Origin of the sequence: Mesorhizobium hunchu (assembly GCF_040081975.1) — a bacterium.
Lineage (GTDB): Bacteria > Pseudomonadota > Alphaproteobacteria > Rhizobiales > Rhizobiaceae > Mesorhizobium > Mesorhizobium hunchu.
In genome coordinates, this window is record NZ_JBEBMG010000009.1 from 110,691 (window position 1) to 156,477 (window position 45,787).

At 65.0% G+C, this 45,787-nt stretch carries 52 protein-coding genes and 1 pseudogene (1 of these 53 running past the window's edge); 25 read left to right on the forward strand and 28 right to left on the reverse strand.

The window, feature by feature from the left end; translation table 11 throughout:
- On the forward strand, window positions 1–129 hold the 3' end of the coding sequence (locus ABMA46_RS16240; protein WP_349000884.1) for a DUF2244 domain-containing protein. Its footprint begins 381 nt before the window's first position; 129 of the gene's 510 nt are visible here — the last part of the coding sequence; the start codon falls outside the window, past its left edge; its stop codon occupies window positions 127–129.
- Here ABMA46_RS16240 and ABMA46_RS16245 read toward each other — a convergent pair.
- Window positions 126–617, reverse strand: a complete 492-nt coding sequence (locus tag ABMA46_RS16245; protein WP_349000885.1) for a hypothetical protein — start codon at window positions 615–617, stop codon at window positions 126–128. The genes ABMA46_RS16240 and ABMA46_RS16245 overlap by 4 nt on opposite strands.
- Before the next feature lie 134 nt (window positions 618–751).
- Between ABMA46_RS16245 and ABMA46_RS16250 the strand changes: the two genes are divergently transcribed.
- The 4 genes from ABMA46_RS16250 to ABMA46_RS16265 all read left to right on the forward strand — a co-directional run bounded on the left by ABMA46_RS16250 (window position 752) and on the right by ABMA46_RS16265 (window position 4,812).
- Window positions 752–1,648, forward strand: coding sequence for a methylated-DNA--[protein]-cysteine S-methyltransferase (locus tag ABMA46_RS16250; RefSeq protein WP_349000965.1), 897 nt, complete (start codon window positions 752–754; stop codon window positions 1,646–1,648).
- Window positions 1,649–1,739: 91 nt separating this feature from the next.
- The gene (locus tag ABMA46_RS16255; protein WP_349000887.1) at window positions 1,740–2,645 is read left to right on the forward strand and encodes a ribokinase; all 906 of its coding nucleotides are present in this window, start codon (window positions 1,740–1,742) and stop codon (window positions 2,643–2,645) included.
- A 1-nt stretch (window position 2,646) separates the two neighbouring features.
- Window positions 2,647–4,131 (forward strand): amidase, encoded by a 1,485-nt coding sequence (locus ABMA46_RS16260; RefSeq protein ID WP_349000888.1) that lies wholly within the window; start codon window positions 2,647–2,649, stop codon window positions 4,129–4,131.
- A gap of 66 nt (window positions 4,132–4,197) precedes the next feature.
- On the forward strand, window positions 4,198–4,812 hold the full coding sequence (locus ABMA46_RS16265) for a LysE family translocator (protein WP_349000890.1): 615 nt from the start codon (window positions 4,198–4,200) through the stop codon (window positions 4,810–4,812).
- Between the two features lie 88 nt (window positions 4,813–4,900).
- Here the strand turns inward: ABMA46_RS16265 and ABMA46_RS16270 are convergent, their stop codons facing one another.
- On the reverse strand, window positions 4,901–5,842 hold the full coding sequence (locus ABMA46_RS16270; RefSeq protein ID WP_349000892.1) for a nucleoside hydrolase: 942 nt from the start codon (window positions 5,840–5,842) through the stop codon (window positions 4,901–4,903).
- Window positions 5,843–6,016 carry a hypothetical protein gene (locus ABMA46_RS16275; protein WP_349000894.1) on the reverse strand — a complete coding sequence of 58 codons (174 nt, stop codon included), beginning with the start codon at window positions 6,014–6,016 and terminating at the stop codon, window positions 5,843–5,845.
- Here ABMA46_RS16275 and ABMA46_RS16280 point away from each other — a divergent pair.
- Both ABMA46_RS16280 and ABMA46_RS16285 read left to right on the forward strand, forming a co-directional pair.
- Window positions 6,006–6,431: an Hsp20 family protein gene (locus ABMA46_RS16280; RefSeq protein ID WP_349000895.1), complete on the forward strand. Its 426-nt coding sequence runs from the start codon at window positions 6,006–6,008 to the stop codon at window positions 6,429–6,431. The two genes, ABMA46_RS16275 and ABMA46_RS16280, sit on opposite strands and share 11 nt — an antisense overlap.
- A 62-nt stretch (window positions 6,432–6,493) precedes the next feature.
- Window positions 6,494–6,751 carry a BQ00720 family protein gene (locus ABMA46_RS16285; protein ID WP_349000897.1) on the forward strand — a complete coding sequence of 86 codons (258 nt, stop codon included), beginning with the start codon at window positions 6,494–6,496 and terminating at the stop codon, window positions 6,749–6,751.
- A gap of 78 nt (window positions 6,752–6,829) precedes the next feature.
- Here ABMA46_RS16285 and ptsN read toward each other — a convergent pair whose 3' ends face one another.
- From ptsN to lptC, 6 genes are all read right to left on the reverse strand, one after another.
- On the reverse strand, window positions 6,830–7,294 hold the full coding sequence (gene ptsN / locus ABMA46_RS16290) for a PTS IIA-like nitrogen regulatory protein PtsN (protein WP_349000899.1): 465 nt from the start codon (window positions 7,292–7,294) through the stop codon (window positions 6,830–6,832).
- Window positions 7,295–7,348: 54 nt separating this feature from the next.
- Complete coding sequence (hpf, locus tag ABMA46_RS16295) at window positions 7,349–7,930, reverse strand: ribosome hibernation-promoting factor, HPF/YfiA family (protein ID WP_349000901.1); 582 nt, start codon at window positions 7,928–7,930, stop codon at window positions 7,349–7,351.
- A 274-nt stretch (window positions 7,931–8,204) separates the two neighbouring features.
- A complete protein-coding gene (gene rpoN / locus ABMA46_RS16300) occupies window positions 8,205–9,722 on the reverse strand; it encodes an RNA polymerase factor sigma-54 (RefSeq protein WP_349000903.1) in 1,518 nt (505 codons plus the stop codon).
- A gap of 172 nt (window positions 9,723–9,894) precedes the next feature.
- Window positions 9,895–10,695, reverse strand: a complete 801-nt coding sequence (gene lptB, locus ABMA46_RS16305) for an LPS export ABC transporter ATP-binding protein (RefSeq protein WP_349000904.1) — start codon at window positions 10,693–10,695, stop codon at window positions 9,895–9,897.
- Between the two features lie 7 nt (window positions 10,696–10,702).
- Window positions 10,703–11,290 carry an LptA/OstA family protein gene (locus ABMA46_RS16310; protein WP_349000905.1) on the reverse strand — a complete coding sequence of 196 codons (588 nt, stop codon included), beginning with the start codon at window positions 11,288–11,290 and terminating at the stop codon, window positions 10,703–10,705.
- Window positions 11,277–11,993, reverse strand: a complete 717-nt coding sequence (gene lptC, locus ABMA46_RS16315; protein ID WP_349000907.1) for an LPS export ABC transporter periplasmic protein LptC — start codon at window positions 11,991–11,993, stop codon at window positions 11,277–11,279. The genes ABMA46_RS16310 and lptC overlap by 14 nt, the downstream gene beginning before the upstream one ends.
- 228 nt (window positions 11,994–12,221) lie before the next feature.
- On the opposite strand from lptC, the gene sppA reads away from it, so the two are divergent.
- From sppA to lhpI, 4 genes are all read left to right on the forward strand, one after another.
- Window positions 12,222–13,178, forward strand: a complete 957-nt coding sequence (gene sppA, locus ABMA46_RS16320) for a signal peptide peptidase SppA (protein ID WP_349000909.1) — start codon at window positions 12,222–12,224, stop codon at window positions 13,176–13,178.
- 72 nt (window positions 13,179–13,250) lie between these two features.
- On the forward strand, window positions 13,251–13,541 hold the full coding sequence (locus ABMA46_RS16325) for an integration host factor subunit beta (RefSeq protein ID WP_349000911.1): 291 nt from the start codon (window positions 13,251–13,253) through the stop codon (window positions 13,539–13,541).
- A gap of 23 nt (window positions 13,542–13,564) precedes the next feature.
- Window positions 13,565–13,891: a DUF1049 domain-containing protein gene (locus tag ABMA46_RS16330; RefSeq protein WP_349000913.1), complete on the forward strand. Its 327-nt coding sequence runs from the start codon at window positions 13,565–13,567 to the stop codon at window positions 13,889–13,891.
- 34 nt (window positions 13,892–13,925) lie between these two features.
- Window positions 13,926–14,900, forward strand: coding sequence for a bifunctional Delta(1)-pyrroline-2-carboxylate/Delta(1)-piperideine-2-carboxylate reductase (lhpI, locus tag ABMA46_RS16335; protein WP_349000915.1), 975 nt, complete (start codon window positions 13,926–13,928; stop codon window positions 14,898–14,900).
- On the opposite strand, the gene ABMA46_RS16340 is transcribed toward lhpI, so the two are convergent.
- The 3 genes from ABMA46_RS16340 to ABMA46_RS16350 form a co-directional block, all read right to left on the reverse strand.
- Window positions 14,881–15,324 (reverse strand): EVE domain-containing protein, encoded by a 444-nt coding sequence (locus tag ABMA46_RS16340; protein WP_349000917.1) that lies wholly within the window; start codon window positions 15,322–15,324, stop codon window positions 14,881–14,883. The two genes, lhpI and ABMA46_RS16340, sit on opposite strands and share 20 nt — an antisense overlap.
- Window positions 15,321–15,707 (reverse strand): VOC family protein, encoded by a 387-nt coding sequence (locus tag ABMA46_RS16345; RefSeq protein WP_349000918.1) that lies wholly within the window; start codon window positions 15,705–15,707, stop codon window positions 15,321–15,323. Before ABMA46_RS16345 ends, ABMA46_RS16340 begins: the two co-directional genes overlap by 4 nt.
- 67 nt (window positions 15,708–15,774) lie before the next feature.
- On the reverse strand, window positions 15,775–16,464 hold the full coding sequence (locus ABMA46_RS16350; RefSeq protein WP_349000920.1) for a helix-turn-helix transcriptional regulator: 690 nt from the start codon (window positions 16,462–16,464) through the stop codon (window positions 15,775–15,777).
- Between the two features lie 147 nt (window positions 16,465–16,611).
- On the opposite strand from ABMA46_RS16350, the gene ABMA46_RS16355 reads away from it, so the two are divergent.
- The 6 genes from ABMA46_RS16355 to olsB all read left to right on the forward strand — a co-directional run bounded on the left by ABMA46_RS16355 (window position 16,612) and on the right by olsB (window position 23,491).
- A complete protein-coding gene (locus ABMA46_RS16355) occupies window positions 16,612–17,688 on the forward strand; it encodes an RsmD family RNA methyltransferase (protein ID WP_349000922.1) in 1,077 nt (358 codons plus the stop codon).
- Complete coding sequence (locus ABMA46_RS16360; protein ID WP_349000924.1) at window positions 17,685–18,536, forward strand: TrmH family RNA methyltransferase; 852 nt, start codon at window positions 17,685–17,687, stop codon at window positions 18,534–18,536. Before ABMA46_RS16355 ends, ABMA46_RS16360 begins: the two co-directional genes overlap by 4 nt.
- A 2-nt stretch (window positions 18,537–18,538) precedes the next feature.
- Entirely contained in the window at window positions 18,539–19,024 is a 486-nt protein-coding gene (gene lspA, locus ABMA46_RS16365) for a signal peptidase II (RefSeq protein WP_349000967.1), read from the forward strand.
- A 49-nt stretch (window positions 19,025–19,073) separates the two neighbouring features.
- On the forward strand, window positions 19,074–20,063 hold the full coding sequence (acuI, locus tag ABMA46_RS16370; RefSeq protein ID WP_349000926.1) for an acrylyl-CoA reductase (NADPH): 990 nt from the start codon (window positions 19,074–19,076) through the stop codon (window positions 20,061–20,063).
- A gap of 109 nt (window positions 20,064–20,172) precedes the next feature.
- Window positions 20,173–22,458, forward strand: a complete 2,286-nt coding sequence (locus tag ABMA46_RS16375) for a PAS domain-containing hybrid sensor histidine kinase/response regulator (RefSeq protein ID WP_425475761.1) — start codon at window positions 20,173–20,175, stop codon at window positions 22,456–22,458.
- Window positions 22,459–22,684: 226 nt separating this feature from the next.
- Window positions 22,685–23,491, forward strand: a complete 807-nt coding sequence (gene olsB, locus ABMA46_RS16380) for a l-ornithine N(alpha)-acyltransferase (RefSeq protein WP_349000929.1) — start codon at window positions 22,685–22,687, stop codon at window positions 23,489–23,491.
- 39 nt (window positions 23,492–23,530) lie between these two features.
- Here olsB and ABMA46_RS16385 read toward each other — a convergent pair whose 3' ends face one another.
- The 11 genes from ABMA46_RS16385 to ABMA46_RS16435 form a co-directional block, all read right to left on the reverse strand.
- Window positions 23,531–23,992, reverse strand: coding sequence for an NUDIX hydrolase (locus ABMA46_RS16385; RefSeq protein ID WP_349000930.1), 462 nt, complete (start codon window positions 23,990–23,992; stop codon window positions 23,531–23,533).
- A 186-nt stretch (window positions 23,993–24,178) separates the two neighbouring features.
- The gene (locus tag ABMA46_RS16390; RefSeq protein WP_349000932.1) at window positions 24,179–24,463 is read right to left on the reverse strand and encodes a hypothetical protein; all 285 of its coding nucleotides are present in this window, start codon (window positions 24,461–24,463) and stop codon (window positions 24,179–24,181) included.
- Between the two features lie 163 nt (window positions 24,464–24,626).
- The gene (locus ABMA46_RS16395) at window positions 24,627–24,809 is read right to left on the reverse strand and encodes a Flp family type IVb pilin (RefSeq protein WP_349000934.1); all 183 of its coding nucleotides are present in this window, start codon (window positions 24,807–24,809) and stop codon (window positions 24,627–24,629) included.
- Window positions 24,810–25,044: 235 nt separating this feature from the next.
- The gene (locus tag ABMA46_RS16400; protein WP_349000935.1) at window positions 25,045–25,527 is read right to left on the reverse strand and encodes a gluconokinase; all 483 of its coding nucleotides are present in this window, start codon (window positions 25,525–25,527) and stop codon (window positions 25,045–25,047) included.
- A 52-nt stretch (window positions 25,528–25,579) separates the two neighbouring features.
- Window positions 25,580–26,566 (reverse strand): ABC transporter permease, encoded by a 987-nt coding sequence (locus tag ABMA46_RS16405; protein ID WP_349000937.1) that lies wholly within the window; start codon window positions 26,564–26,566, stop codon window positions 25,580–25,582.
- Window positions 26,563–27,543: an ABC transporter permease gene (locus tag ABMA46_RS16410; protein ID WP_349000938.1), complete on the reverse strand. Its 981-nt coding sequence runs from the start codon at window positions 27,541–27,543 to the stop codon at window positions 26,563–26,565. The genes ABMA46_RS16405 and ABMA46_RS16410 overlap by 4 nt, the downstream gene beginning before the upstream one ends.
- On the reverse strand, window positions 27,540–29,081 hold the full coding sequence (locus tag ABMA46_RS16415; protein ID WP_349000940.1) for a sugar ABC transporter ATP-binding protein: 1,542 nt from the start codon (window positions 29,079–29,081) through the stop codon (window positions 27,540–27,542). Before ABMA46_RS16415 ends, ABMA46_RS16410 begins: the two co-directional genes overlap by 4 nt.
- 92 nt (window positions 29,082–29,173) lie before the next feature.
- The gene (locus tag ABMA46_RS16420; protein WP_349000941.1) at window positions 29,174–30,298 is read right to left on the reverse strand and encodes a sugar ABC transporter substrate-binding protein; all 1,125 of its coding nucleotides are present in this window, start codon (window positions 30,296–30,298) and stop codon (window positions 29,174–29,176) included.
- A 175-nt stretch (window positions 30,299–30,473) separates the two neighbouring features.
- Window positions 30,474–31,502, reverse strand: coding sequence for an HTH-type transcriptional regulator GntR (gene gntR / locus ABMA46_RS16425; protein WP_349000942.1), 1,029 nt, complete (start codon window positions 31,500–31,502; stop codon window positions 30,474–30,476).
- A gap of 77 nt (window positions 31,503–31,579) precedes the next feature.
- Complete coding sequence (locus tag ABMA46_RS16430) at window positions 31,580–32,386, reverse strand: family 1 encapsulin nanocompartment shell protein (RefSeq protein ID WP_349000943.1); 807 nt, start codon at window positions 32,384–32,386, stop codon at window positions 31,580–31,582.
- A complete protein-coding gene (locus tag ABMA46_RS16435; protein ID WP_349000944.1) occupies window positions 32,383–33,417 on the reverse strand; it encodes a Dyp-type peroxidase in 1,035 nt (344 codons plus the stop codon). The genes ABMA46_RS16430 and ABMA46_RS16435 overlap by 4 nt, the downstream gene beginning before the upstream one ends.
- A gap of 145 nt (window positions 33,418–33,562) precedes the next feature.
- Here ABMA46_RS16435 and ABMA46_RS16440 point away from each other — a divergent pair, with 145 nt between their 5' ends.
- Window positions 33,563–34,738, forward strand: coding sequence for a zinc-binding alcohol dehydrogenase family protein (locus tag ABMA46_RS16440; protein ID WP_349000945.1), 1,176 nt, complete (start codon window positions 33,563–33,565; stop codon window positions 34,736–34,738).
- A 28-nt stretch (window positions 34,739–34,766) separates the two neighbouring features.
- Here the strand turns inward: ABMA46_RS16440 and ABMA46_RS16445 are convergent, their stop codons facing one another.
- Complete coding sequence (locus ABMA46_RS16445; protein WP_349000946.1) at window positions 34,767–35,711, reverse strand: dihydrodipicolinate synthase family protein; 945 nt, start codon at window positions 35,709–35,711, stop codon at window positions 34,767–34,769.
- Between the two features lie 393 nt (window positions 35,712–36,104).
- Between ABMA46_RS16445 and ABMA46_RS16450 the strand changes: the two genes are divergently transcribed.
- The 5 genes from ABMA46_RS16450 to ABMA46_RS16470 all read left to right on the forward strand — a co-directional run bounded on the left by ABMA46_RS16450 (window position 36,105) and on the right by ABMA46_RS16470 (window position 41,040).
- Window positions 36,105–37,064, forward strand: coding sequence for a Bug family tripartite tricarboxylate transporter substrate binding protein (locus ABMA46_RS16450; protein WP_349000947.1), 960 nt, complete (start codon window positions 36,105–36,107; stop codon window positions 37,062–37,064).
- 74 nt (window positions 37,065–37,138) lie between these two features.
- Complete coding sequence (locus tag ABMA46_RS16455) at window positions 37,139–37,618, forward strand: tripartite tricarboxylate transporter TctB family protein (RefSeq protein ID WP_349000949.1); 480 nt, start codon at window positions 37,139–37,141, stop codon at window positions 37,616–37,618.
- Window positions 37,619–37,630: 12 nt separating this feature from the next.
- Window positions 37,631–39,145, forward strand: a complete 1,515-nt coding sequence (locus ABMA46_RS16460) for a tripartite tricarboxylate transporter permease (protein ID WP_349000950.1) — start codon at window positions 37,631–37,633, stop codon at window positions 39,143–39,145.
- A complete protein-coding gene (locus ABMA46_RS16465) occupies window positions 39,138–39,875 on the forward strand; it encodes a GntR family transcriptional regulator (protein ID WP_349000952.1) in 738 nt (245 codons plus the stop codon). The genes ABMA46_RS16460 and ABMA46_RS16465 overlap by 8 nt, the downstream gene beginning before the upstream one ends.
- A gap of 10 nt (window positions 39,876–39,885) precedes the next feature.
- Window positions 39,886–41,040, forward strand: coding sequence for a mandelate racemase/muconate lactonizing enzyme family protein (locus ABMA46_RS16470; RefSeq protein ID WP_349000954.1), 1,155 nt, complete (start codon window positions 39,886–39,888; stop codon window positions 41,038–41,040).
- Between the two features lie 150 nt (window positions 41,041–41,190).
- Here the strand turns inward: ABMA46_RS16470 and ABMA46_RS16475 are convergent, their stop codons facing one another.
- Window positions 41,191–42,081, reverse strand: coding sequence for a LysR family transcriptional regulator (locus tag ABMA46_RS16475; RefSeq protein ID WP_349000956.1), 891 nt, complete (start codon window positions 42,079–42,081; stop codon window positions 41,191–41,193).
- A gap of 90 nt (window positions 42,082–42,171) precedes the next feature.
- Between ABMA46_RS16475 and ABMA46_RS16480 the strand changes: the two genes are divergently transcribed.
- The gene (locus ABMA46_RS16480; protein WP_425475762.1) at window positions 42,172–42,963 is read left to right on the forward strand and encodes an SDR family oxidoreductase; all 792 of its coding nucleotides are present in this window, start codon (window positions 42,172–42,174) and stop codon (window positions 42,961–42,963) included.
- 21 nt (window positions 42,964–42,984) lie between these two features.
- A complete protein-coding gene (locus ABMA46_RS16485) occupies window positions 42,985–43,701 on the forward strand; it encodes a ribonuclease activity regulator RraA (protein ID WP_349000958.1) in 717 nt (238 codons plus the stop codon).
- 166 nt (window positions 43,702–43,867) lie between these two features.
- On the opposite strand, the gene ABMA46_RS16490 is transcribed toward ABMA46_RS16485, so the two are convergent.
- The 3 genes and pseudogenes from ABMA46_RS16490 to ABMA46_RS16500 form a co-directional block, all read right to left on the reverse strand.
- Complete coding sequence (locus ABMA46_RS16490) at window positions 43,868–44,902, reverse strand: aliphatic sulfonate ABC transporter substrate-binding protein (RefSeq protein ID WP_349000959.1); 1,035 nt, start codon at window positions 44,900–44,902, stop codon at window positions 43,868–43,870.
- A gap of 48 nt (window positions 44,903–44,950) precedes the next feature.
- Window positions 44,951–45,592, reverse strand: a pseudogene (locus tag ABMA46_RS16495) (ABC transporter permease); the annotation flags it as partial.
- A gap of 72 nt (window positions 45,593–45,664) precedes the next feature.
- Window positions 45,665–45,787, reverse strand: a 123-nt coding sequence (locus ABMA46_RS16500; RefSeq protein WP_349000971.1) for an ATP-binding protein, incomplete at its 5' end; no start/stop codon positions are given.

The window sequence follows — 45,787 nt, forward strand, 5'->3', positions numbered from 1 at the left end:
GGTATCACCGGCATGGAAGTCGAATCGCGGGGGCGCAACGTGGCGATCGGCTCGTTCCTCAATCCCGATGACCGCGAAAGCTTCGCCGACGCCTTTTCGCGGGCGCTGGCGCGGGCGAAAGCGCGCTAGGACATTCGGCGCTCCTTGATGCGCCAGCCGCCATTGTAGACCAGCCAGAAGGCGAGTCCGCCGCCTGCGCCGATCAGCGCCGGGACGATCGTGTCCAGCGCCAGTTGCCGGTAGCCGCAGGCAGTCGTCACGCCGTTCAGGACGCTCCGGCAGCCATTGGCCGACAGGCTGGCCGACGGATCGAGCAGGAGAAAATGCGCGAGCCACGGGAACGAGGCGCCGATCAGCGCGGCAGCGGCCATCGTCGCCCACGGCGAGACGATCCGCAGGCGCGTCAATGCCAGATAGGCCGGGATGCCGAAGACCAGCGCCAACACCAGCCCGACGCTGCTTGCGGAAACGAAGGCGATGAGCGCCATATGAAACGCCGCCTGCAAACCGCCCGCGTGGCCGCTCGCCGTTGCGAAGAGGACCGCAACGGCAATCGCGGCGGCGACGATCAGCGGCGCAAGCAAGAACGCGGCGACTGCGTGTCTGCGGTCGGTCATGGTCACCTTTCCGCTCGCCCCGCGTGCACTATGCGGGCGGACGGTCCGGCAAGGCAAGTTTCGGGTGGAGAGGCGATGGCAGGAGACCGATATTGCCACCCAAGGAGACCATTGCCATGACCGTCCATACGCTTATGAATGCACGCATGCCGCTGAAGCCCCAGCCTATCCTCGACAGGGACGTCACGCCCGAAGGCGACGACTACGAGGTGGTGCGCCGCGCCGTCGAGAAGATCAGCCTCGACTATCGCGATCAGCCCTCGCTGGAGGACCTGGCCGATGCTGTCGGCGAGACGCCGACTGGCCTGCAGAAACTCTTCACGCGCTGGGCCGGCCTGTCGCCGAAGGCTTTTTTGCAGGCGGTGACGCTGGACCATGCCCGCAAGCTGCTCGATTCTGGCCTTCCACTGCTCGAGACTTCGCTGGAACTCGGCATGTCCGGCCCTGGCCGGCTGCACGATCTGTTCGTCACTCATGAGGCGATGTCGCCGGGCGACTACAAGAGCCGCGGCGCGGGCCTGACCATCCGTTACGGCTATCACATCTCACCCTTCGGCATCGCGCTCGTCATGGTCACCGACCGGGGGCTGGCGGGGCTGGCATTCGCCGATGCCGGCGGGGAGCGCGCAGCCTTCGCCGACATGAGCAGCCGCTGGCCGAACGCCACCTATGTCGAGGACATGGCGGCGACCGCTCCCTACGCCGCCCGCGTCTTCGATCCGGCGAAATGGCGGGCCGACCAGCCGCTGCGCGTAGTGATGATCGGCAGCGATTTCCAGCTCCGCGTCTGGGAAGCCCTGCTGCATGTCCCGATGGGCCATGCCTGCACCTATTCCTCGATCGCGGAGCGCATCGGCCGACCGTCCGCCAGCCGCGCGGTGGGCGCCGCGGTCGGCGCCAACCCGCTCTCCTTCGTCGTCCCCTGTCACCGCGCGATCGGCAAATCGGGCGCTCTGACCGGCTATCACTGGGGACTGACCCGCAAGCGGGCGATCCTCGGCTGGGAGGCCGGGCAGACAGGAACGCATTGAACCATGCCGGCCGTCTGACCCGCACTGGCCCATTTCCATTCCCGTCGGCGCAAGCTACCTTCCCGGCGATTTCCGAGAGGGTCTGCGTTTCATGGTCATCGTCATAGGCTCGATCAATCTCGACCTGATCGCAACCGTCGATCGTCTGCCGGGTCCCGGCGAAACGGTGCCGGGCTCCGGCTTTTCCACTGCGCCCGGCGGCAAGGGCGCCAACCAGGCGCTGGCCGCCGCCCGTGCGGGCGCCAAGGTCAGGATGGTCGGCGCGGTCGGCAAGGACAACTTCGCCGGCGAGGCGCTCGAATGCCTCAAGGCGGCGATGATCGATCTCTCCGGTGTGGGCGAGACGCATGCCTCGACCGGCACGGCGCTGATTCTCGTAGGCGCCGACGGCGAGAACATGATCGCGGTGGTGCCGGGCGCGAACGCCTCCGTTCTGGAGGGCGATCTCGGCAAGGCTTTCCTGGCCAAAGGCGACGTTCTGCTGCTCCAGCACGAGATACCGCTGGCGACGGTGGCGGCTGCCCTCGACATGGCGCGCGCCGTCGGAACGGTCTCGGTGCTGAACACGGCGCCGTTCCGCGCCGAGTCGGCCGGCCTGCTGGCGAAGGCCGACGTGGTCGTCGCCAACGAGACGGAGTTCGATCTCTACAGCGAGGCGCTGTCCCTGCCGGGAGGCGACAGGGCCGCGCGCATGCGCGCATTCGTGGAAAGGAGCGGCCGCACCGTCATCGTCACACTGGGCGGCGAAGGCGCCATGGCTGCGAGCAGCGACGAGTTCCTGCAGGTTCCGTCGCTGGAGATCGTGCCGGTCGACACGGTCGGCGCAGGCGACACGTTCTGCGGCTATCTGGCTGCCGGCCTGGCTTCCGGGCGGCCGCTCGGGCAAGCGCTTGCCCGCGCCGCGGCGGCCGGAGCGCTGGCCTGCCTCAAACCGGGCGCCCAGCCCGCGATCCCGCTGGCGAAAGACGTCGATGCGGCTCTCGGGAAGGCAGCCTGACATGGGTGCCAATCGTCCCGAGACTCGCCACACCGTGCCGCTTGCCGGTGATATCTGCCGGCTCCCCGCCGTCGAACTGGTCGCCGGCATCAAGGCGCGCAGGCTTTCCGTCCGCGAGGTCGTGACGGCCTTTCTGGACCGGATCGAGGCCGTCAACGACAAGGTCAATGCCGTCGTGTCGCTGCGCGGGCGCGACGACATCCTGCGCGAAGCCGACGCCGCCGACGCGCTTCCTCCAGACGCCGCCGCGCGGGCCGGCGCGCTGTTCGGCCTGCCGGTGGCGATCAAGGACCTTGCCCAGACACGAGGACTGAAGACCACCCTCGGTTCGCCGATCTTCGCCGATTTCGTGCCGGACGAAGACGAATTCTTCGTCGCGCGCATGCGCGAGGCGGGCGCCATCGTCATCGGCAAGACCAACACGCCGGAATTCGGCCTCGGCTCCAACACCTACAACCCGGTCTTCGGCGTCACGCTCAATGCCTTCGATCCGCGCTGGATCGCCGGCGGATCGAGCGGCGGCGCGGCGGTGGCCCTGGCGCTCGACATGGTGCCGCTTGCCGACGGCAGCGATTTCGGCGGCTCGCTGCGCAATCCCGCCGCCTACAACAACGTCTACGGCTTCCGTCCGTCGCAGGGGCTCGTGCCGGCCGGGCCGATGCCGGAAGTCTTTCATGCCCAGATGGGCGTGGAAGGGCCGATGGCGCGCTGCGTCGCCGATCTCGCGCTGCTGCTCGACGTACAGGCCGGTTATGATCCGCGCGCGCCGCTCTCGGTTGAAAGCACCGGCGGCTTTCTCGATGGCCTCGCCGAGCAGGCGAAAGGCGGCCGGATCGGCTGGCTCGGCGATCTCGGCGGCGTCCTTCCGATGGAGGATGGCGTGCTTCGCCTGTGCGAAGAGGCGCTGAAGCGTTTTGCCGAGGCAGGTTTCGAAGCCGAGCCCTTGCTGCCGGATTTCGACTTCGAGGCGCTGTGGCAGGCCTTCGTCACGCTCAGGCAGGCGACCAGCGGCTGCGCCCTGAAAATGCTGGCGGACGATCCCGCCAAGCGGCCTTTGCTGAAACCGGAGGCCCTGTGGGAGGCCGAAGGCGCGGCCAGGCTGACGGCGCCGCAGATCCATGCGGCGTCCAGCGTCCGCACCGCCTGGCATCGGTCGTTCCTGTCGCTGTTCGAGCGTTTCGATTTCCTCGCGCTGCCCAGCGCGCAGGTCTTTCCTTTCGATGCCGGCGTGCATTGGCCGGATCGCGTGGGCGGACAGGCAATGGACAGCTATCACCGCTGGATACAGGTCTGCTCGCTGGCGACGTTGGCCTGCGCTCCCGCCGTCAACGTGCCGGCGGGCTTCAGTGTCGACGGCAAACCGATGGGCCTGCAATTGATCGGTCGGCCGCGCGGCGACATGGCGGTGCTGCGCGCCGCCGCCGCTTATGAGGCAGCGCTGCCGTGGCGTGCCGGTGCGGGGCGTGCCGGTGCGGGGCCAGTCTAACGCGCTTGCCGTAGTGTCCTGCGCGTGCATTGATGGCGTTGACCAACGGGTCGGCGAGGAGAAGATATGTCGCTTTCGGTCTATGCGGCCTATCTGGCCGCCTGCATCGTCATCATCCTGGTGCCCGGCCCCACGGTGACCCTGATCGTCGCCAATTCGATCCGTCACGGCACGCGCGCCGGGCTCGCCAACGTGGCTGGCACGCAGGCAGGCATCGCAATCATGATCGGCATCGTCGGCGTCGGGCTCACCTCGGCGATCGAGGCGATGGGCCACTGGTTCGAATGGGTGCGTCTGCTTGGCGCGGCCTATCTGATCTACATCGGCGTGCAGATGTGGCGCTCCAGGGGCGCGCTGAACGCCGACGGCACCGCGCGCAGACCGCGCGGCGGCTTCTTCCTGCAGGGCTTGATGGTGGCGCTGAGCAATCCCAAGACGCTGATCTTCTTCGGCGCCTTCATTCCGCAGTTCCTCGATCCCGCCAGCAACCACGCGCTGCAGATCGTCATCATGGGCAGCACCGCGCTTGTCTTAGCGGCCATGTCGGATTCGGCTTATGCGGTCGCCGCCGGCCGCGCCGGACGCATGCTCACCGCCGGCAGGATCAGGCTGTTGTCCCGGTTGAGCGGCAGCTTCTTGATCGGCGGCGGCGTCTGGCTGGCCTTTTCCAGGGCGAAGTGAGTTTCTTCGCTTGAGGAGAGTGGTCAGGGAAGGCGGCCGTGCCGCCGGAAATTCTCTGGGCTGACCGCCTTGGCTTGAGGGAGCGCGGCTACAGCCGTCCCAGCCGCTCCGTCAGCAGCGCGAAGAAACCGTCGGCGTCGATGTCGCGCATGACGAGCGCGTTTTTCGGCCGGTCGGTGACGCCCCACCAGTCGACCACCGTCATGCCCATCGTCAGTTCCGAGGCGATTTCGACGGCGACATTGCACTGGCGGCCGTTGAAAAGCTCCGGCCTGAGCAGGTAGGCGATGACGCAGGGGTCGTGCAGCGGCCCGCCGTCGGTGCCGTATTTCTCCTCGTCGAACCGTTCGAAGAAATCGAGCAGCGCCGCGGCGGCTTCGCCGACCTTGCTGCCGAGGGCGCGGAAGGCCTGGACGCGTTTCGCCGTCGTCAGCGCCTTGTGGGTGACGTCGAGCGGCATCACGACGATCGGAATGCCGGAATGGAACACCACGTCCGCGGCGTGCGGATCGACATAGATGTTGAACTCGGCCGTTGGCGTGACGTTGCCGCCCTCGAAGAAGCCGCCGCCCATCAGGACGATCTCGCGGATGCGAGGGGCGATGCGCGGCTCGCGGTTGAGGGCGAGCGCGATGTTGGTCAGCGGGCCGAGCGGGCAGAGCGTGATCGAGCCGCTTTCCTCGTTCATCACGGTCTCGACGATGAAGTCGACGGCATGCTGCTCTTGAAGCGGCATCGTCGGCTCGGGCAGCGAAGGGCCGTCCAGCCCGGTCTTGCCGTGAACGTGCTCGGCCGTCACCGGGCGACGCACCAGCGGCCGGACCGCGCCGGGATAGACCTTGATGTCGGGCCGTCCGGCCAGTTCGCAGATCTTGCGGGCGTTCTTCTCGGTGAGGCCGAGCGGCACGTTGCCGGCGACGGCCGTGATGCCGACGATTTCGAGCTCGGGACTGCCGAGCGCGAGCAATATGGCGACGGCGTCGTCCTGGCCCGGGTCCGTGTCGATGATGATCCTGCGGGGGATGGGCATTCACATTTCCTTGTTCTGGCAGTCTTTTTGGGGCGAGGCGCTCGGGCGGAAGGCAAACGATTGAGGCTTGAACTCGTCCGCGCGACGGACCATATCAACACCAACGGGAAAAATGCCAGTCGGGTTTTTCCGGTTGATGTCGCTCTCAAGAGGACGCAGCAACATGTCACGCATGACGCCGTTTTCCAGCCCGCTTCTGCTGGGTTTCGACACGATGGAGAAGACGCTGGAGCGTCTGGCCAAGTCCGGCGACGGCTACCCCCCTTACAATATCGAGCGTCTGCCCGGAACCGAGGGCAGCGCCGAGCGGTTGAGGATAACCCTCGCCATGGCGGGGTTCGCCGAATCGGACCTGGAGATCACCACCGAAGAGAACCAGTTGGTGGTCCGTGGCCGGCAGAACGACGATACGGAGCGCGAATACCTGCATCGCGGCATCGCGGCGCGGCAGTTCCAGCGCTGTTTCGTCCTGGCAGACGGGATGCGCGTGATCGGAGCGGAGCTGAAGAACGGGCTCCTCTCGGTGGATCTTGACCGCCCGGAGGCCGAACGGCTGGTACGGAAAATAAACATATCGGTGAAAGACTGAGTCTTGCCGATGGCTCTCATGCGGAACTGCTCTTTCGGGGGCTCCGCTGAAAGGAGGCTGAAATGACCAGAATTGAAAACGACCAGATCATGACCAGCGGCGAGCTCGCCCATCTCGGCGAAGGCTCGGTCGCATATGTCAGGAAGGTTTCGAGCGACGATTTACGCGGCCGCTTCCCCGGCTTGTCGGAAATCACGCCCGGCCTGGAACTGTGGGCGCTGTTCGGCGCCAATGGCGAGCCGATCCTGCTCTCCGACGCGCGCGACCGCGCGCTGGCCGGCGCGATGGAGAACGATCTCGTCACCGTCGCCCTGCACTGAGGGCGACGCCGGAGTCTGAAACGAAACGGGCCGCCTCGCGGGCGGCCCTGTCGACAATCATCACGAAAAAGAGCGTTGTCACGCCGCGTGCGAAGCCGGCGTCTGCGACAGCAGCGCATGGATGGCCGTCGCGTCGCGGGCGCCTCTGACCTTGGCGACCGTGTCCGCGTCGCGCAGCACGCGCGCGATACGCGACAGCGCCTTGAGGTGATCCGCTCCGGCTCCCTCCGGAGCCAGCAGAAGAAAGACGAGATCGACCGGCTGGTCGTCGAGCGCCTCGAAATCCACGGGGGTCTCGAGCCTGGCGAAAACGCCGGTGATATGCTTCGCCCCCGCAAGCTTGCCGTGTGGAATGGCAATGCCGTTGCCCACGCCCGTCGATCCCAGCCGTTCGCGCTGAAGAATGGTGTCGAACACTTCCCGCTCGGGAATGCCGGAAATGGCTGCGGCGCGCTCCGCGAGCAATTGAAGCAGCTGTTTCTTTGAGTTGGCCTTCAACGCCGGCATGATCGCCGGAACGTCGATCAGATCGCTCAAATCCATTTGAAAATCCCTTTTTTCGCCTGCCGTCGCCGAACGAGTGGCGGTGGCCGGCTCTCAGCCCTGGGCGACCTTGCTGGTCGAGGGGTCTATCCAGCCGATATTGCCGTCCGGACGTCGATAGACGATGTTCAGGTGCTCGTTCCCCGCATTGCGGAAAACCAGCACGGGGCTGTCCTTGGTATCCAGCTCGATGACCGCGGAAGCGACCGACATCGTCCTCAGTGCCACTGTCGATTCAGCCACGATGGCGGGAGCGTAGTTCTGGGGAACGTCTTCCTCGTCGTCTGCGAGCGGCTCCATGACCGCATAGGCGATGTCGAGGACCTCGCCGTTGCCGGCGGTGCCATGCGATTTCATGCGCCGGTTGTAGCGCCTCAGCCGGGTTTCCAGGCGGTCGGCGGCGGTTTCGAAGGCCTGCGTCGGATCCTGTGCGTCTCCGGTAGCCTGCAGGGATGTGCCGGAATCCAGACGGACCATGCAGTCGGCCGTGTAGCGCGATCCCGATTTGATGAGGGTGACATGTCCCGAAAAGCCGCGATCGAAATATTTTCCGACTGCGTCGCCGATCCGCTCATCGATGCGGACGCGAAAGGCGTCGCCCACATCCATGTGCTTTCCCGATATGCGCAGAGTCATTCGAAACTGACCTTTCCTGCCCAGGCTTCACACTGCCGGGAGTTTATACTCGTGGCCCGCCCGCACAAGCCGCGGGGCGGTTTTCGCGCCGATTTTTACGTTCAAGATTCCCGACTGTCCGTTCAATGTCCGCCACTTCCGTCTCCTTCCGCAAGCGGCCGACAATCGGACGGATCGTGCGTAGCGGGCATCGGCCCGTCTCATGCGGGCGGGCTTCTACCCACTTCCCCCCGGCTTGTCAACGAAACGCGGCGGTTGTGGAAAGAATGGGGAATCACGCGTCGGCGGCATGTGCGCGCGCGCGTTTCTCGCGTCGCCGCTGCACGGAAGAGGGAATATTCATGGCTTCGCGGTACTTGGCCACCGTGCGGCGGGCGATATCAACCCCGCTTGCCTTGAGCAGATCGACGATGGCGTCGTCCGAGAGGATGTCCTGCGGCTTTTCCTCGTCGACCAATTGCCGGATGCGGTCGCGCACGGCTTCCGCCGAATGGGCTTCGCCGCCTTCGGCAGAAGCGATGGCGGCGGTGAAGAAATAGCGCAGTTCAAAGACGCCGCGCGGGGTCAGCATGTATTTGTTGGCGGTGACCCGGCTCACCGTCGATTCATGCATGCCGATCGCATCGGCTACCGTGCGCAGGTTCAGCGGCTTCAGATGGCGCACGCCGTGGACAAGGAAGGCGTCCTGCTGGCGCACGATCTCGGACGCGACTTTGAGGATGGTCCTGGCGCGCTGGTCGAGGCTGCGGGTCAGCCAGTTGGCATTCTGCAGGCATTCGGACAGGAAGTCCCTCTCGGCCTGGTCTTTCGCATGGCCCGATACCTGGGCGTAGTAGATATGATCGACCAGCACGCGCGGCAGCGTGTCGGAATTGAGTTCCACCGCCCAGGTGCCGTCGCTGGCGGGCCGCACCTCCACATCCGCGACGATCGCGTCGCTGACGCCGCCGGAAAAAGCGGTTCCGGGGCGCGGGTCGAGCGCGCGTATCTCGCCCATCATGTCGAGGAGGTCCTCCTCGTCCACGCCGCAAAGCCGCTTGAGGGTCGCGAAATCGCGACGCGCCAGAAGGGCGAGATTGGCGAGCAGCGCCCGCATGGCCGGATCGAGCCGGTCGCGCGCCGCCAGTTGCAGGGAAAGGCATTCGGCAAGGTCTCTAGCGAATATGCCGACGGGATCGAAGGTCTGGCATTTCGCCAGGACGGCCTCGACCGTGGCCGCATCGGCGCCGAGCCGTTCGGCGACCTCCGCAGCCTCCATGCGCAGATACCCTGCCTCGTCCAGCCCGTCGGTCAGTTCGGCAGCGATCAGCCGCGCCGCGGGATCGGCGAAGGTCAGCGCGATCTGCTCGCCGACATGGTCGCGCAGCGTCTCTCGGGCAGCGGCCATGTCTTCCATATCGAAGCTATCGGATCCGCCCATGCCGCTGCCGGAAGCCGATTTCCACTGTGCCGACAGGTCGGGGCCGAGCCTGTCCGACCGGCCCGGGTCGTCCGGGAACAGGTTTTCCAGCGAGGAATCGAGCTTGTCCGAGATCGCTTCTGCGCTCCAGGCGTGCGACTGGTCGTTCCAGTCTTCATCAGTGGTGGTCGCATCGGACTTGCGGGCCAGGTCGCTGGCTGCGTCCTCCTGCGGATCGGCGCGCTCGAGCAGGGGATTGCGCTCGATCTCCTCGTCGATGAAGTGCTCCAGCTCGGCATGGGTGAACTGCAGCAGCCTGATCGACTGCATCAGTTGCGGCGTCATCACCAGCGACTGGGATTGCCTGAGCTGCAGTTTGGCGGAAAGCGCCATACTCTGTCCGGTAGCCTCGTTTGCCGAAGAATGCGCCAGCATGAAACTGGCCCGTCTTTTGCTTGTCAAGGCGACGCATAGCGCGGCGACGTTAGCGTCCGGTTATCGGCGGCGCCGATGCCGGCCTTGAAGTCGAGTCCGGGCTGAGGCGCGCCGCTGCAAGCGGATGCGGCTAGAGGGTGAAGCCTTCGCCGAGATAGAGCCGGCGTACGTCCGCATTGGCGACGACTTCCTCGGCCCGGCCGTGGGTCAGCACCTCGCCGGCATGGATGATATAGGCGCGGTCGATGAGGCCCAGCGTCTCGCGCACATTGTGATCGGTGATCAGCACACCGATGCCGCGCGCCGTCAGGTGGCGCACCAGTTGCTGGATGTCGGCGACCGCGATCGGGTCGATGCCGGCGAAAGGCTCGTCCAGCAGCATGTAGGCCGGCTTGCTGGCGAGCGCCCGGGCGATCTCCAGGCGGCGGCGCTCGCCGCCCGACAGCGACATGGACGGCGCCTTGCGCAGATGGCTGATATGAAACTCGTCAAGCAGGGAATCGAGGCTCTTCTCGCGCTCCTTGCGGCTTTTTTCCACCACTTCGAGCACTGCGCGGATGTTCTGTTCCACGCTCAGGCCCCGGAAAATGGATGCTTCCTGCGGCAGGTAGCCGATGCCGAGGCGCGCGCGCCGGTACATCGGCATGGAGGTGACGTCGTAGCCGTCGATCTCGATCGCGCCCTGATCGACGGGAACCAGCCCCGTCACCATGTAGAAGCAGGTCGTCTTGCCGGCGCCGTTCGGCCCGAGCAGGCCGACGGCCTCGCCCGAGCGCACGCCGAGCGAGACGCCGTTGACCACGGTGCGGCCCTTGTAGCTCTTGGTCAGGCCACGGGCGATCAGCGTGCCCTTGAGCTTGCCGGCGCGATCTCCGGTAAGAGCAGCCGGTGCCGCCGGCTTGTCGGCGGTTCGTTTCAGGAACTGCAGCATGCCGGGTTCAGGGTTTCTTTTTCTGCGAATCCGGGGTCAGCGACATCTGAACCCGTCCGCCACAGCCTTCGACCTGCCCCAACCCCGTCTTCATCTGCACCGTCAGCTTGCAGCCGACCAGCACGTTCGGCCCCTGCGTCAGCACGACCTTGTCGCCCGACAGCACCAGGACCTCGGTCTTCATGTCGAACGTGCCCTTGTCGCCGGTCGCGACCTGATCGTCGGACTTGATATAGACCTTGTCGTTGACCTCTATGTGATCGATGTCGGACGAGCCGGTCATGGCCGAGGTCGGTGATGCGTCCGCGCCATCGGCCTTTTCCTTCTTGACGTAGTAGACCTTCATCGTGCCTGCCTTGAGCAGCGTGGGGCCCTGCACGACGCTGACATTGCCGGTGAAGATCGCGACATTCTGGTCCTGATGGACCTCGAGCTTGTCGCTTTCGATCTGGATGGGCTTGTCGCTGGACAGCTTCAGGCCGGTCGCGCTGGCGCCGCCCGATTGCGCCGCGGCGGGCGCGGCGGCGAGAAGAAACGCGCCGCAAGCGGCGGCTGCAAGCTGTTTCCAGTTACTGGGCTGCCTACTGGGCTGCATGGGCCGCTCCGTTCGCGTTGTCGGCCGTCTTCAGACTGGCCGGATCGATGTTCACCCGCACGCGCTTCTCGAATATGAGCGTCTTGCCGTTGTTCTCGACGTTCATCGTGTCGGAGGCGATGCGCGACCCGTCGCGGGTGATCTCGACCGGGTCATCCGTCTTCATAATGCCTTTGCCCATGTCGAGGAAGGCCGATTTGAATTTGGCCACCATGCCGTCGGAGGTGGTGACGGTAACGTCCTGCGAAAGCTCGAGCGTGTTGCTGTCGCGATTGTAGAGCCCGCGCGCGGCCTCGACCTTGGCGCTCAGATCGGCGTTCAGGGGCAGCGTGGCGTCGATGCCTTCCAGTTCGATCAGGCCCTGTTTCGTTATGTCCTGCACCGCGCGCTTGGCGATCATGGAGTAGGGCAGGTTCTGCTTGGTGAGGCCCTGCAGCTTGGGGTTGGCCATCACCAGCTTGCCGTCGGTGAGAGCGGAACTGTCGGCATTGACGGCGATCGACACGGGCGCCATCAGGTAGGAATAGAGCGGAAAGGCGACGGCGATCAGCGCCGCGGCGAGGGGCAGCGCGAATTTCAGCAGACGCACGCGCCGCGAATGACGCTGCGCGTTACCGAAGGCGCGCGCGCGCGAAGGCGAAACGTCCGCCTTCGCGGCGGCCGTTTCGTCCGATGCAGTGGGATCTGTCGCTGGCGCGAGCATTGCGGATGGCGAACCCTTTGGCTGATCCTGGCCTATAAGTCGTAACGATCCTGTGCTCAAGCAAGCACAAACCGGTTAAAACCGCAAAAATGTGTCTCAACGTTGTTGCGGCGCACAACCTTATGTTTCCGATGGAAACAACATCGTGTGACGGCGCACGGGGCCGAAAGCGGTGGAAGTGGCCGCACCCTTGCTTTAAGAACGAGGCCAGCACACGGAACCGGGACGATGATTTCCAGAGCCGACGACCTGATCGACCGCCGCCGGCTGCGGCGCAAGCTGACCTTCTGGCGCGTCGCGGCCATCGCCGTCATCGCGCTCGCCCTGGTGGCGATTTCGGCCTGGCTCTACGGCGATGAATTCGGCGGCGCGGCCGTCGATCACATCGCCAAGGTCCGCATCGACGGCACGATCACCGAGGACGACGAGCTGATCGAGCGGCTCGAGAAGATCCGCAAGTCGCCGCGCGTCAAGGGCGTCATCCTCGCCGTCGATTCGCCCGGCGGCACGACGGCCGGCGGCGAGGCGACCTTCGACGAGGTGCGCAAGCTGGCCGGCGATAAGCCGGTTGTCGCCCAGGTGGGCACACTGGCCGCTTCGGCGGGTTACATGATCGCCAGCGCCGCCGATCATATCGTGGCGCGCAAGTCCTCCATCGTCGGCTCGATCGGCGTGCTGATCCAGTATCCCGACGTGACCGGCCTGATGGACAAGATCGGCGTCAAGCTGGAAGAGGTGAAGTCCGCGCCGCTGAAGGCCGAGCCGTCGCCGTTCAACCCGACGACGGACGAGGAACGCGCCATGGTGCGCAAGCTCATCATGGACAGCTACGACTGGTTCGTCGGCATCGTCGCCGATCGGCGTGCGATGACGAAGCCCCAGGTTCTGGCCCTGGCGGACGGCTCGATCTTCACCGGCCGGCAGGCCGTCACGAATGGCCTGATCGACGAGGTCGGCGGTGAGGACGAGGCGGTCGCATGGCTCGGCACGAAGGGCGTGGACACCAAGCTGAAGGTCGTGGAATGGAAGGACACCGGCGGACACGGCGGCTGGCTGTTCTCGAAAGCCCTGGTACGCACCGCCAGCCGACTGCTCGGATTGCCTGAGAACAGCGGCGACGTTCTCGACCGGCTTGGCGCGGACCGCTTGTTCCTTGACGGTCTCGTCTCGGTCTGGCACCCTTGAACCCCGCTGCCTCCCATGCGAAAAAGCAAATAAAATCATTCTTATAATTCGAGTTTTTCGGGGACACTCCGCATGATCAAGTCCGAGCTTGTGCAAATCATCGCCGCGCGCAACCCGCATCTGTTTTTGCGCGATGTCGAGAACATCGTCGGCGCCATCTTCGACGAAATCACCGACGCTCTCGCCGAGGGAAATCGCGTCGAATTGCGCGGATTCGGCGCTTTTTCGGTGAAGAACCGGCCGGCGCGCGTGGGCCGCAATCCCCGCACGGGCGAGTCCGTCGAGGTCGAGGAAAAGTGGGTGCCGTTCTTCAAGACCGGCAAGGAATTGCGGGAAAGGCTGAACGGGGGCAAAAGCGCCTGATCCCGAACTTCGAAGGCGACGTCATGTTCAACCGTTTCGTTCTCATCGTTGTCTTCGTGCCGCTGGCCGTCATCCTGATCGCGCTGGCGGTGGCGAACCGCGAGATGGTGGCGTTCACCGTCGATCCGTTCAATCCGGGCAATCCTTCGCTCACCGTCAGCCTGCCCTTCTTCATCTTCCTGTTCGTGGCGCTGGCGATCGGCATGGTCGTCGGAGCGGTCGTGACCTGGATTCGTCAGGGCCGCTACCGCAAGCTCGCGCGGCAGCGCCGCATCGAGGCCGAAGGATTGCGGCAGGCCGCGGCGACGCGCGTGCCGCAGGGACCGGCGCTGCCCGGACCGTCAAGCTGAGAGCCGCCCTGCAAGGCGGCAGGAAAGGTTTCCCATGCTTCATCTATCGGCCGACGACGTCGACCGCGCACTGACCTTTTCCGGACTGGTCGAAACGCTCCGCGCCGCCTTTCGCGACGGGGCTGTGCAGCCGGTTCGGCATCATCATGGGGTGGAGAAGCCCGACGGTGCCGCCTCGACCCTACTTCTGATGCCCGCCTGGACGGACTTCAACGCGGCCGGCACCTCGAAGGACGGGCACATCGGCGTCAAGATCGTCACCGTCTCGCCGGACAACAACGCCATTGGCAAGCCGGCGGTGATGGGCCTCTATCTGCTTCTCGACGGACGCACGGGCGAGCCGCAGGCGCTGATCGACGGCCAGCGGCTGACGCAATGGCGCACCGCCTGCGCCTCCGCGCTCGCCGCTTCTTATCTGGCGCGCGCGGATGCCGAACGGCTGCTGGTGATCGGCGCCGGCGCGCTCTCGCCCTTTCTTGCCCAGGCGCACGCCGCGGTGCGCCCCCTGAAGACGATCCGGATCTGGAACCGCACGCCCGCCAACGCCGAGAAGGTGGTCGCCGACCTGGTCGCGAAGGGGCTGCCCGCCGAGGCCGCACAAGATCTCGACGCCGAACTCGCCGAGGCGGATATCGTCTCGTCGGCCACCATCTCGACGACGCCGCTGGTGAAGGGCGCGCGGCTGAAGCCCGGCGCCCATGTCGATCTGGTGGGCGGCTTCACGCCGGACATGCGCGAGGCCGACGACGAGGCGATCAGTCGTGCGCGCGTCTATGTCGACACCCGCGCCGGCGCGACCAAGGAAGCCGGCGATATCGTCCAGCCGCTCGCTTCGGGCGTTCTGAAGCCGGAAGCGATCGTGGCCGATCTCGCCGAACTGACGCGCGGCGAGAAAAAGGGCCGTGAAAGCGCCGACGAGATCACCCTGTTCAAATCCGTCGGCGCGGCCCTCGAAGACCTGGCAGCCGGCATCGCGGTCTACCGTTCGCTCAGGCAGCATCGCCTCTAGGCGTCGTGTCCGTCCCCATCGCCTCCGCGATCAGGCGAAGATCGTGCGCGCTGAGCGGCAATAGCCCGAAACGAAGCTGATAGCCCCAGTTTGCGCGGCCGGCCGTTAGGTCTAGCCGGTCGAGAAGCGGTGCGATCGCCACTTCCCTGCTGTCCGACCAATCGACGTCGCGCCGGAACGGCGTGAAGCCGCCACCCATCTCGCCCTGGTACGGTTCGCCGGCACGGACGACGCCGATGGCGGTGAAGGACTGCAGCCCGTCCTTCTTTCCGATCACGGTGCTGGGCGAATAGTAGACGACGAAGTCGCCCGGCTTGATGCGCCTGAGCGGCGCGGCCTTGCCGTGATTGACCTGCATGAAGCCGCCCTGCCGGCCTCGCCGCACATGCTCGGCCGACGCGACGGCGAGCCACCGAGCGGTCATGCCGGCCGCGCCTGCGAGTCGTTCGGCCAGTAGACGCGCAGGCGATGCCCGTCCGGGTCCAGCGCGACGAAGGTGCGTCCGAAATCCACGTTGGCGGGCGCCTGCGCGATCGGCAGGCCGCGCGCCGCCCACGCCGCATGGATCGCGTCGACGGCCTCAGGCGCGTCCAGCGCGAACACGATCTCCGCGCCGCCGCCCTTGTCCGTCGCGGCGGGTTCTACCGCCTGTCGCAGCCACAGGCCGAGCCTGAAACCCTTGTCGAGCGCGAAGAGAACGAAGCCCGGCGAGGCCTCGACGGGCTCGCGGCCGAGCAGGGCGGTGTAGAACGCCGCGCTTTCGAGCGGCTTGTCGACATAGAGGATAACGAAATTCGGTGTGTGCATGGATGTGGTCTCCGGTTGCGATACGGGGACCATAGAACCGGCTGCTGTCAGATTCTGGCAGCATTCGCTAGGCAGGGGAGGGAATATCCATGTTCCGCCGCCAATCCTTCAGCAAAGCCTGACGGCGGCGCGGATAACGCGACTCCGTCAGCACCATCGCAGAGATGCGGTCGGCGCGAAAGTGGCGGAAATCCTTGCGCGTTTCGCACCAGGCCGCCAGCACCCGCGTCTTGTCGAAGAAGCCGAGCGCGAAGGGCCAGACGAGGCGCCGCGACACCGCCCCGTTGGCGTCCGTGTAGTCAAAGCCGAGCTTGCGTTCGTGCCGGATCGCCTCGCGCACGACGCCGAGGTCGATCGCTTCGGCCTGGACGAGGCGCGGTCCGGCCAGCAGCGACGTAGCGTCGAGCATCTCGCGCAAATCCTGCGGCAGCACCGCCGCGACCTTGGCCAAAAGGTCGATCGCCGCCTCGGCCAGCCGCCGGTCGGGCTGCTTGGCGACCCAGCGCGCGCCGAGCACCAGCGCCTCGATCTGCTCGTCGTCGAGCATCAGCGGCGGCAGGAAGAAGCCAGGCTTGAGCATATAGCCCACGCCGGCTTCCCCTTCGATCGGCGCACCTTGGCCCTGCAGGGTGGCGATGTCGCGGTAGAGCGTGCGGATCGAAACGCCGAGTTCCCCTGCCAGCGCGCGACCGCTCACCGGGCGGCGGTGCCGGCGCAGCGTCTGGACGAGATCGAGCAGGCGTTCGGAACGGGACATGGCGTTGCTGTCAAGAGCGTTGCCGGGGAGGATAGGCGCTGACATGGCTTCGGGAAAGCGCGTCCTGTCCAGAGTGGATGCCTTTGTTGCGCGCATCGGCGCGCTGTGGCAGAAGCGGCGCGATCCTTTCCGGAGCTTGCCGGCCTCTTGAAACCGCCCCGCGACAGACGCCGCGATCATCGCACAGAGCGCTCCGCGTCCAGGCGGCCGGCGGACGAAGCGCCGCATCCGCGTCAGGATCGGCAGCGCCCCGAGGACGGGAAACGGCAGAAGCCCGCGGAGCGGGAAGACCCGGGTGGGATCCGGCCGCCGCGCCGCGAAGGCGCCTTGCCGGCGGAACACCTGCCGCTGATCCTCGAAGTGCTGCCAAACGCCGAATATGCCCTGCTCGACAGCGGCGACGGGCGCAAGCTCGAGCAATACGGCCCCTACAGGATCGAGCGGCCGGAAGGCCAGGCGATCTGGCGGCCGGCGCTGCCCGAAAAGGAGTGGCGCAAGGCCGACGCGGTCTTCACCGGCGACACCGACGAGGAAGGCATGGGCCGCTGGCGCTTTCCGGGCTCGCCGCTCGGCGAGACCTGGCCGATGAGGCATGGCGCCGTCGATTATCTCGGCCGCTTCACCTCCTTTCGCCATGTCGGCGTATTCCCAGAGCAGGCGTCCCATTGGGACCATATGGCCGGCCTGATCGAGGCGGCCCGGCGGCCGGTCCGGGTGCTCAACCTGTTCGGCTATACAGGGCTTGCCTCGCTGGTCGCGGCGAAGGCGGGGGCGGAAGTCACCCATGTCGATGCCTCGAAGAGGGCGGTTCAGTGGGCGCGGGAGAACCAGGAAGTGGCGCGGCTGGCGGACAGGCCGATCCGCTGGATCGTCGAGGACGCCATGAAATTCGTCGAGCGCGAGGCGCGGCGCGGCAACCGCTACGATATCGTCCTGCTCGATCCGCCTGCCTATGGCCGCGGCCCGAAAGGCGAGGTCTGGCAATTGTTCGAGGGCCTGCCCGCGATGGTGGAGCTTTGCCGCTCCATCCTGTCGCCCCGCCCGCTCGCCGTCGTTTTGACGGCCTACTCGATCCGCGCTTCCTTCTTTGCCATTCATGCCCTGATGCGCGACAGCTTCGCCGGTATGGGCGGACGGGTCGAATCGGGCGAACTCATCATCCGCGAGCAGTCCGCCGGCCGCGCGCTTTCGACCTCCCTGTTTTCGCGATGGGTTGCTTCATGAACACGCCCGAAAGGCATCCCCGCGTCGGGCAGGTGAAGGAGGTCACCAGCCTCGCGAACCCGCTGGTCAAGGACATCAAGGCGCTGGCGCTGAAGAAATTCCGCGACCAGCAGAATGCCTTCATGGCCGAAGGCCTGAAACTGGTGATCGACGCGCTCGACCTTGGCTGGCTGATCCGCACGCTCGTCTTCGCGAAGGCGGGCCGCGGCAACGCCGCCGTGGAAAAGGCGGCGGCGCGGACGGTGGCTGCGGGCGGCACAGTTCTGGAAGTGTCTGAAAAGGTGCTGTCGGCGATCACGCGGCGCGACAATCCGCAGATGGTCGTCGGCGTCTTCGCCCAGAAAACCATGTCGCTCAAGGATATCCGCCCGACGGACGGCGACGTCTGGGTGGCGCTCGACAGGGTGCGCGACCCCGGCAATCTGGGCACGGTCATCCGCACGGTGGATGCGGTCGGCGCCAGAGGCGTGATCCTCGTCGGCGACACCACCGACCCGTTCGCGGTCGAGACCGTGCGCGCCACCATGGGCTCGATCTTCGCCGTGCCTGTGGCGAAGGCGAGCCTCGAAGCCTTCCTTGCCTGGCGAGGCTCCTTTTCCGGCCTTGTCGTCGGCACGCATCTTAAAGGTGCCGTGGATTACCGATCAGTGGATTTCGCTGGCAAGCCGGTCCTGCTTGTCATGGGCAACGAGCAGCAGGGACTGCCCGAAGATCTTGCTGCAAATTGCGACCGCCTGCTGCGCATTCCGCAGGCCGGCCGGGCCGATTCGCTAAACCTTGCGGTCGCCACCGGCGTGATGCTCTACGAGATCCGCCGCTCGGCGCTGAAACTGGAAGGCCGATCGTGAAGCTGAAGTCGCTCGCGCCCTATGTCCTGCTGATTGTCGTGGCCGTGGCGCTCGACCAGTGGATCAAGCATCTGGTGGAAACGGGCCTGACCATGCACCAGCCGGTCGAGGTTCTGCCGTTCCTGGCGCTCTACCGCACCTACAACACCGGCATCGCCTTTTCCATGTTCGCCTTTCTGGGCGCGGCGGGGCTGATCGCCGTTTCGATCGCCGTGGCCGCTTTCGTGCTTTATCTTGCCCTGCGCACGCAGCCGCGTCAGATCATGGCGCGGGCCGGCTTCGCGCTGATTGTCGGCGGCGCCGTCGGCAATCTGATCGACCGGGCCGCCTATGGGCATGTCATCGACTACATCCTGTTCCACACGCCGGTCTGGTCCTTCGCCGTGTTCAATCTGGCCGACGCCTTCATCACAATCGGCGCCGGCCTGGTGATCCTCGACGAACTGCTGGGTTTCGGCCGGACCGACCCCCGACCTTCGAACGATTGACCGCGTCGCGGCCGCGCCGCAAGGTTGACAGTCACCGCAAGGAGGAACGATGTCCGACAGTTTCAAGGCGATCCTGGTTTCCCGCGACGAGGACAAGCGGCAGTCGGTCGATGTCGTCGACCTGACCGACGCCGATCTGATGGAGGGTGACGTCACCGTCGCGATCGAGGCGACGACGGTCAACTACAAGGACGGTCTGGCCATCACCGGCAAGGCGCCGGTCGTGCGCCGCTGGCCGCTGGTTCCCGGCATCGACTTCGCCGGCACGGTAATCGCTTCCGACCATCCCGACTGGCGTAAGGGCGACCAAGTTATCCTCAATGGCTGGGGTGTCGGCGAGACCCATTACGGCGCCTATGCCGGGCGCGCGCGCGTCAAGGGCGACTGGCTGGTGCCGCTGCCCGACGGCATGAGCGCGCACGACGCGATGGCGGTCGGCACCGCCGGCTACACGGCGATGCTGTCGGTCATCGCGCTGGAGCGGCACGGCATCGCTCCGGATCGCGGCCCGGTGATCGTGACGGGTGCTGCCGGCGGCGTCGGTTCCGTCGCCGTGTCGATCCTGTCCGGGCTGGGGTATCACGTCGTTGCCTCGACGGGCCGTGGCAAGGAAAGCCCCTATTTGATCGATCTTGGCGCTGCCGAGGTCATCGCACGCGACGAGTTGACCGGACCGATGAAACCCCTGGCAAAGGAGCGCTGGGCGGGCGGGATCGATTCCGTCGGCTCGACCACGCTGGCCAACGTCCTGTCCATGAGCGCCTATGGCGGAGCCGTGGCGGCCTGTGGACTCGCCGGCGGCATGGATCTGCCGGCAAGCGTCGCGCCGTTCATCCTGCGCGGCGTCTCCCTGCTCGGCATCGATTCGGTGATGGCGCCGAAGGCGTTGCGTCTTGAGGCATGGCGGCGGATCGGCGAGAATCTGGACCTCGAAAAGCTCGGCAAACTGTCACGCACAATCGGTTTCGACGACATCGTCGGAGCGGCGCACGACATCGTGGATGGCAAGATACGCGGCCGGGTGGTCGTCGACATGTAGGTTTTCCTCTTTCCGGTAGGGGAGGCAAAGGGCCGCAAACCCGCCGGTTCGGTAAAATTCGAACGAACCGCCGAAATCTTCCATAATCTGTCTGTGGCATGACCGCTGCATGGGTGCGGAATCCGCCTTGGCAGAACCGGAAAGACCGAAGGGCGCTCCTGTGGAGGAACAGCCGGCGGCCCAGCGTTCCTATATCTCGCCTCCGCCATTGTCTCCCGACCTGGTTCCGCAAAAGCGCGAGGGGCTTCCTTTTCTCGTTTTCGTCGCGACGCTGGTGCTCGCCGGGCTGTCCTATCTGACGAAAGCGCCGCTTTTCATCCCTGTCTGCCTTCTGGCACTCGGTGCGGCCGGACTGGGCGCGTATTTTCGTGCCAGGAACGCCGAGCGGCGGGCGGCGTCGCTCCTGGACGATACTGCAGCCCGCAGCCGCGTCGAGATCGAGACTCTGGCCGACCGCATGTGGGAGATGCGGGAAAGCGAGGAACGCTTTCGCGGCCTCATCGACGCGCTTGGCGACATCGTCGTGCATCGCGACCGGGACGGCCGCATCGTCTATGCCAATCAGGTGTTTGCAGACCTTGTGGGACATGATCCCCGCGATCTCGCCGGCAAGACGTTGACCGAGCTCGGCATCGAAGTGGGGGTGGTGCCGGACGCCGCGTTCTTCGGCCATGATTGCCTGTCGTCCACGGATGTCGTCTTCCGCAACGGGGGCGTCCAGCGCTGGTTCTCCTGGATAGAGCTGTCGATCCGCGACGAGGAAACGGGCGCCGTCTCCCATCGGGCGATCGCGCGTGACATCACGGCGCGAAAGCAGGCGGAAACCTCGCTCATCACGGCGCGCGAGCGGGCGGAATTCGCCAGCCGCGCCAAGTCCCGCTTCCTGGCCACCGTCAGCCACGAGATCCGCACGCCCATGAACGGCATCATGGGCATGGCCAAGCTGCTTGCCGACACCAGCCTCTCACCCGAGCAGCGCACCTATGTCGGCGCGATCTCGACCTCGGCAAGCGCGCTGCTCGCGCTGATCGAGGACCTGCTCGACTATTCCAAGATCGAGGCGGGGCGGTTCGATCCCGAGCCGCAGCCCATGTCGCCGCGCGAGATCGCCGACAATGTGGTGGAACTTCTCGCTGCACGCGCATTCGCCAAGGGGATTGGCCTTGGCTGCCAGGTCGCCCCCGACGTGCCGCAGCTCATTACGGCCGATCCCGGCCGGATAAGGCAGATATTGCTCAACCTGATCGGCAACGCCATCAAGTTCACCGATCTCGGCGGCGTCCTTGTGGCCATCCAGCGGATAGGTGCACAACCGGTGGATCGCCTGCGCTTCTCGGTGAAGGATACCGGCTCCGGCCTCGCCGAGGCCGACATGAAACGCATTTTCGAGGAATTCGAGCAGGCCGACGGCACGTCAACGCGCAGGCATGGAGGCGCGGGCCTGGGACTGGCCATTTCCCGCCGGCTTGCCGAGGCGATGGACGGCACGCTGTCAGCGTCGAGCCGGCCGGGAGAGGGAGCGGAATTCGTCCTGGAGGTGCCGGCCACGACAGCCGTCGACGCGCCGTCGAACCGGGAAGATCTGCTTGCCGGCTATCGCGCGGTCATCGTTTCGGCGAACGCGGTCGAGGCCGAAGCCATCGCCGCGACCATATGCGCGCATGGGGGCCGTGCCGACATCGCGCAATCGGCAGGACAGGCGACGGCATTCGCGCAAGGATGCGACGCCCTTCTGGTCGATGCCGCGATGGAACAGGTCGACGGCCGGACGCTTCAATATCTGCGTGGCAACGGATTTCCGGCTTGCGAGGCGATCACGCTCATTGCGCCGGCGGACCGCGGCATGCTCGGCGAATTCCGCGCAAACGGCTATGCAACGTTTTTGGCGCGACCTGTGCGCGGCGAAACGTTGTTGCGCGTGCTGATGGCTAGCCGCGGCAGCATGAAGGCGCCGTCTCCGGTCCCGCTGCCGCTGGAGCCCGCGGAGCCGGTCTTGTCTCGGCACCCCGGCCTGTCGGTGCTTATCGCCGAGGACAACGACATCAATGCGATGCTGGCGCGCGCCACGCTGCAGAAAGCCGGACACCGGGTCGAGGTCGTCGGCAACGGCAAGGCAGCCGTCGAGGCGGTCGTCGAGGCCGGACATCGCCGCCGCTACGACGTCGTGCTGATGGACCTGCATATGCCACTCATGGACGGCATGGACGCCATTGCGGCGATCCGTCGGCACGAAGAGGAAACGGGCGTCGCGCCGCTGCCCATCATGGTGCTTTCGGCCGACAGCCAGGAGCGCACCCGCCATGCCGTGCTGGCGCATGGCGCCACCGGTTTCGTCACCAAGCCGCTGGATCCCGAAATGCTAGTGCAGGCGGTCCAGGAACAGGTCGCCATCTGATCGCGACGCTGTTCGGCAGCGACAAAACTGCCTGCGCCATTGCTCCCCCTTTGTTATCACAGTACTGTCACAGTCCTGTTGCACCCAAACTGTATCCCCGCGCCAAGAGGGATGGCTCGAAGGAGAATCGCTCGTGCATGCAGACATGCCGCCGGCCGAAGTTCGAACCGCCGAAGCCCGGACCAATGCTGAAAGGGGCGTTCCGGGCATCGGAGCGCACGACATCATGGACGGAGCCGCCCTGGGCCGGATCGGTTCTCTCGAAGTCCGTCTGGCGTGCAACGAGGATGAGATAGCCGCTGCGCAGGAAGTGCGTTACCGCGTCTTCTATGATGAACTCGGGGCGGGCAAGGGGCGCGCGGATGCGCTGGACCGGCGCGACGCCGACCGTTTCGATGCCGCCTGCGACCATCTTCTCGTCGTGGATACGGGCCGATCCGGCCCGGCGCACAAGCGGATCGTCGGGACGTACAGGCTCCTGCGTCAGGAAAAGGCTGCCGCCTCCGGAGGCTTCTATTCCGAGGACGAGTTCGATCTTCAGGGCCTCGTGGCGCGCCATCCGGGCCTTCGTTTCCTTGAGCTCGGCCGTTCCTGCGTTTTGGCCGATTATAGGTCGAAACGCACCATCGAGGTCCTTTGGCAAGGCATCTGGGCCTACATCAACCACCACGGGATCGGCGTCATGACGGGCTGCGCCTCGTTCCGGGGCACCGACCCTGCCGCTCATGCCGAGGCGTTGACCTATCTGGCGCATCATTGCCGCACCGATGCGGCCTGGGACATCCGGGCCGTGCCGGGCCGCTATTGCCCGATGGACCTGATGCCGATCGAGGCGGTCAGCGCCAAGGCGGCGATCGCCGCCATGCCGCCGCTGGTCAAGGGATATCTTCGCGTGGGCGCCCGGATCGGTGACGGCTGCGTAATCGATCATGAGTTTTCGACGGTCGACGTCTTCGTGGTCCTGCCGGTCAGCGAGATCGCCAGCCGCTACGTCGCCTATTACGGTTCCGACGCACAGCGCTTCGCGGCCTGACCGCTCGTCGAGGCGGTGGCGGCTATGGGTCGCCGGCCTCTACAGTTCGGCCGGCGCCTCCAGAGCGGCCACCAGTGTCGCCAGTTCCGGCTCGTCGATCAGCAGGGCCGCGTCGGCGGGCGAGAGCCAGGAGCGCTGCCGCGAGCCGCGTTCCCGCCAGTCCGCGCGCTCTTCACTTACCGCAAGGAGATAGACGGTCACGTCCACCCGCACGAACCGGGCCGCGAGGCGCTTCCAGTAGGAATAGGTCCCCGCCGGCTCCTTCAGGGTTTTGCCGACAACCCCTGCCTCTTCTTCCGCCTCGATGGTCGCCGCCTTGCGCCCGCTCTTCCCTTTCATCGGCCAGCCCTTGGGCACGATGAATCGTCTTGTCTCGCGCGAGGTCACCAGCATCACCTCAAGTCCACCGTCTTGCGTCAGGCGAAAGGGAATGGCCGCCACCTGGCGCACCCGTTCGCCTTTCTTTGCCTTGCGCAAGGCTTCCTTCTTCGTCGCAGCCATGATTTCCGGTTCGTTGATTCGGGGTCGCACGGATGTCTCTCGATCGTCTTAAGAACATAGACGGCTAATAATTGCAAAGAGCCAAGGGCCCGTCGTCCGGAAAGCGACACCCGTTTAAGGGGACCATGCCGAACAGGCGATCTCGAAGGTAAAATCCGGCGCGAACTGTAAGGCAGCGACGATCGCTCAGCGGCAATCGCGAATCGTCCTGTTTCCGTAGATCCGGATCTGGCAGTTCGGCTTCATGACGGGAACCTGCGGCGTCTGCCGGTTCAGCGGCACCGCGCTGCGGTCCTGGTCACGGTATTGCTGCTGCTGCTGCTGGTACTGTTGCCGCTGAATTCTGTTCTCCAGCGCTCGTAGTTGTCCAGCGTTGTTCAGCGTGGAGGAACCGGTCCGCGGCGGCAATATATCGGCGTCGGCCGACTGTGCCGACAGAAGCGCCAATGCAACCGTGGCGACGGCTGCCATTCTGGCTGGGTCGAAATAAAAGATCGATCTCGCACTCATGCCCACAATATAGGGTTGTCCGACACGTCAACCAGATCGACATGTGGTTTGCGAAAGCGAAAAAAGCAAGAGGGGCCACCCGAGGCAGCCCCTCTTCCCGTATTCGTGACGCGGTGGCGCCAGATTAGGTGGGGTTAGGCACGGCGTTCAGCTTGGTGGCGATCGCGTTGAACTTGGAGTTCAGTGCATTGCCGAGCGCGCCGGCGCCGACGATGATGGCAAGCGCGATCAGCGCGGCGATCAGGCCGTACTCGATGGCGGTGGCGCCGGACTCGTCCTTGTAGAAACGCGAGAGAAGCTTCGTCATGATGATGTTCCTTGTTTGCCCAGTGTGACTTTCGAAAGCCGGTTTCTTTTCGAACCGTGGGCCGATCATGTGCGAGACCGATTTCGGTTGCGTTAATTCGCTTGGTAAACGAAAAGTGGAAGAAGCCCTTGCTTAACAAATAGCCAATGAAATCGGCTTGATTTGTTCGATCGACACCGGCCCACAGAAGAAACCGGCTTGCCGACAGATCAGGGCAAGATGACGGTGAAGATCATCATGGCTGGCTCAGGCGCTTTCGGGCTGTTTCTTCCAGCGTATCGACCGCCAGCGTCGCATCCAGCGTTTCAGCCTGTTCGGCGGGCGCCGGCTCCTCCAATATGGCGAACTGGCTTTCCACCAGGCTCGCCGGCATGAAGTGATCGCGACGCGTCGCGACGCGCGCGCGCGCGGTGACGGGATCGATCTTCAGGTAGAGGAAGACAATGTCGGGGCTGAAGCCGCGCAGCCGGTCCCGATATGCGCGCTTGAGCGCGGAGCAGGTGGCGACGACGCTGCGGCCGCCGTCGATCTCGTTGGCGATTGCGCGGCCGATGGCATCGAGCCACCCGGCCCGCAGATCGTCGGTCAGCGGTTCGCCACGCGCCATGCGCGCGACGTTGTCGGCGGGATGCAGGTCGTCGCCTTCGATGAAAACCGCGTCGAGGCGTTCGGCCAGCGCGTGCCCGAGCGCGGTCTTGCCGCTGCCCGTCACGCCCATGACGACGGCCGCCAGCGGCGATGTCGTTGCCGATTTCGTCCCGGTCATCGGATCAGCGGCTCGCGGGCGCGCGCCCGTAGAGCAGGAGCATCGCCACAATGACCACGCCGTAGATGATCTGGCGGCCGGCTTCCGGCATCTGCATCACCGACAGGATGGATTGCAGAAGCGTGATGAGGATGACGCCGGCCACCGTGCCGAGATACGAGCCGCGCCCGCCGAGGATCGACGTGCCGCCGAGCACCACGGCGGCGATGGACGGCAGGAGATAGACGTCGCCCATCGATTGCGCGGCTTTCGACGCATAGCCCGCCAGAAGCACGCCGCCGAAGGCCGAGAGGCCGCCGCAGAGGGCGAAGGCGATCAGCACGACGCGGCGCGTGTCGACGCCCGACAGATAGGCGGCGCGCTCGCGGTTCCCGATGCCGTAGACGGCGCGGCCGAAGCCGGTTCGCGTCAGCAGGAACACCGTGGCAGCCGCCACCAGAGCCCAGATCAGCACCGCATTCGGGATGCCGGGAACGAGGAACCCGGTGGCGATGTAGCGCATCGCGGCGGTCGCAGAATCCTGCGGGGAAAAACCGCCCGTGTAGACCACCATCAGCCCCTGCGCGACCGCGTTGACGGCGAGTGTGATGATCATCGAGGGAATGCGCAGGTAGGCCACGCCGATACCGTTGACGAGACCGATGGCCACACCGCACAGGATGCCGAACGGGATCGCCAGCGCCGTTCCCGCCGGCCCGTAGGCCGCCGCCGCGCAGGCCATCATGGCGCCCGTGGTCACCGACCAGGGGACGGAGAGGTCGATCTGGCCGAGTAGGATCACCAGCATCATGCCGGTGGCGATGACCCCGAGAAAGGACGCGACCTTGAGCTGCTGCAGCAGGTACTCGACCGAAAGGAAGTTGCGCGAATAGAGGCTTCCGACCAGCAGCAGCACGACGATGCAGGCGAATGCCGTCAGCACCGCCGGATCGGTGCGGCGCAGGAAGGAAGGCAGGCGGCTGCTTGTCTTGGCGGGAGTCGCATCGCTCATAGGAACCACTCCAGCCGGTTCTTCACCCTGAACAGTCCGAACGCGCCGACGCTGACGGCGACCAGCAGGATCACGCCCTGGAACAGCGGCTGCCACAGCGCATCGAAATCGAACACGAACAAGAGGTCACCGATGGTCCGGAAGGCTAGCGCCCCGAAGACGGCACCCACCGCGCTGCCGCGTCCGCCCATCAGCGAAACGCCGCCCAGCACCACCGCCGCGATGGAAAACAGCGTATAGGCGTTGCCGCTGGCGAAGGCAGCTTCGCCCGTATAGGTGAAGAAGGTGAGGAAAAGGCCGCCGATCGACGCCAGCAGGCCGGAAAGCGCATAGGCGGCGAATTTGGCACGGCGGATCGGCACGCCCGACATATAGGCCGCCGCCTCGGAGGAGCCGGCCGCGTAGGCGCCCCGGCCTAGGACCGAACGGCGGAACGGCACCCATATCACCAGGACGACGACGAACAGGGCCACGAGGCTGGCGGGGACGACACCGAACACCTCGCCGGTCAGGGCGTCTGCGAGGTCCTCGTTCACAGAACCGCCGGGGAACGGCCGCAGAAGAAGAGCGATGCCGTAGTAGACGGCGCCCGTGGCGATGGTGGCGACGATCGGCTGGAGCCGGCCATAGATGACGATGGCGCCGTTGACCGCTCCGCACGCGATGCCGGCGAGGAGAACCGCCAGCACACCGAGCGTGGTTTCCATCGGCGTGCCGACCACCAGCCAGGAGGCGAGGCAGTTGCTGAGCAGGAAGATCATACCGACCGAGAGGTCGATGCCGGCGGTGATGACCACCAGTGTCTGCGCCATGGCGACGAAGGCGAGCAGCACACCCTTGTTGGCCGCCGTCTGCACCACATTGGCGCTGAAGCCGGCCGGATGGTTGCCCGTGTAGATGGCGAACATGACGATGAACAGGCCGAGCGCGGCCAGCGTTCCGCGCTGTTCGGCGAACCAGTAGCGCCAGTCCTTCATGCGCCGACCCTCACTTCCACTTCATCACCGATATTGAGGGCACTCGCCACCAGCGCATGCTCGGTGATCTCGTCGCCGGCAAGCTCTCGTTTCACCGCCCCGTCATAGAGCACCAGCACGCGGTCGCAGCAGCCGATCAGTTCGTCATAGTCGGTCGAGTAGAAAAGAATCGCCGCCCCCTCGTCCGCCAGCCGGCGCAGCAGCTGGTAGATCTCCTGCTTGGTGCCGACGTCGATGCCGCGCGTCGGGTCGTTGAGCAGGATGATGCGCGGGTGGCGCATCAGCCACTTGGCGATCACCACCTTCTGCTGGTTGCCGCCCGAAAGCGCACCGACCGGGATATCCAGCCCGCCCGTCTTGATGGCAAGCAGCCTGACCATCTCGTCGATCATCCGCTGTTCGGCCTCCCGGTCGATGACGCCGTTCCGGGTCAGCCTGTCGAGGGCGGCGAAGGACAGGTTGTCGCGTACCGTCATCGGCAGCATCAGCCCTTCGGTCTTGCGGTCCTCGGGGATCAGCGCCATGCCGATGCCAGACTTGCGCGCCTCGGCCGGGCTCGAGATCGAGACCGTCCTGCCGTCGACCAGGATGTCGCCCGAAAGGCCGCGCAGCACGCCGAAGAAGGCGAGCAGCAATTCGCGCTGGCCCTGCCCGTCCAGACCGCCGAGGCCGACGATTTCGCCGGCACGGAGGCCGAAGGAGATGTCGCGCAGCCGTCCCGCCCACGACAGCCCCCGCGCCTCCAGCAGCGGTGCCGCTTCCTTCGGCCGCGGCGCAGGCTTGGCCGGAAACACGTTGCTGTATTCGCGGCCGATCATCAGTTCCACGACTTCGTCGTCGGATTTCGTGCCGGCCTTGTAGCTCGCCACGTTGTGGCCGTTGCGAAAGACGGTGCAGTGGTCTGCCAGTTCGGCGATCTCGTTCATGCGATGCGAGATGTAGAGCAGGGCGAGCCCTTCCTGCCGCAGCCGCTTCAGCACGCCGAACACTTTTGAAACGTCGGCGGCCGTCAGGGCGGAAGTCGCCTCGTCCAGAATCAGGATGCGCGGCTTGCGCGCCAGCGCCTTGGCGATCTCGACCATCTGCCGCCGCGACAGCGGCAGGTCCTTGACCAGCGCGAGCGGATGGATGTCGGAGGCGCCGGCCCGCGCCAGCGCTTCCTCGGCGATGCGGCGCTGGGCGCGGCGATCGATCATGCCGAAGCGCTTCGGCGGATTGGATATGACGATGTTGTCGGCGACGCTCAGTTCCGGGATCAGCGACAGTTCCTGGAAGACGCAGACGATCCCGGCAGCGTTGGCGGCCGCGGGAGAGCCGAAGGCAATCGGCCGGCCGTCGAGCCTGATCTCGCCGGCGTCCGGCGCGACGACCCCGGACAGGGTCTTGATCAGCGTCGACTTGCCGGCACCGTTTTCCCCGAGGATGGCATGGATCGTTCCCGCCTCGACGCGAAGGTTCGCGTCTTCAAGCGCCCTGACACCGCCATAGCTCTTGGTGATGCCCTCCATCTGGAGGAGCGGCGCAACCGCATCGTTCATCAGGCTTCTCCGGCGGCACGACCTGGGTCAAGATCATTCGAATAGGACCGAGACGCCGCGACGATATTCGCCGCGGCGTCAAGGCGCGAAACCTACTGATTTTCCTTCGACTGGCCCATGATCTCCTGCGCCGTGAAGTTGATGCCGCAGGACGGGAAGGAGTTGCCGACGAAGAAGTTGTCGGATTCTTTAGGGAAGTAATCCTGGCCTTCCTTGAAATCGGGGTCGGAGGCGATCGCCAGCGGCAGCTTGATCTCCTGCGGCACCACTTCGCCCTCGAGCGCGGCGATAGCAGTCTTGATCGCCACCGCGACCTGTGCCGGTCCGCTGCCGGCGGAGGTGCATTTCAGGCCTTCGGAGGCGTATTTGGCGCAGAACTTGCGAAAGCCGTTCTCGGTCTCCCCGCCGAAGGGGACGAAGGGATGCTTGGCGTCCATCATTGCCTGCACCACGCCGGTGTCGCCGCCCTGCGCCGTGATCCCGTCGAAGGGGCCATTGGTGGCGATGGCGTCAGCCGCCGCCTTCTGGGCGACGCCGTCATCCCACTTGCCCATGACCTCGGTGACCTTGAAGTCCTTGCCGGACCCCTGCAGGGTTTCGGCGATGCCGGCGTGACGATCGGTATCCACCGAGGTTCCGGCGACGCCGCGGACCTCGAGGACCTTGCCGCCGTTCGGCAGATGACCGACCAGCCATTTGCCCCACAGTTCCCCGAGGCCTTTCTGGTCCACATTGACGTTGATGGCGTCCTTGGTGTCGAGCGTGTTGTCGAAGGCGACCAGCACGACGCCGGCCTTCTTCGCCCGCTTGATGACAGGCGTGAAGGCCGTCGGGTTCTGCGCGTCCACCACGATGGCGTCGAAGCCGGAATCGATGAAGTTGTTGATGGCCGAAATCTGCGCCGGCACGTCTTCGCCGGTCGACACGACTTTGAACTCCTTGAGCTTGGCGGCAACGTCGGGCTGGGCCGCGTAGGCCTTGGCCGTCTGCACCATCTGGATGCGCCATGTGTTGGCGATGTAGCCATTGGCGAGGGCGATGCGATACGGACCGTCCTTCTTCGGATACTTGAAGAATTGCGTGTCCGCCTTCCACGGCGCGAAACAGTCCGGCTGCGCGGCCGGTCCCTGGACGACCTCCGGATCGGCCAGCGCGGACGATCCGAGCATGACAAGTGCGGCGGCGGCGCAAACGCCGCCAAGAAGTGCGTGTTTCATAGATAATCCTCCCGATTGATTTCCGCCGCCCTCCTCAAGGGCGGCATACCTCTTGGCTGCCGTGACCGGCTTCATATCCGCCGCCCACCAAGCCGCCATCTTAATCCAAGACAGATTGATGGTAGCGCTACCATAACTCGCCTGTAAAGATGGATTCTGGTTGCCGACTACAAAATCAGCGGGCGGTGCTTTCGCGCGGCATGAGTTCGAAGCCGAGATCGACGACGTGTTCGTTCGGCTTCTCGCCGGACAGTTCGGCAAGCGCCATCGTCACGGAGCGATAGCCGATATCGTAGCGCGGCGTGCGCACGCTGGTGACGGAGGGAAAGGCGACGTGCATCATGTCGAGGTCGTTGAACCCGGTGATGCCGATCTGCTTCGGCACCTTGATCGAAGCACGGTGACATTCGAACAGCACGCCGAGGGCGATGTCGTCATTGTTGCAGAACACGGCATCCAGCCGCGGCACCTTCGCCAGCGCCTCGCGGAACAGTTCCTGGCCGAGCGACACGCTGGACGGGACGGGGGTGGTCGTCACGAGACGCGGATCGAACAGGCTGGCCGCTTCCACCGCGGCGCGGTAGCCGGCAAGCCGGCGCTGCGAGCGCGGATCCATGCGGGCGCCAAGGAAGCCGATGCGCCGATAGCCCGTGTCGATCATATGCTGGGTGGCGTCCCGGCCGCCGTCGAAATGCGAGAAGCCGACCAGCATGTCGACGGGGTCCGGCCCTGTCTCCATGATCTGCACCACCGGGCATCCCGCCTTGTCCAGCAGGCGCCGGGCCGCTTTCGTCTGGTCTATGCCGGAAACGATGAGCGCGGCCGGTCGCTGGCTGAGGAAGAGCTGCAACAGCCGCTCTTCCTCCATCCCCGAATAATGTGTGTTGCCGATCTGGATGCGGTAAGGCTTGTCGGAGAGGCCGTCATAGATGCCGCGCACCACCTCGGCGAAGACATTGTTGGTCAGCGACGGCACCAGCACGCCGAACACCTCCGCGCGCGCCGACGCCAGCGCCCTGGCGTTCGGATCGGGCACGTAGCCCAGCTCGTCCACGGCGCGCTGGATCTGCCGGCGCAAGTCCTGCGAAACCCGCGCCGGCTCCCTGAGCGCCCGCGACACGGTGATCGCGCCGACGCCGGCTTTGCGGGCCACGTCCGCAATGGTGGGGCGTCCGCCGCCGCGGCGGCTGCGCTGCCGGGTCAAGCCTGGCTCCGCTTGCGCGGGTTCGTCGTGGCCATGCTGCGCTCGATCATCGTTGCAGGTCCGTCGACCGACTCCGGTCAGGCCGCGGCCGGGTCGAGCGACACGGCCGCCTCCGCCGTCAGCATCCGGAACGTCATCGTCTCCTGCAGATAGAGCGTGACCGCCGTATCGCTGTGGTTCAGATAGCCGATCGAGAAGTCCTGCCCGATGTCGAGCTCGAAATCGCCGCCGCGGGTCGAGACCACCGCGCCGCCCTCGATCCCCGGCGCCCACACGATGCCGCCGTCCACCAGCCGCTCGACATGGTCGAGCACCGGATAGCCGTCGTCGCTGCCGCCGCTGGCCGCGGTATAGGCACTCTGGCCGAGAACCAGCGCGTACGGTCCCTCGACGCCGGCAAGGCGAAGCCGGCTGACCGCCTGCGCCACGGCCTGCGGATAGGACATCGCGGCTGCGGGAAGGACGACGGCCTCGTTGCTCGCTTCCTGCCTTATGCCCCTTATGCCCGCCGCGGCGTAGCCGTCGAAGATCGCGCGGTCTTCCGCGAAGGCGATCTGCCGGGCCGCTTCCTTCAGCGGGTCCCAGTCGGAATCCTGCGATCCGCGTTCAACGTCGTCGATCGCCTGCCGCGACAGTTCGAACGGCACGCGCAGTTCGACCAGCGGCTTCACCTCCCGCTGGACGGCGCCGACGCCCTTGGCCGGTGCATCGATCCGCTTGACGTGGCCGGTGCCCACGGCCGACAGGTCGAAGCCCTTCGGTCCGCAGATGTCCACCACCTTGCGGCCGCCGAGATGGCGCTTGAGGGTGCGCTTGGCTTCCTCTTCTATCTCTGCCCAGGCCGCCTCTGAGATCGGCGCCAGTTCCCTCAGAAGATTGTTCATGTCCTGCCTCCGCTCTTGAGCGAGCCTATGCCAAGCGATCCGTCCGATCGAGTTTTATCTGCCGTGTCTGCGGCTGCCGGTGCCGCCGGCACGATGCCTCCGGCCGCGAGGGTTTCGAGAAGATCCGTCGACGGCACGAAGAAAAGCGTGCCGGTGACGGCCCGGCTGAAATCGAGAATCCTGTCGTGATTGCCCGGCGGATCGCCGACGAACATGTTTTCCAGCATGCGCTCGATGCGCTGCGGCGCCCGCGCGTAGCCAATGAAGTAGGTGCCGAACTCTCCCCGTCCGATGTCGCCGAAAGGCATGTTGTCGCGCAGGATCTGCAATTCCTCGCCGTTCTCATCGGTGATCGACGTCAGCGCGTTATGGGCGTAGCTGGGTTTGTCCTCGTCGCTGAGCTCGATGTCGGAGAGCTTCCTGCGGCCGATGATCAGCTCCTGCTGCTCCACCGGCAGGGCGTTCCAGCGGTCGAGGTCATGCAGGTATTTCTGGACGATCACGTAACTGCCGCCGGCGAAGGCCGCGTCCTCGCCGTCGATGACCGTCGCCTGCACGGCGTCCCGCCCGGTCGGGTTCTCTGTACCGTCGACGAAGCCGAGGAGGTCGCGCTGGTCGAAATAGCCGAAGCCGTGCACTTCGTCGACGATCGAGGCCGAGCCGCTCAGGCGCGACCCGATCTGGGCCGCCAGTTCGAAGCACAGGTCCATGCCGGGCGCCCTGATGTGGAAAAGCAGGTCGCCGGGCGTGGCCGGCGCGTGATGCACACCGTGGATCTCCCGAAAGGGATGCAGATCCCTCGGTTTCGGTTCGCCGAAGAGCCGGTCCCATGCGCCGCTGCCGATCCCTGCGATGCAGGACAATTGTCCTTCCGGGTTTCGGAAACCGACGGCACGGACCAGCCCGGCGAGATCCCCGAGCAGGCCCCGCACCGTGCCTTCTCTCTGGTCCCCTTCGGCAATCGTCATCACCAGAAAGATGGCGGAACGTGTCAGCCGGCCATCGACGGCTTGAGGCGACGAGTAAGGCACGAATTCCCTCAACGTTCGTAAGCGTAAGCATTGTCATAGAGCGACAGACGGACAATGGCGAGAGCGAACCATCCGACTCGTGCGATCCACGGCGATGGCGCGCGCGATACGGAACCGCTGCGAAGTCCGGTCCTTTCCGAATGGAATGTTCCGGGACACCGTGCTACACGTCACCGTCATTGCGGTTCTGTGCTCGCGCGGTTTCGTGGGAGCGCTTCGCGCCCTTTCCAACTATCACGAATATGGCAACCACGCCGGTGTTGGCGCGCATCGGGTCTGGTGGGTTTCAGGAACAGGCATGATGACCAGGGCATTGAGGATCGAGAAGGAAAACGTTACGCGCTTCCACGACGTGCCGCTCGGCGCGCCGGGGGAGGGAGAGGTGCGGGTTTCCGTGCGCCATGTCGGCCTGTGCGGCAGCGACCTGAATACCTTCAGAGGTCTCAACCCGCTCGTGCAGCTGCCGCGCATCCCCGGTCACGAGATCGGCGGCGAGATCGTCGCGGCGGGGCCGGGCGTGAGCGCGGACTATGCCGTCGGCAAGCGCGTCATCGTCATGCCCTACACCAGTTGCGGCAAATGCGCGTCGTGCCGCAAGGGCCGGGTCAACGCCTGCCGCTACAACCGCACGCTGGGCGTCCAGCAGGACGGCGGGCTGGCCGAGGAGATCAACGTTCCGGCCGAAAAGCTCATACTCAACGAAACACTGGCACCGCGCCACCTGGCGTTGGTGGAGCCGCTTTCGGTCGGCTTTCATGCAGTCGGTCGAGGGCGCGTCACGGCGGACGATACGGTGGCCGTCATCGGTTGCGGCATGATCGGCATGGGCGTGCTGATCGGCGCGGTGGCGCGCGGCGCACGCGTGATCGCGATCGATCCGAGCGAGGAGAAGCGCAGCCTGGCCATGAGGTTCGGCGCTGCCCACGTCTTGCCGGCGGGCGGCGAGGAAGTCGTGGCCGAAATCAACCGGTTGACTGGTGATGACGGCGTCGATGTCGCCTTCGAGGCGGTCGGCCTGCCCGCCACCTTCACCCAGGCGGTCGATCTGGCCGGCTTTTCCGGCCGCGTCGTCTATGTCGGCTATTCCAAGACGCCGGTCACCTACCAGACCCAGTTCTTCAACCTGAAGGAACTCGACATAATGGGATCGCGCAACGCGACGCTGGACGATTTCCATGCCGTGATCGAGCACCTGGAAACGATCGGCGCCGCCGCCGACGCCCTCATCTCGAGAGTCTTTCCCTTCGACGAGGCCGAGGCGGCGCTGCCCTATTGGGACGGTGATCGCGACGTCCTCAAGATCATCGTCGAGCGCGCCTGAGCGCCGCCCACCGGCGCGCGCCCTGGAATCAAGCGACCGGCGGCACCGCGCACATGGGATCGCGGACGCCGAGACGCCCGAGCAGAAACTCGACTTCGCTCCTCGTCCTGTCCGAGAACATCGGCGCAGGCACCCGCAGGGTCGGGTGAGCAATAGCACCGCGCCGCCACAGCACGTATTTGCGCACGGCAAGGCCGATTCCCGACTGGTGTTCGTAACGCAGCAGCGGCAGATGCGCGTCGAAGATATCCTGCGCCGCCTCCCGCTGGCTCGGCGACAGGGCGACAAGGCGCACCAGCATCTCGGGAAAGGCGTAGCCGGTCATCGCGCCGTCGGCGCCGCGTCCCATCTCGCAGTCGAGAAAAAGTCCGCCGTTGCCGCACAGGATCGAGATCGGACGCATGTCGCCCCTGGCCTGCCAGTCCCGCAGCGTCGAGATCTTCTCGAGCCCCGGCCAATCCTCGTGCTTCAGCATGACGATGGACGGGTTCTCCTCGACGATGCGGCGGATGACGGCGGGCGACATGACGACGCCGGTGACGGTGGGATGATCCTGAAGCACCATCGGCACGTCGGCGCCGACCTGCGCGACGGCCTGGCGGAAATAGCCGGCGATCTGGTCGTCGGTGCGCATGGCCGCCGGTGGCGTCACCATCACCCCCGCCGTTCCCAACGCCATCGACTCCGCCGCAAGGCGCTTCATCGCGGCAAAGCCCGGCGCCGAGACGCCGACGACGACCGGCATGCCCTTTGCGGCAGCCAGCACCTCGCGAACCATGGTAACGCTTTCTTCCGGCTCAAGTTTCGGCGCTTCGCCGAGCAGGCCCAATATCGTCAGCCCGTCGACCTTTGCCGCACGGTAGAAGTCGACCATCTGCGCAATCGAGCCCCGGTCAAGCGTGCCGTCGGGAAGAAAGGGCGTCGGCGCGATGGCGAAGACCCCGCCTGTCTTATGATTGATCACGGCAGTCATGCTTCCCTTCTGTGCCAAACCCGGAATTCGTCCGTTTCGGGCGCTTTTAAGGCGAGACAGTATAAAGCAGAACATATGATATAGCAGGTTTAGAAGACAGAAAAATTATTTTCCTAGCATCGACACCGGCACCGTTGAGGCGGTGGGCGCCAATGCTGGAATCGCGCAACTGCCCTGTTTCCTGCTCGAACGTTGGATTTTTCTGAAGTGTCGCCTTGCCCCGCTCGGTTCCATCGCCTTGGGCAATCAGGCCGGATTTCACGCCAGGTTCATAAAATCAAAAAAATGCCTCTTCACTGCGTCGGCAATTTCTGTATACAAGAATTCAGGTAGACGGGAGGTTTGCCTTCGGCTTCGCTTTGCGAGGTCTTTCTCACTTATCGGGAGGAACATATGGTTTCGTTGAGTGGCCTCGGCCGCACTGTCATGGCGTTTGCCGCCCTTGGCATGGTTTCACCGGCCGCGACGGCGGCGGATTACCCCGAAAGGGACGTGACGCTGGTGGTCCAGAGTTCGGCCGGCGGCGGCAGCGATATCTTCGCCCGCACGGTGTCCAAGGAACTCGGCGATCTCAAACTCGTCGACCGGACCCTTTTGGTGGAGAATCGTCCCGGCGGGTCGGGCGCCATTGCCTATAGCTACACGGCCAAGCACAAAGGCGATCCCTACGTCTTGCAGACCACCGCTTCGAGTTTCTTCACCACGCCGCTTCTGGGCCAGAGTCCGGTCGGACCCGCCGATTTCACGCCTGTCGCGGCGATCGCCCAGGACCCTTACGTACTCGCGGTGAGTGCGAAATCGAAATACAAGACGCTCACCGATCTCATCGCCGCCAAGTCGATTTCCGCCGGCACGACCGGCGTCGTGAACGACCAGACGATTCTTGCGGCGCTTCTGAACAAGGCCAGCGGGCTCGAGATCCGGTCTGTCCCGTTCGACGGCTCGGGCGACGTGATGAGCGCCGTCCTGGGCGGTCATATCGATGCGATCTTCGGCAATCCGTCGGAAATCCTGCAGCAGATCGAAAGCAAGGATTTGCGTCCGCTCGCCGTGTCCACGGACACGCGCCTGGAGGCGCTGCCGGATGTGCCCACCTTCAAGGAGCTCGGCTACGATATCGTGCACACGCAGCTCCGCGCCATCGTGATGCCCAAGGATGTTCCGGACGAAGCGCTGAAGTACTGGCAGACGCGTCTGGAAAAGCTCGCCTCATCGGACGAATGGAAGAAGAACTATGTTGAGAAATACAATCTTCAGTCTGCCTACGTGGCGGGTGATGATCTCGAGTCTCTCTTCGACAAAACCACCGACGCCTTCCGTGAACAGATGAAGGCTGCCGGTCTGATCAAGTGACCGTCCGATCAGGTTCGGGACGATAGGCACATGGATTGGCCGATCGAAGTTTTCGATCGGCCGGGAGGACGAACGTGCAGCTTGCGAAGCTTGATATCGCGACCTCGGTCGCGGCCGCGCTCTTCGGCGCATATGTCATCGTCGAAGCCATCCTTTATGGTGTAACGAGCGACACCGGGCCAGGCGCGGGGACGTTCCCGCTGGTGGCGGGCATATTGATCCTGGTGTTCGCCATCGCCAACCTGGCGAGAACATTGCGCGGGGCGATGCCCGATGCGCTCAGGCTTGAAGGCAGCATTCAGCTTCCCGAAGTCGCGAGGGTTCTGGGAACGATCGTCCTGATCGGCGTCTATATCGCCTGCTTCGATAAACTCGGCGCTTTCCTGCCGCTGCCCTTTCTGATGGTCGGCGTCTCGCTGATGATTCATTGGCGCGCCGACCTGCGATGGCTGGCGACGCTGATCCTGAGCTCGGTGCTGTTCACGACGGTTTGCTATTTCGTTTTCGCGCGCTTCCTGGGCCTGCTGTTGCCCAGCGGCCCGCTCGGCTTTTGATCGGGTCGAACAATGGATACCCTTCACCTTCTGCTTGCCGGCCTTGCTTCGGCTTCCGCTCCCCAGAATCTGCTTGCCGTTCTGGTCGGCGTTCTGCTCGGTCTCTTCGTTGGTGCCCTGCCGGCGCTGGGCCCCGCCGCGGGCGTCGCCATCCTTCTTCCGACCATCGTCAATCTCGACCCCACGGTGGCGATCGCCGGTCTCGCCGGCGTCTACTACGGCGCCATGTATGGCGGTTCGGTGACCTCCATCCTGATCGGCGTGCCGGGCGACTCGGCGGCCATGATGACGGTCATGGACGGCTATCCGCTGGCCCAGAAGGGAGAGGCGGGGCGCGCGCTCGGCATGGCGGTGTACGCCTCTTTCACCGGCGGGTTGATCAGCCTCATCCTGATGACCTTCCTGTCCACCTGGGTCGCGCAGGCTGCGCTCGCCTTCGGCCCTGTCGAGATGACGGCCGTCATCGTGCTGGCGCTCTGCCTGGTCACCGTTCTGGGCGGCGACGACATGATCAAGGGATTCCTCAGCCTGGGCGTCGGACTCTGGGTCGCCATGATAGGGCTTGATCCGATCAACGCCGTGCCGCGCTTCACATTCCAGAACATCCATCTGCTTGAAGGCATCGACTTCACCATCATCGTCGTCGGCATGTATGGCCTGGGCCAGATGTTCGCGGCGCTCGCCGATACCGGCCAGAACGCCCGGGCAACGGCCAAATATTCGATGGCGAGCCTGTTTCCACGCTTTTCCGACTTCCTGCTCTGCAAATGGACGCTGTTCTGGAGTTCACTGATTGGCTTTGTCGTCGGCGTTCTTCCAGGCGCAGGGGCGACGGCGGCGACCGTGTTCGCCTATGCGTCCGCCAAACGCACCAGCAACCACCCTGAGGAGTTCGGTAAAGGCGCGATCGAAGGCGTGGCGGCGCCGGAATCGGCCAACAACGCCGCGTCCTATGCGGCCATGATTCCTCTCTTCACCTTAGGCATACCCGGGTCCGGCACGACGGCTGTCATGCTCGGTGGGCTTCTGATGCTGGGTCTCCAACCCGGACCGCAGCTTTTCAGCCAGCAGCCCGAGTTTATCTGGACGCTGATCGGCACCTTCTACATTGGCAACCTGACCCTTGTGTTCCTCACGCTGGCGCTGATCCCGCTTCTGGCGGCTCTCGTCTTCATCCGGGTGTCCCTGCTGTTTCCCATCGTCATCTCGGTGGTGTTCTTCGGCATCTACTCGATCAACAATGATGTCGCCGACGTGGGCATCGGCGTGTTGTTCGGTCTGGCCGGCTGGATATTCACACGCTTGCGCTACCCGATGCTGCCTTTCCTGCTCGGCGTCATCCTCGGCCCGCTTCTCGAACGTGCGATCCGGCGCAGTCTGATCATCAGTCAGGGCGATGTCGGCGTGTTCTGGCAAAGCACGATCGCTTCCGCGATCTTCGCCGTTTCCATCCTGCTTGTTGTCTATGGTGCGCTGACGCCGGCGATCCGCTGGTATCGGAACATGAGGAGGACCAGGAATGCCTGAGTTGACGGCCGCCCTTTCGCTGGCGCGCCCCGGCGAGACGCTTTCCGTTTCCGGCTGGGCTTTCGAGGAGCTTTCGCGGCGCATCGTACAGGGCGAATTGGCACCCGCCAGCAAGATCACCGAGGAAGCGCTGGTGCGTGAACTGGGTGTCAGCCGGACACCACTTCGCGAGGCGCTCAAGCAACTTGAGGAACTCGGCCTGATCGTCCGGTTGCGCAACCGCACCTTGCGGGTAGCGCCGCTGCACAGCGAGGAGCTTTTCGAACTCGTCCGTCTTCGCGAGCATATCGAAGGGCTGGCCGCCTACGAGGTGACGGCTAGGGTCATGGACGGCCGTGTTTCCACGGAAGGTCTGCGCGAGGTTGTCAACGCCATCGCCGATGCGGAAAGCAGGCTGTCAGGCACAGCCCGCATCGACAGGATTTTCGATCTCGGCACGCTTTTCCATTCGCGTCTCGTCGAACTCTCCGGCCTGGCGCGCGTGCAACGCATCCACAACGGCCTGCAACTCGCGCTCGCGCGCTACCGGCTGGTCAATGCCCGCGACCAGCGCAGGCTCAATCATCGCTCCGAGGAACATCGGCTGATCGTCGACGCACTGGAGGGCAGGGACCCCGCCGCCGCCGAAGCGGCCATGCGCCACCACATTCGCGAGGGGCTCCGGGCCTACGCGACCAACCCATCCGATGGAGCGGCGGTGACAGCCGCCGCTCCTTCTCCGCAAGACTGAAAGGAAGACGATGCTCAACCACACATTCCTGTTCGAGACGGACGTCGTCGAAAGCAGGCAGAAGATCGCGAAGATCCGGATTCACAACCTCAAGGGCATCCCGATTCCGCCGCCTCCTTACCGCGATCTGCCCAACAAGGAAGCGGCGCTTCTTCTGGAAATCGAGACCAATGACGGCGTGAAGGGGTATTCCACGAGCGGCTATACGCATCACTCGGCCGTCGATCTGATCGAGAAGTGGATAGCGCCCAGGATCATCGAATACGGCTGCGATCCGTTCCGGACAGATCGCATCCCGCTTCTCTTCGACCGGCATACATGGGAGCGCCCGCTCGGCCGGATGCTCGTTGCCGCGCTGGCCATGATCGACATCGCCTGCTGGGACATCAAGGGCAAGACGCTGGGCAAGCCGGTGCACCATCTGCTCGGCGGAGCGCGCGATCGCGTCCCGGTCTACGTGACCCACGGCGCCGCCTATGACGGCGCGCCGGTCTACTCGCGCGAGGAACTGGCGAAGGAGGCCGCGCATCTCGTTACGCTGGGCAGCACCCATCTCAAGAACACGGTCGGGCGCCAGGCCATTCCCGACCCTGTCGACGACTATCACCGCATGGCGGCCATGCGCGAGGCGGTCGGTCCCGACATCAAGCTGTCGATGGACGGCAATCTGCGCATGAACCTGGCGCAGGCCATGAAGCTTTGCCAGATGTGCGAAGAGCTCGACATCGCCTTCATCGAGGAGCCGATCCATTACAACGATCCCGCGAACCTCGCCCATCTCAGATCCCGCATCTCGATTCCCATTGCGGCGGCCGAGAACGAGAAATTCTCGACGCTTCAGCTTCTACAGGCAGGCGCGGTGGACTTCATCCAGCCGAACATCAACAATGACGGCGGCATCACGGCCGCGGTTCGCAACGCGGCGATCGCCCGCGCCTTCAATGTCCCGTTGAGTCATGGAAACGGCAACGGGCCGCACAACATCGCGCTGCATGCCGGCCTCATCAACGGCGGGCTGGTCGAATATCATTTCCATAAATGGATGGCCTACAACGCGATCTTCAAGGACGTGCCGCAACCGAAAGACGGATGGCTGGACGTCAGCCAGGAGCCGGGCCTGGGATTGGAACCCAAGGACGGCCTGATCGAAGAGTATTCTGTCTGACGGCGAGGTGGGCGCGGGAGGAGATCTGCCTCCGCGTTTCCTGTCGCCCTTTGCGGACATGTCGCGCTGGCCAACGCCAACGCAGGCCTTGTTGGGGTGCGTGTCCGGCCGACACAGGCGCGTCCGCGGGCCGGTTGCATGCTTTGCGTGTTAACGATCCTTCGCGGGCTCTCCAAGGCCGACGTCACGCACGGCTTCGAGGAGAAGGCCGACAAGGCGTCGCCGCGCGTCGGCGCGGGTCCACACCAGCACGATTTGGCGCGGCTGCGCCGGCGCCGGCAGGGGCATGCGCACCAGGTCGAGCCCTTCGGGCCATGGCGGCGCCCATTCGGGGATGAGCGAAACGCCGAGGCCGCTGTTGACCATGAGGACGATCGCTTCGAGGGAATCGAGTTCGAAACGGTCGTTCGTGGCGATCCCCTGCCTGCGCAGATAGTCTTCCGAAGGGCGGCTTCCCCATTGGGCGCTGTCATAGCGGACATAGGGCTCGGTGCGCAGGATGTCGTGTGGGTTCCTCTTGGCAAGGGCGCGGGGAGCCACCAGGATCAGCCGCTCCTCGCGCAGCACCCTGAAGTCGCATGATTTCGGCATAGCGAAAGAGGGCCGCGCGATGATCGCCGCGTCGAGGCGATCGCTGACGACCGCATCGAAAAGCTCGCCCGAAAAGCCCGGGCGCAGATAGAATTCGACATGGGCGCTCCGCTCCGTCATGGCGCGGATCAGAGGCGGCGCAAGCCCCGTCATCGCGCTCGAAATGGCGCCCAGGCGCAGTTCGCCGGCGATCTTTCCGCCGGACGCCAGGCTTCGCAGTTCGCGCGCGTCGCGGATCAGCTCGCGCGAGCGCGCCAGGATCGCTGCGCCCGCCGCCGTGGCCTGCACTACACGGCCCGAGCGCGCCAGCAGCGGGACGCCGATGTCCTTTTCAAGCGCCTTGATGCGCTGCGACAGCGCCGCCGGGGTGAGCCCCAGCCGGCGGCTCGCCTCGGCGATCGACCCGAGTTCGACGATGGCGACCAGCGTCTCGAGAAAGCGGGTATCCAAGGCGATAGTTTCCCTTATGTCTGAACCAAGGTTTGAAGATATTTTCTTTGGTGTCAATGCGGTCGAGTCTGGCCGGAAAGCAAGGGAGAAATGACGTTGCAGTTGGGTATCGAAGGCAGGACGGCTCTCGTTTTCGGAGCCGGAGGTGGACTAGGCGGCGCGATTGCATCGGCCCTGGCGGCGGAAGGCGCAAAGGTCGTCGCGGCCGATATCAATGCCGAGGCAGCGGCCAAAACCGCCGACGCCATCCGCGACAGCGGCGGGACAGCCTTGCCGCTCGAATGGGATCTCGCCGACCTCGACGCCATCGACGGCAAGGTCTCCCATATCGAGGCCGAGCTCGGCGGCATCGATATTCTGGTCAACAATACCGGCGGCCCACCGCCGACCCCTGCATCCGGCCAGCCGGTCAGTCTCTGGACCGGCAATTTCCAGTCCATGGTGATGTCGGTCATCGCGATCACGGATCGTGTGCTGCCGGGGATGCGCGAGCGCAAATGGGGTCGCATCGTCACCTCGACATCGTCCGGCGTGGTCGCGCCGATCCCCAATCTCGGCGTGTCCAACAGCCTGAGGCTCGCGCTTGTCGGCTGGTCGAAGACGCTGGCAAGGGAAGTCGGCCGCGACGGCGTCACCTGCAACATCGTGCTGCCGGGCCGCATCGCCACGCCACGCATAAGTTTCCTCGACGAGCAGAAAGCCAGGCGCGAGGGCCGCAGCGTCGAGGAGGTCAGCGCCGAAAGCACGGCTTCCATTCCCGTCGGCCGCTATGGGCGTCCCTCCGAATATGGCGACGTCGTGGCGTTCCTGGCCAGCGAGCGCGCCTCCTATCTCACCGGCTCCGTCATCCGTGTCGACGGCGGCTTCATCCCGAGCATCTGAACCAGCTTGAAGGCACTTCGAATGAGCGAATCCGCCAGTACCGTATCGTCCGCGGCCATCGAGGCCCTTTCGGCCGTCTCCACCGCGACCCTGACCACGGTTCTTTTGAAGAAGGGATTGCGCAACATCTGGATGCGCGGCGCGCGCCCGATCCGCACCGGACAGCCGCGCCTGGTGGGCCGCGCCTTCACCCTGCGCTTCGTCCCGGCACGCGAGGATCTGGCGACGCCGCAATCCTGGGCATCGCCGATTTCGACCCGCGCCGCTATCGAGGACATGCCCGAAGGTTGCATCGCCGTGGTCGATTCGACTGGCGTGACCGATGCCGGCATCTTCGGCGATATCCTGTGCGCCCGCATGGCGAAGCGCAACGTCGCAGCCCTGGTCACCGACGGAGCCGTGCGCGATGTCGCCGGGGTACTGTCGACGGGCCTGCCTGTCTGGTGCAACGGGGTCGCCGCTCCACCGTCGGTCGCCGGCATCACCTTCGTGGGGTGGCAGCAGCCGGTCGGCTGCGGCGGCGTCGCCGTTTTCCCCGATGATATCATCGTCGCCGACGACGATGGCGCGGTCGTCGTTCCCGCCGCTCTTTGCGAGACGATCGTCGAGGAGGCGATCGAGCAGGAACGCATGGAGGCATGGATCATGGAAGAGGTCGGGCGTGGCGTGCAGCTTCCGGGACTTTATCCCATGAACGAGGAAACCCGCCGCCGCTACGAGGCCCAGCGCCAGGCCTGAGCGGCTAGCGCCGCGGGCCACGGCCTCAGGGCCGTGGCGGTGACGGTTCTTAATGCCTCCTCGCCAGGACATCGTCCATGCGAGGCTCGGACGTCGAAATCAAAGACGGTGCGAGCGGCCTGGAGCGAACCGGCCTCTCAAATCCATCGACGGCATTGACGGGGCGTCAGTTGCTTGCCGCCAGCTTTTTCAACGCCTCGTCGTGGAAGGAGCGATCGACCCAGCGCTGGTAGTCGACCTTACCCTTCAACAGGCCGGCTTCGGCCATGAAGGCCTCCTCGCCCTGAAGCGCCTGTACGGCCTCGTCGGTGATCTCCGGATCTTGCCAGAATTTGCCGTCCGGATAGGTGGCGCGCACTGCAGCCTCGCTTTCGCCGGTCTCCTTCACGAAGATGTCGATCGTCTCGTCGGGATTGGCGTCCGCCCAGCGGGCGGTGGCGATATCTGCGGCGAGCAGGCGCGTGACGATACCCGGATATTTGCGGGCGAAGTCGCCATTGACGCTGATGAGGTGCGGGACGGCCCATTCCGGCTTGCCTGAAACACCCGCATCGTAGATCAGGCGGGCCTGGCCGGCCTCGACCAGCTTCTGGGCCGAACCCGTGCTTTCCACGATCGCGGCGATGTCGCCGCGCACCAGCGCCGGGCCGGAATTCTCGATGCCGATATTGACGCCTTCCACGTCGCCGAGGTCGAGCCCGACCGACTTCAACGCCTTGGCGAACGTCGAATGGCGGACGGTGCCGAACAGATAGGCGACCTTCTTGCCTTTCAGGTCCTCCAGCTTCTGGATCGGGGAGTCGGGACGAACGATGACCTGCGTCTCGTTCGAACGAACCCAGCTCGAAAGGCCGACGAGCTTCACGTCCGCGCCGGTCGCGGCGAGGCGCAATGAAGGGTTGTTGCCGATATAGGTAAAGTCGATCGCGCCGGAGCCGAGCGCGACCGAAGCGGCGGAGCCGCCGTCGAAGGTGGACAGTTCGACCTGTATGCCGTCCTTCGCGAATTTCTGCTCTAGGATTTTCCTGTTGCGAAACAGGATGAACTTCAGATGACCGGGCGCGGTCGATCCGATGCGGATGACGTCGGGCTTGGCCTCGTCGGCAAGAGCTGCAGCGTTCAGGGCAAACGGCGTCATGGCCAAGCCGAGCGTGAGTTTGAGCAGGTTTCGGCGGTGCGGACGGAAAACGGTGGCTGACATTGGATGATTCCTTCGATTCATGGGATTGGAGTTACCGTGACGGGCCGCTCAGCTCGGGCCGCCCTCACCGGTCGCGCGCCAGCGCGTGGCCCGCCGTTCACCGGCAACGAGGAGATAATTCAGCACCAGCCCGATAATGGTCAGGGTCAGGATGCCCGCATACATCCTGTCCGTCTCGAGCATGAGAGACGACTGCTGAATAAGGTAGCCGATCCCGGATTGTGCCGCGAGCATCTCGGCGGCGATGACGGAAAAGAGCGAGGTCTTCACGCCCAGGCGTGCGCCCGCGACGATGGAGGGAATGGCCGACGGCAGGATGACCTTCTTGAACAGATCCCAGTCGGACGTCCCCATGGAACGCGCGGCCTTGATCAGAAGGGGGTCGACCGATTTCACCCCGACGATCGTATTGATGAGCACGAAGAAGACGGCGGCATAGAAGGTGACGGCGACCTTCGACGCTTCGCCGATGCCGAGGATCAGGATGAAGACGGGAAGGAGTGCGAACTGCGAGGTGTTGCGCAGCGTCTGCACGAGGAAGTCGGACGCCTTCTCGAAAACGGCGTAGCGGCCCATCAGCAGGCCGAGCGGGACAGCGACCACGACGGCCAGCGAAAAGCCGATCGCCGCGCGCTGGAGACTGATCCCGACGTTTTCGGTGAGCTGGCCGCTGACGATCATGTCCCAGAGTGTTGATTTCCGTTGAGAGCTGACCCGAGATTTTCGCCGAGAAGTGACCCGCCTTCATGTATGGTTTGGGTCTTAGGTTTTGGTCAAGGTGGGTGCTTTCTCCTTCTTTGTTGGTGTGGTCTGGGCGGAGCTGTTCTTGAAGCGGAAGCTGTCGTTTCCGGTCTCCAGGATGTGGCAGTGATGGGTGAGGCGATC

Coding starts and splice junctions, on each gene's coding strand:
- ABMA46_RS16245 (WP_349000885.1), bottom strand. CDS start 617: ATGACCGACCGCAGACACGCAGTCGCCGCGTTCTTGCTTGCGCCGCTG.
- ABMA46_RS16250 (WP_349000965.1), top strand. CDS start 752: ATGAATGCACGCATGCCGCTGAAGCCCCAGCCTATCCTCGACAGGGAC.
- ABMA46_RS16255 (WP_349000887.1), top strand. CDS start 1,740: ATGGTCATCGTCATAGGCTCGATCAATCTCGACCTGATCGCAACCGTC.
- ABMA46_RS16260 (WP_349000888.1), top strand. CDS start 2,647: ATGGGTGCCAATCGTCCCGAGACTCGCCACACCGTGCCGCTTGCCGGT.
- ABMA46_RS16265 (WP_349000890.1), top strand. CDS start 4,198: ATGTCGCTTTCGGTCTATGCGGCCTATCTGGCCGCCTGCATCGTCATC.
- ABMA46_RS16270 (WP_349000892.1), bottom strand. CDS start 5,842: ATGCCCATCCCCCGCAGGATCATCATCGACACGGACCCGGGCCAGGAC.
- ABMA46_RS16280 (WP_349000895.1), top strand. CDS start 6,006: ATGTCACGCATGACGCCGTTTTCCAGCCCGCTTCTGCTGGGTTTCGAC.
- ABMA46_RS16275 (WP_349000894.1), bottom strand. CDS start 6,016: ATGCGTGACATGTTGCTGCGTCCTCTTGAGAGCGACATCAACCGGAAA.
- ABMA46_RS16285 (WP_349000897.1), top strand. CDS start 6,494: ATGACCAGAATTGAAAACGACCAGATCATGACCAGCGGCGAGCTCGCC.
- ptsN (WP_349000899.1), bottom strand. CDS start 7,294: ATGGATTTGAGCGATCTGATCGACGTTCCGGCGATCATGCCGGCGTTG.
- hpf (WP_349000901.1), bottom strand. CDS start 7,930: ATGACTCTGCGCATATCGGGAAAGCACATGGATGTGGGCGACGCCTTT.
- rpoN (WP_349000903.1), bottom strand. CDS start 9,722: ATGGCGCTTTCCGCCAAACTGCAGCTCAGGCAATCCCAGTCGCTGGTG.
- lptB (WP_349000904.1), bottom strand. CDS start 10,695: ATGCTGCAGTTCCTGAAACGAACCGCCGACAAGCCGGCGGCACCGGCT.
- ABMA46_RS16310 (WP_349000905.1), bottom strand. CDS start 11,290: ATGCAGCCCAGTAGGCAGCCCAGTAACTGGAAACAGCTTGCAGCCGCC.
- lptC (WP_349000907.1), bottom strand. CDS start 11,993: ATGCTCGCGCCAGCGACAGATCCCACTGCATCGGACGAAACGGCCGCC.
- sppA (WP_349000909.1), top strand. CDS start 12,222: ATGATTTCCAGAGCCGACGACCTGATCGACCGCCGCCGGCTGCGGCGC.
- ABMA46_RS16325 (WP_349000911.1), top strand. CDS start 13,251: ATGATCAAGTCCGAGCTTGTGCAAATCATCGCCGCGCGCAACCCGCAT.
- ABMA46_RS16330 (WP_349000913.1), top strand. CDS start 13,565: ATGTTCAACCGTTTCGTTCTCATCGTTGTCTTCGTGCCGCTGGCCGTC.
- lhpI (WP_349000915.1), top strand. CDS start 13,926: ATGCTTCATCTATCGGCCGACGACGTCGACCGCGCACTGACCTTTTCC.
- ABMA46_RS16340 (WP_349000917.1), bottom strand. CDS start 15,324: ATGACCGCTCGGTGGCTCGCCGTCGCGTCGGCCGAGCATGTGCGGCGA.
- ABMA46_RS16345 (WP_349000918.1), bottom strand. CDS start 15,707: ATGCACACACCGAATTTCGTTATCCTCTATGTCGACAAGCCGCTCGAA.
- ABMA46_RS16350 (WP_349000920.1), bottom strand. CDS start 16,464: ATGTCCCGTTCCGAACGCCTGCTCGATCTCGTCCAGACGCTGCGCCGG.
- ABMA46_RS16360 (WP_349000924.1), top strand. CDS start 17,685: ATGAACACGCCCGAAAGGCATCCCCGCGTCGGGCAGGTGAAGGAGGTC.
- acuI (WP_349000926.1), top strand. CDS start 19,074: ATGTCCGACAGTTTCAAGGCGATCCTGGTTTCCCGCGACGAGGACAAG.
- ABMA46_RS16375 (WP_425475761.1), top strand. CDS start 20,173: ATGGGTGCGGAATCCGCCTTGGCAGAACCGGAAAGACCGAAGGGCGCT.
- olsB (WP_349000929.1), top strand. CDS start 22,685: ATGGACGGAGCCGCCCTGGGCCGGATCGGTTCTCTCGAAGTCCGTCTG.
- ABMA46_RS16385 (WP_349000930.1), bottom strand. CDS start 23,992: ATGGCTGCGACGAAGAAGGAAGCCTTGCGCAAGGCAAAGAAAGGCGAA.
- ABMA46_RS16390 (WP_349000932.1), bottom strand. CDS start 24,463: ATGGCAGCCGTCGCCACGGTTGCATTGGCGCTTCTGTCGGCACAGTCG.
- ABMA46_RS16395 (WP_349000934.1), bottom strand. CDS start 24,809: ATGACGAAGCTTCTCTCGCGTTTCTACAAGGACGAGTCCGGCGCCACC.
- ABMA46_RS16400 (WP_349000935.1), bottom strand. CDS start 25,527: ATGGGCGTGACGGGCAGCGGCAAGACCGCGCTCGGGCACGCGCTGGCC.
- ABMA46_RS16405 (WP_349000937.1), bottom strand. CDS start 26,566: ATGAGCGATGCGACTCCCGCCAAGACAAGCAGCCGCCTGCCTTCCTTC.
- ABMA46_RS16410 (WP_349000938.1), bottom strand. CDS start 27,543: ATGAAGGACTGGCGCTACTGGTTCGCCGAACAGCGCGGAACGCTGGCC.
- ABMA46_RS16415 (WP_349000940.1), bottom strand. CDS start 29,081: ATGAACGATGCGGTTGCGCCGCTCCTCCAGATGGAGGGCATCACCAAG.
- ABMA46_RS16420 (WP_349000941.1), bottom strand. CDS start 30,298: ATGAAACACGCACTTCTTGGCGGCGTTTGCGCCGCCGCCGCACTTGTC.
- ABMA46_RS16430 (WP_349000943.1), bottom strand. CDS start 32,386: ATGAACAATCTTCTGAGGGAACTGGCGCCGATCTCAGAGGCGGCCTGG.
- ABMA46_RS16440 (WP_349000945.1), top strand. CDS start 33,563: ATGTTCCGGGACACCGTGCTACACGTCACCGTCATTGCGGTTCTGTGC.
- ABMA46_RS16445 (WP_349000946.1), bottom strand. CDS start 35,711: ATGACTGCCGTGATCAATCATAAGACAGGCGGGGTCTTCGCCATCGCG.
- ABMA46_RS16450 (WP_349000947.1), top strand. CDS start 36,105: ATGGTTTCGTTGAGTGGCCTCGGCCGCACTGTCATGGCGTTTGCCGCC.
- ABMA46_RS16460 (WP_349000950.1), top strand. CDS start 37,631: ATGGATACCCTTCACCTTCTGCTTGCCGGCCTTGCTTCGGCTTCCGCT.
- ABMA46_RS16465 (WP_349000952.1), top strand. CDS start 39,138: ATGCCTGAGTTGACGGCCGCCCTTTCGCTGGCGCGCCCCGGCGAGACG.
- ABMA46_RS16470 (WP_349000954.1), top strand. CDS start 39,886: ATGCTCAACCACACATTCCTGTTCGAGACGGACGTCGTCGAAAGCAGG.
- ABMA46_RS16480 (WP_425475762.1), top strand. CDS start 42,172: ATGACGTTGCAGTTGGGTATCGAAGGCAGGACGGCTCTCGTTTTCGGA.
- ABMA46_RS16485 (WP_349000958.1), top strand. CDS start 42,985: ATGAGCGAATCCGCCAGTACCGTATCGTCCGCGGCCATCGAGGCCCTT.
- ABMA46_RS16490 (WP_349000959.1), bottom strand. CDS start 44,902: ATGTCAGCCACCGTTTTCCGTCCGCACCGCCGAAACCTGCTCAAACTC.